Below are 57,671 nucleotides of genomic sequence, written 5' to 3'. Positions count from 1 at the left end.
CACCGCCGAAAGGGTGGGAATGGGGGAGGTATGCGCGTCGATGACATCACGGTGACCGTTTGCCATGGCGGCGACCCACCGGATTGTTGCCAACGGTAAGGCCGCGACACCCGACCGTGGATCGGCGTCTCGGGAGTACTTGTGTCACCATCGATGTATGGGATTGTCAGGTCATCTAACACGTGTGTGCAGCGTCGCGTTGTTGACGTCGGCTTCGTTGGCGTTCGTCCCGCTGGGGATCCCGTCCGCGGCCGCTGAACCCGCCCCGGCCCCGGCTCCCGCTCCGGTACCTGTACCGGTACCCGTTCCGCTCGGGCCGGCACCCGGTCCCGCTCCTGAGGTGGTACCGGTTCCCGTGCCCGCCCCGCAGGCCGCCCCTGCGCCCGCGCCGGTTCCCGCCCCCGAAGCCCCAGCCCCAGCTCCGGCCCCGGCCCCGGTGCCGGTGGCTGCTGCGCTGCCCCCGGGCTGCCCCGATGTCCAGGTGGTCTTCGCACGCGGCACCACCGAGCCCCCGGGCCTGGGTGCCATGGGGCAGGCCTTCGTCGACGATCTGCGCGCTCGCGTCGGCGACAAGTCGGTGGGGGTGTATCCCGTCGACTATCCCGCCAGTCCGGACTTCCCGACGGGCGTGCAAGGCGTCATCGACGCCAGCACACATGTCCAGGAGATCGCGCAGAACTGCCCCGACACCCAGATGGTGCTCGGCGGCTTCTCGCAGGGCGCTGCGGTGATGGGTTTCGTGACCAACGAGATCGTGCCCGACGGTGTGTCACTGTCCGAGGTTCCCCAGCCCATGCCCGCTGATGTCGCCGACCACGTGGCCGCGGTGGCGCTGCTGGGCACCCCGTCGGACCGGTTCATGAACATGATCAAGCAGCCGTCGGTGAGCGTCGGCCCGCTGTACCAGCCCAAGACCATCGAACTGTGTGTGCCGAACGACTTCGTGTGCTCCGAGGGCGGCGACATCGGTGCTCACGGTCGCTACATCTCCGACGGCATGGTGGTGCAGGCGGCGGACTTCGCAGCGACGAAGTTAGCCGAAGGCGCCGATGCCGGCGAGGTACGAGGCGGCTGAGAAGCCGAGCAGACGGCCCCGAAGGCGCCGATGCCGGCGAGGTACGAGGCGGCTGAGAAGCCGAGCAGACGGCCCCGAAGGCGCCGATGCCGGCGAGGTACGAGGCGGCTGAGAAGCCGAGCCCGGCGAATGAGGTAGTCCGCTACCTGCGTTCCGCGCGCGCCGCGATGCGACGATCGGTCCAGTCGATTGTCGGGGGGCGCGATGCCGGAGAAGTCTGTCGCCGGAGGTATCGCAGTACCTCTGCCGATACCTGAAGTCACCACGATCGCCGAGGTGATCGAGGTGCTCGATGATGTCCTCGACTGGTCACTGAGAGCGTCGAGTCAGCTGGGTTACTTCGCGGCGCTCTACAAGCGCATCACGGTGGCGGTGGGCCAGGCGATCGACAACGGCGCCTTCCACGACGGCCCACGCATGGAACGGTTCGACGTCGCCTTCGCGACCCGGTACTTCGACGCCCTCAACGGACTGTTCCATCCACGCGACCACAGTCGCCCCACCCGGTCATGGCAGGTCACCTTCGACGCTGCGGGCCGCGACGACCCGATCCTGGTGCAGCACATGCTCGCCGGTGTGAATGCGCACATCGGTCTGGATCTGGGGATCGTCGCCCACCAGCTGTCGGAGCCCACGGCAGACCTGCATGAGGACTTCAACACGATCAACGCGGTGCTGGCCAGCCAGATCAACGGGTTACTCGCCGATGTCCATGAACTTTCCCCCGCGCTGGCCGATATCGCGGCCGTCCTCATGGAGCACGAGATCTTCGCCATCAACGCCGGCGTCCGCCAGCTGCGCGACAGTGCGTGGCGATTCGCGGAATTGCTCACCGCCGAACCGGCTTTCGCACGACCGGTGACCATCTTTGCCCGCGACCGCAAGATCGCCGGACAAGGACGTCTGGTCTACGACCCGCCCAGTCTCACCGGAGTGGTCCGCGTCGCCATCGCCATGATCGCGGCGCGGGAGAGCCGCGATGTCCGACACAACCTCGAGGTGCTCGCCGAGATCGCCGCCGTCCCCGCACCGATTCGGACCGTGCTGTAACCAGTAGGGAAAACCCCCGGGAAGTTGTCGGGTCAGCACCGCAGATTCCGGCTGCGCAACACCAGAGGATGGACACATCAGCTAGTCGCGGAGACGGGAGCCAGCGTGACACACCAACTCGAGGCCACACTCGACCGGCACGGCACCGACATCGAATTGGCCGCGCGTTTCGAACGCGATGCGCTGCCGCTGCTGGATCAGCTCTACGGCGGGGCGCTGCGGATGACCCGCAACCCCGGTGACGCCGAAGACCTGGTGCAGGACACCATGCTCAAGGCGTACACCGGTTTCCAGACATTCCAGGTGGGCACCAATCTGCGGGCCTGGCTGTACCGGATCCTGACCAACACCTACATCAACGGTTACCGCAAGAGGCAGCGCAGGCCGAGCGAATACGCCTGCGACGACTTCACCGAATGGCTGGGATCGAGTTCGGCGCCGGCGTCGACGCTGCTGCGTTCGGCCGAGGTGGAGGCGCTGGAGAAGGTGCCCGACACCGAGATCAGCGACGCCCTCCAGGCGTTGCCGGAGGAGTTCCGGATGGCGGTGTATTACGCCGACGTCGAGGGCTTCCCCTACAAGGAGATCGCCGAGATCATGAACACCCCGCTGGGTACCGTGATGTCCCGGCTGCACCGCGGCCGGCGGCAGCTACGGGAGCTGCTCGCCGGCGTCGCGGTCAGTCGTGGGTACGCGGTGGCCGTCTAGGATCCGGTTGCTCAGGCCTACGCCGGGGCGCGGCCCTCAGATCTCCACGGTCATGGGGCCGACGTTCCAGATCTCATCGCAGTATTCGGCGATCGCCCGGTCCGACGAGAACTTGCCGCTGCGCGCCGAGTTCAGGATCGACATCCGCGCCCAGGTGTCGCCGTCGAGCCACGCGGCGCTGACCCGATCCTGGCAGTCGACATACGCGCGGTAGTCGGCCAACACCAGGAACGGGTCGTGGTGGATCAGCGAATCCAGCAGCGGTGCAAGGATCTGCGGGTCGCCGTGGGTGAAAGCGCCCTCGCGGATGAGTTCGAGCACGGCCGCCAACTCCGGATCCCGCTCCACGTAGTCCAGCGGCCGGTACCCGTTGGCCTTGACGGCCTGCACCTCGTCCTCGGTCAGCCCGAACAGGAAGAAGTTCTCCGCCCCGGCTTCCTCGCGGATCTCGACGTTGGCCCCGTCGAGGGTGCCGATGGTGAGGGCGCCGTTGATCATGAACTTCATGTTGCCGGTGCCGGAGGCCTCCTTGCCGGCAGTCGAGATCTGCTCGGACAGGTTGGCCGCGGGGTAGATGAGATGAGCGTTCTGCACGTTGAAGTTCGGCAGGAACACCACCTTCATGAAGCGGTTCACCTCGGGGTCGGCATTGACCACGTCACCGATGGCGGTGATCAGCTTGATGATCCGCTTGGCCAGGAAATACCCCGGGGCGGCCTTGCCGCCGAAGATGAATGCGCGCGGCGGCATCGTGTAGCCGGGGATGGTCTTGAGCCGCAGATACTGCGTGATGATGTGCAACGCGTTGAGGTGCTGACGCTTGTACTCGTGGATGCGCTTGACCTGGATGTCGAACATCCATGTCGGGTCCAGCTCGATACCGGTTGCCGTGTGCACGTACTCGGCAAGACGGGACTTGTTGGCACGCTTGACTTCTCGCCAACGCTCCCGGAATGCGGGATCGTCGACGTGGGCCTCGAGCTCACGTAACTTGTACAGATCGGTGAGCCAGCCCGCACCGATGGTCTGGTCGAGCAGCTGGCGCAAGCCGGGATTGGACAGGGCCAGGAAGCGACGCGGCGTCACGCCGTTGGTGACGTTGCCGAACCGCTCCGGCCACATTTCGTAGAAGTCCTTGAGCACGCTTTCCTTCAGCAGCTCCGAGTGCAGCGCTGCGACACCGTTGACGGCGTGGCTGCCCACCGTGGCCAGGTGGGCCATCCGTACCGTCTTGCCGCCGTCCTCGCCGATCAGTGACATCCGGCGCACCCGGTCGTCGTCGCCGGGGAACCTGGCGCGCACCTCGTCGAGGAACCGGTCGTTGATCTCGTAGATCAGTTCGAGGTGGCGCGGCAGGCAGTCACCGAACAATCCCAGCGACCACGTCTCCAGCGCCTCGGGCAGCAGTGTGTGGTTGGTGTAGCCGAAGGTGGCGACCGTGATCTCCCAGGCCTCGTCCCAGCTCATGTGGTGCTCGTCGATGAGCAGGCGCATCAACTCGGCGACGGCGATCGACGGATGGGTGTCGTTGAGCTGGATGGCCCACTTGTCCGGCAACGCCGACAGCGGCAGGCCCACCCGTTCGGTGTGGATGCGGATGATGTCCTGCAGCGAGCAGGTGACGAAGAAGTACTGCTGCTGCAACCGCAGACGCTTGCCGGCCTCGGGCTCGTCGTTCGGATAGAGCACCTTCGAGACCTTCTCGGAGAGCACCTCGTCCTCGACGGCCTTGTAGAAGTCGCCGGTGTTGAATGCCTCGAGCGCGAACTGCGTGACCGATCGCGCGCTCCACAGCGTCAGGGTGTTGCACGTGTTGACGCCGTAGCCCTGGATGGGGGTGTCGTAGGAGACGCCCTGCAGCACCCGGCGCGGGATCCAGCGCACCCGCAGATTGCCGGCGATGTCGGTGTACTGCTCGGTCTTGCCGCCCCAGCAGACGAAATAGCTGGCATCCGGCTTGTCGATCTCCCATGGGTTACCGCTGACCAGCCAGTTGTCGGTCTTCTCGGCCTGCCAGCCGTCGTGGATCTCTTGATCGAAGATGCCGAACTCATACCGGATCCCGTAACCGATCGACGGGCGCTCCAGCGTGGCCATCGAGTCCAGATAGCAGGCGGCCAGCCGGCCGAGGCCACCGTTGCCCAGACCCGGCTCCTCCTCGCAGTCGATGACCTCATCGAGGTCCTGGCCCAGCTCGGCCAGCGCGGCGCGGGCCTCGGCTTCCAGGCCCAGGTTGAGCAGGTTGTTGCCGAGCTGGGGACCCATCAGGAACTCCGCCGACAGGTAGCAGGTCACCTTGTTCGACAGGTCGAGCCAGTCCTGGGTGGTGGCCATCCAGCGTTGCTGCATCCGGTCGCGCACCGCCAGCGACAGCGCTTTGTAGTAGTGCGCCGGCGTCACCGCGGCGGCCGGGCGGCCGATGGAGTACATCAAGTGGTCCGAGATGGCGCGCCGCAGCGCGTCGGCCGACATCCCGGTACGGGAATGCTCGTGCCGGGACGCCAGAGGAAAAGCCGCGCCGTCGGCGGCACCTGCGGACGGCGTATGGGCGGTGTCTGTCACTACCTGCTCCTGATACCTGAATGAGGACGGGTCAGTCTGACACCTCCGTGTTACATCAGATGCACTGCCGGCGTCACGGAGGTGAACACCGACGGGCTGGCACAGTGGTGTCTGTGAGCGACCGGTGATCGAACTGCCCACGGCCGTGCAGGCGATGGCGACCCGCGGCCCGCAGTGGCAGAGCTGGGTCGATGAACTGCCGAAACTCATCCAGCGTCAGCTCGCCGACTGGACCCTGACCCCCGACGGCGCACCGATGCACGGGCATGCGTCGATGGTGCTGCCCGTGATCGGCGACGCCGGCCCGGCTGTGCTGAAAATCGCCTTTCCCGACGACGAGTCACAACACGAACACCTGGCCCTGCGGCGCTGGGGTGGTGACGGCGCCGTCCGGTTGCTGGGTGCCGACCCGCACCGGCGGACCCTGCTGCTGGAACGTCTGCACACCCGGGACCTCACCCGGCTGTGGGACGTCGAGGCCTGCGAGATCGTCGCCGACCTGTACCGCCGGATCCACGTACCCGCCCTTCCTCAGCTGGACACCCTGGCCAACGTCATCACGCGCCACACCGCCGGCCTCGACGCGTTGCCGCGCAGTGCTCCCATTCCGCGCCGGCTCGTCGAGCAGGCCCAGTCCTGGAGCCGCGACCTGGTGACCGACCCCGACACGGTGGGCACACTGATCCACACCGACCTGCACTACGACAACGTGCTAGCCGGTGACCGCGAGCCGTGGTTGGTCACCGATCCGAAACCGCTCAACGGCGACCCGCACTACGAGGTGGCGCCGCTGCTGTGGAACCGCTGGGACGAACTGGCCGGTGATGTCCGCGACGGCGTGCGGCGCCGGTTCTACGCGGTGGTCGACGCCGCCGGGCTGGCCGAGGACCGTGCCCGCGCCTGGGTGGTGGTGCGGATGGTGCACAACGCCGTGTGGGAGCTGACCGATCCCGGTCCCGTCGACCACGACTGGCTGACCACCTGCATCGCGGTGGCCAAGGCGGTACAAGGCTAAGCGGGTACCGGCACCCGGGTGGTGTGCACGGCGGCCCCCATGGTCGTCTGTGCCTGTCCGCCGTCGCCCAGCGTGGTCGAGGTCAGCAGGAACAGGGTGTCGCCGTCGCGGCCGCCGAGGGCGCAGGCGATGGCATGCCGGCCGGGGGTCTCGATGGTGTCGGTCACCTCGCCGCCTTCGAGGACGCGGACGAACCGGTCGGCTACCGGGCTGGCGAACCACACCCCGTTGTCGCGGTCGACGGTGATGCCGTCCGGAAATCCGTCGACGGCGGCCCAGACCCGGCGGTCGGTCAGGGATCCGTCGGAGGCGAGGGTGAAGGCGGTGATGCACTGACCGACGCTCTCGGCCACCAGCAAGGTGGATCCGTCGGCGGTGATCGCCATGCCGTTGGCGAACTGCAAGCCCTCGGCGGCCACCTCGGTCGAGCCGTCCGGGTCGATGCGGATCAGCGGGGCCGCCACCGGTGCCTCTCCGGCGCGGGGATCGAAGCCGAACTGACCCAGGAAGGTGTGCCCACGCGAGTCGACCACCATGTCGTTGATCTCCTGGGGTGCCAACGCGCTGACGTCGGCGTGCGCGGTCAGACGGCCGTCCTGGTGGCGCAGCACCCGCCGCTGCAGCATCGACGAGATCAGCAGCGATCCGTCGGGCAGCCAGCCCAGGCCGGACGGCTGTTCGAGGTCGGTGACGGTGCTGACCTCGCCGGACTCCGAAATCCGTAACACTTCGTCGGCGAACATGTCCGAGACGAACAGTGCGCCGTCATGCCAGCGCGGCGCCTCGAGGAAGGCGCGGCCTGTCACCAGGGTGGCCAGTTCGTATGTCACTGCGGCACTCCGTATCTGTTGGCGTACCCGGCCTGGCGCGCGGCGAGCTGGTCCTGACGGCTGTAGACGAGCTGATCGGGTTGCACAGAGGATGGTGCCTGGTCCAGCGGCATCCTGGTCACCGAAACGGTGGGCTGGTCCGGCGAATTCGGGTCCACGCCCTGGAATCGGATGGACAGGGTGCCCTGATTGAGGCCCCCGGTGGACACCCAGTTGGCCACGCCCGGATCGTTTTTCGCGACGACGACGGTGTAGCTGCCGTCGGTGTCGGGGATCGCCTGGGCATTGTTGAGGCTGGTCTGCTGATCCCAGTAGTTGCCGGTGATGGTCCAGACGTCGGTGACCGGAACAACGAAGTACGAGGCGCTGCCCGGGTCGACGGTGAGTACCAGCGCTTCGTCGTCGTCGAGCTGGAAGTAGCCTGCGCTCTGCAGCTGGGTGGACAGGAATTGCGCGTTGTGGGCCGGGGCGGACAATGTATTCGGTTGGCGCAGTTGACCTGTGGTCGAATCAGTGGTGGCCACCTTGATGTATTCGTCCTGTTTGGTGATGCCCAGGAGCAGCATCAGCAGCGCCGCCTCGGTGGCTTGCACCGCCAGTGGCGGTTCGGGGAACGGCGCAACCTGCGAGACCAGCGACACCAGCGCCGGGTTCCGGGTGACGGCCGCGCCGAGTCCGGGGATCAGGAATCCGCCGAGCTGAGCGAAGAGGCTGTCCGGCGGCCCGTCGACCCGCCGGATCGCCACCGACATCGGCGCCTGGGCGGTCCAGTCCGACAACGTGTTCCTGGTGGTGATCAGCGTGGCTTCGGGGGACAACTGCAGATGGTCGGCGCCGGGATCCGACGGCGGCGCCGCGCTGACGGTGATGGTGAAGCGACCGTCGGAGTCCACCTCGAGGTCGTTGCCGTTGAGGTTGGTCGCGGTCTGGCCGTTGAGACCGGTCAGCACACTGAAGTTGGTGTCGGCCGGGCGCTGACCCGGGGCGAACTGCCCGGTGATGACGTACTCCGACGCGGCGTTGGCGGGCGTGAACCGGTAGATGGTGTCGGGGTTGTCGTACCAGATGCGGGTGCCCTCGACCTCGCCGCCGCCCCAGGTGTGTGGCGGCATGACCTGTTGCAGCAGAACCGGTTTCGTCGGGTTGAGCATCTGGACTTCCATCGCCGCCTGCATGGCGTACTCGTCGACGGCCTGATCGAGCCGGGCCAGGTTCTCCGTGTCCGGCCCACCCACCAGCGCGTAATTGTGATGCGCCGAGAACAGCCACGCCACCTTCAACACCACCTTGGCCAGCCCGACCACTGGGGTTTCGGCGATCTGTTCGGCACGGCGCTCGGCGGCCAGCTGGTCCTCTGTGGCCAGTGTGCTGGACCCGGCGGGGACCTCCAAGCTGTCTCGGCGGGCCGCGCCCAGCAGGGTGGTCAGCCCGGTGGTGGGTGGGGGAGCGGCCGGTTCGGTGTCGGTGTCGGCGTCGCGCGACAACCGCACCGCGGTCATCCGGTCCCGGTGGGTGGGCTTGTCGGTGTCACGCTTCTCTGAGGTGCGCCGTGTCAACGACTTTCGGTCGGGTTTGGTGTCGTCTTTCTTGCGTTCGGTTCTGGCCTGGCGGTCAGGTTCGCGCTCGGAGGCTGCGGACCCGGATGCGGTGGCCGTGTCATCGGCGAGTGCGATGCCGGCGGTACTGCCGAGTGCGATGCCGATACCCAGGGCGACGGCCAGTCCGCCGATGCGGCCGACGTGTCTGGCGTAGATGCTCGACCTCATTGACGTCTCCATCGACGTGTTCCGGTGATGACCGGACTGTAGTGAGCTCTCCGGCCCGTCGGCGGTGATTCGGCGGCTTCGGCGATGTGGACGTTGCCCTCCGGACAGGTGACGCGCCCCTTATATTGCGTCTGTGAATCGCCGCAGCATGCTGACGTTGACGGGCCTGGGATTGCTGGCGGGAGGGGCTGGGCTGCCGAAGGCCGGCGCGGAACCGCCGTTGCCGGGAGCCGAGCTACTACCTCCGCCGGTGTTCGCCGACGAGTTCGACGGACCACCCGGCGCTGCCCCGGACTACAACAGGTGGCTGGTGGTGCCGGCCCGGGAAACGATTCGCAACCCTGCCCATTGGGACCGGCCGGAGAACATGGGGCAGTACCGCGACGACCGGCAGAACCTGTTCCTGGACGGCTTCGGCAACCTCGTCATCCGCGCCACCCGGGAAGGCGACCGGTACTTCGGTGCGAAGATCCAGGGCCGGACGTGGATCGGTATCGGGCACACCTGGGAAGCGCGGGTGAAGCTCGAATGCCTCACCCCGGGCGCGTGGCCCGCGTGGTGGATGCTCAACGATCTGCCCGGTCAGGGCGGCGAGATCGACGTCATGGAGTGGTTCGGCAATGGTGGCTGGGCTCCGGGGTCGACCGTGCACACCAGGCTGGACGGCACCACGGCGGCCAATTACCCGATCGTCATCGATCCCGAATGGCATGTGTGGCGGTGCCAGTGGGATGTCGCGGGGATCCGGTTCTGGAAGGACCCGGTGCCCGGGGCGCCGCCGTACTTCGACCTGCCTGCCGGGTCCTTGGCGAACTGGCGATTCAACGACCCGGGTTTCCAGATGTTCCCGGTGCTCAATCTCGCGGTCAGCGGTTCCGGTGGCGGGGATCCCAGCGCCGGCATCTATCCGGCGCAGATGCTGGTGGACTACGTCAGGATCTGGTGAACACAGCCCGGCCCTCGCGCCCCAGAGCAGCTAGACGCCGACCAGCGTGTCGATCCAGCCGCGGGCGAAGTACAGCAGGAAGCCGGCCGCCACGATCCACAGCAGCGGGCTGATCTCACGGGCTTTGCCGGAGGCACTGCGCAGCACCACCCAGGAGATGAACCCGACGCCGATACCGTTGGCGATCGAGTAGCTCAGCGGCATCACGGTCACGGTCAACACGACGGGCAGTGCGACCGAGAAATCCGAGTAGTCGATCTCGCGCAGGTTCGCGGCCATCATGGCGCCCACGATCACCAGCGCCGACGCGGCCACCTCGGTGGGCACGATGGCCGCCAGCGGTGTCAAAAACATTGCGGCCAGGAACAATACGCCGGTGACCAGGCTGGCCAGGCCGGTACGGGCGCCTTCACCGATACCGGCACCGGACTCGATGAACACGGTGTTCGACGACGCCGAGACCGCACCACCGACCACCGCGCCGGCACCTTCGACCACCAGCGCCGACTGCAGCCGCGGGAAGTTGCCGTGCTCGTCGGCCAGCCCGGCCTGCTTCGACAACCCGGTGAATGTGCCCATGGCGTCGAAGAAGTTGGTGAAGACCAGCGTGAACACCAACATGATGGCCGCCAGGATGCCGATGCGGCCGAAGCTGTCCACGCTGAAGTCGCCGACCAGCGAGAGATCCGGCACCGCAAACGGTGAGCCGGACAGGGTGGGCACCGACAGGCCCCACCCGCCCGGATTCTCGGTGCCCGGGCCCAGATGCCAGATCGCTTCGACGATGACGGCCACCACGGTGCCGGTGATCAACCCGATCAGGATGCCGCCGCGCACTCTGCGCGCCACCAGGATGCCCGTCACCAACAGGGTGAAGACGAAGATCACCGTGGGGATGGTCATGATGGAGCCCGAGCCGTCGTCGCCGAGACCCAGCGGCGGGGAGGGGAATCCGGTGGCGCCCACGAAGCCGGCGTCGACCAATCCGATGAACAAGATGAACAGGCCGATACCGGCGGTGATCGCCAACTTCAGCGGCATGGGCACGGCGTCGAAGATCAAGCGGCGCAGGCCGGTGACCGCGAGCAGCACGATGATCAGCCCGTTGATCACCACCAGCCCCATGGCTTCGGGCCAGGTCAGGTCACCGACGATCGAACTGGCCAGGAACGAGTTGATGCCCAAGCCGGCCGCGAAGGCGAACGGCAGGCGGGCCACCACACCGAAGACGATCGTCATCAGCCCGGCCGCCAGTGACGTCACCGCGGACACCTGGGTGAATCCCAGTGAGGTGCCCTCGACGTCGGGTGTGCCGGACAAGATGATCGGGTTCAACACGATGATGTACGCCATCGCGATGAACGTGACGACCCCGCCTCGCAGTTCGGTGCCGATGGAGGACCCGCGCGCTGAGATCTCGAAGAAGCGATCGAGGCGATTCACCGTTCGACCATAAAGGGTCGACGGTCGGCGCGCGGACCGTGGATGCGTCTTTGCCGGAACGTGCCGGGTGGCCGTGCCGGGTCAGCCGGCTCGCTCGCGATGAAACGGGCGAGCCGGCGGGTCTCAGGTGGTGGTCTGCCGGCTTTGCTTCTCGGCGTCGGCCAGTTCTTCCACCCGGTCTGCCTGGTCGCGGATGGCCTCGGCAGCCACCTGCTTGTCCTGGGCTTCCTGCCGCTTTTCCTGCGCGTCGTCGACGACGGCCTTCTCGGCGGCTCGAATCGCGTCCTGTTGCGAGCGCCGGCTTTGCTCGGCGGCCTGGACGCGCTTCTGCGCCACGGCGTCAGCCTGCTTCTTGGCATTCGCCTTGGCTTTCGCCGCAGTTTGGTCGGCGTTGCGCTTGCGCTCGGCCGCGGCGGCCTTGGCCTCGGCCACTTCCTGCTCGCGCGCTTCGCGGGCTTCCTGCTGGTCCTGAATCGCCTTGTCGCGCTTACGCTTCAGCGTCTGGTCGGCTTCCTGCTTCTTTTCGGCGGCCCGGGCGTCGAGTCGGGCCGCTTCACCGAGGGTTTCGCTGCGCTCGATCAGCGCCGCGCCCCGTTCGACCAAAGCGTCGTCTTTGAGCAGGTTGCCGACAGTCGTGTCGAGGGTGCCCAGTGAACGTTCGTAGAACAGCCGGCCCGGTGCTTCCGCATCGACGCGGGCAGCGACCTGCTGCTCGATCAGCTGAAGAGGGAAGCGGGCTATCTGGTACTGCAGCCGTAGCACGGCGAGGGGAACGTCGGTGATTTTCATCGATTACTCCTAGGGGGTCTCGAGGTTCAGGACTGGCCGGGTTCGGGCAGTTTGGCGGCTTGCTGGCGCAGGCTCTCCGCGGCGGCGCGGTCGGACTCGGCGTCGAGGGTCTTGTCCTCGTGCTCTTCCGCCGCGTCGATGACATCCTCGGCCGCGTCACTGAGTTCGGCGCGTTCCTCGGCCTTGGCCAGCTGTGCCTCACGTTGAGCGTCGAGGTCAGCTTGGGTTTTCGCGACGGCCACGTCACGTTCGACGGCCTGCTCGGCCGCCTGTTTCCGCGCGGCCTGCTCGGCTCGCGCCGCGTTCTCCACCGCGGCCGTCTCGGCCTGCACCTCGCGCCGCTGGGCCGCAGCTTCCGTGGTGGCTGCCACCGCTTCGGCCTGGGCCTCGGCGGCTTCGGCGTCGGCCACCGCCTCGACGGCGTTGGCCTCCTTGCGCTGCTTGGCTTGAACCTGTTCCAGCTGGCCCTCTGCGGTCAGCGAGTCATTGCCGGTCACGGCCCCGGCGACTTCTTTCGCCTTGCCTTTGACCGTGTCGATGAGTCCTTTGCGTGCCTGGTCGGCCTTCTGATGCTCGGTCATGGTCACCCTGGTTCCACGGAGCGGCCGACTCAAACCCTTTGTGACTTCTTGCACTGGTTCACCGTTGTTTTGGTACCGATGGTGCGGGTAGGCGTGGCTGCATGCGAGCAGCCATTCTCCAGAAAGTCGGTGAACCGCCCGTCGTCGGGGAATTCGACGAGCCCGAACGCGACATCGTCACCGTGACGTTGGCCGGGTGCAACCCCGTTGACCTGGCGTTGGCGTCCGGGGCCATGGGTGAGCCGGTGCTGCCTTCAGTGGTGGGCAAGGAAGGCGTCGGGACCACCGACACCGGGCAGCGCGTGTACTTCGACTCACCACCGAAGCCCTTCGGCTCCTGGGCGCAACGGTGCCAGGTGAACCCGGAGAAAACATTTCCGGTGCCAGACGGGGTGAGCGATGAGCTGGCCGTCACCATCGGTATCGCCGGGCTGGCCGCCTGGCTTCCGCTGACTCGGCACGCCCAGGTGAGCGCCGATACGTCGGTTCTGGTGTTGGGAGCCACCGGCGTCGTCGGCACCCTCGCGGTGCAGGCCGCCGCCCTGTTGGGGGCCGGCCGCGTGGTGGCGGCCGGGCGTGACCGCGACGCGCTCAAGCGGTTGTCGGATCTGGGCGCCGACGCGCTGGTGACGCTCGGTTCCGACGATGACGCCGAGGCCCTGGGCGCCGAAGCCGACGGCGGCTACGACGTTGTGCTGGACACCGTCTACGGCAGGCCTTTCCTGGCGGCTCTCGAAAACGCCGCGCCCACCGCCACGTTGGTGACCGTCGGCCGCGGTGCCGCGCCGAGCGCGGACATCCCGTTCCAGGCGTTGATGGGGCGCACTCACATCGGGCACTACAACGACGCACTGCCGGTCGAGGAGCTGCGGGCGGCGTACGCGGAGCTGGCCGGCCACGCCGGACAGGGCCGGCTGAAGGTCGACGTCGGACACTATTGCCTGGACGAGGCGCCCACGGCCTTCCAGGCACAGCAGGAGAGCCCCCACGTCAAGATCGTGGTCGAACCCTCTTGAATTCAGCACATTCGCAGCGATTCTCGCCCTTGTCACCGACAACTGAAAGGTTCCGTCATGGGATTTCCTGAACAGCAGCAAGAAGTACCCGGGGTGCAGTCGGCGATGGACCCCGTACCCGACTGCGGGGAGAAAAGCTACCGCGGATCGGGACGGCTGACCGGCAAGAAAGCCGTCATCACCGGCGGCGACAGCGGGATCGGGCGTGCGGTGGCCATCGCCTACGCGCGGGAGGGCGCCGACGTCCTGATTGCCTATCTGAACGAGGACGACGATGCCGCCGAGGTGAAGAAGCTGGTGGAGGAGGCCGGACGCAAATGTGTGCTGGTGCCCGGTGACCTGTCCGATCCCAGTCACTGCCGCGCCGTGGTGGAGCGCGCGGTGAGTGAACTCGGGGGTGTCGACATCCTGGTGAGCAACGCGGCCTATCAGATGAGCCACGATTCGCTCGACGAGATCACCGACGAGGAGTGGGATTACACGTTCCGGCTCAACATCGGCGCCTACTTCTACCTGGTCAAGGCTGCCTTGCCGCACCTGTCGCCCGGAGCTTCGGTGATCGGAAGCTCGTCGGTGAACTCCGACTCGCCCTCGCCCCAGCTGGCGCCGTACGCGGCCACCAAGGCGGCCATCGCGAACTTCTCGGCCAGCCTGGCGCAGCTGTTGGGCGACAAGGGAATCCGGGTCAACAGCGTTGCTCCCGGTCCGATTTGGACGCCGCTGATCCCGGCCACCATGCCACCGGAGAAGGTGGCGTCGTTCGGGGAGAACACCCCGCTGGGCCGAGCTGGGCAGCCCGCCGAGCTGGCGCCGGTGTATGTGTTGCTGGCCTCCGATGAAGGCAGCTACATCTCCGGCGCCCGGGTCGCCGTGACCGGAGGCCGGCCGATTCTCTAGGTCAGCGTCCGGGAATCGGTAGCGTGATCGCCGCCGGCAGGGCGGCAGGCAGCGCCGGCGGCGGCGCGGGGGCCGGAGCGGGAATTCCACCGGGAAGCGGCGCCGGGAGCACGGGCACCGGCGGCAGCGCCGGCGGCGGCGCGTTCAGGATGCGGATCATGTCCGGCTTCATCGCCTGCAGTTGGCCGCCCCAGTACCCCCAGCTGTGCGTGCCGTTGGCGGGGAACTGGAACACCGCGTTGCGTCCACCCGCCGCCAGGTACTTCTGCTGGAAGTCCTTGTTGGAGGCGACGGTGATGTTCTCCAGGTACTGTGCGCTGAAGTTGGTGCCGAAGTCGTTGCCGGTGTCCAACTCGGCCGGCATCCCGCTGCCGCAGTAGATCCACAACGCGGTGCGGTTGGCGACCAGCCGGTTGATGTTGACCGTCGGGTCGTTGCGCTGCCAGGCGATATCGCTGGACGGCCCCCACATGTTCTGCGCGCGGTAGCCGCCGGCATCGGCCATGGCGAATCCGATCATGGTGGGCCACAGCCCTTGTGACGGGTTGAGGAATCCCGACAGCGAGCTCGCGAAGATGAACTGCTGCGGGTGCCAGATCGCGAGCGTCAGCGCGGCACCGCCGGACATGGACAGCCCGACGACGGCATTGCCGTTGGGATCCTGGCCCCGGTTGGCCGCCAGCCACGCCGGCAGTTCCTGGGTCAGGAACGTTTCCCACTTGTACGTCAGGGTGCCCGCCTTACCTGCCGCGGGCTGGTACCAGTCGGTGTAGAAACTGGACTGGCCACCGACGGGCATCACCACGGAAATGCCGGATTCGTAGAACCATTCGAAGGCGGCGGTGTTGATGTCCCAGCCGTTGAAGTCGTCCTGCGCGCGCAACCCGTCGAGCAGATAGACGCTGTGCGGGCCGCCGCCCTGGAACGTCACGCGGATGTTGCGGCCCATCGACGGGGACGGGATGTCGAGGTGTTCGACCGGAAGGCCCGCACGGGAGAACGCGGCCGCGGTGGGTGCCGGCGCGGCGGTGACCAGCAACGCCGGTAGCAGCGCGGCGGCCACCAACGCCGTCAGCGCACGGACCCGGCCCGTTTTCCGGAGCCGGCTGAGTCGGTGATCCAACGCTTGCACCCATGTCACGTCGGCAAGTCAACCGCGTTCGCCAGGCATCGACGGAGGGCACACGCGGGTGGGGCGGGGTTGTTATCAACCGCTTGGGTAGTCGTGACCCGGCTGTGATCGGCGGTCACGAGATTTCGCGCAGGTTTCGTCGCCTTGCGGAATTGCTGAAACGGCGTTCCGCGGCACATCGGGTCTGCCACACTGACGCCATTATCGGGGCACTCGAGAGTGTGGTGGGCAATGAACCGATATGTGGGCGGCGTCGCCGCCGCGACCTGGCACTCGGCGCATGCGGCGATTGACGGCACCTGGGCGGGGAGGCTTGCGCACCGCCGGGCCTGCCCGCATGCCCGCCGATTCGAGTAGCGAACTACGCGAATACGTCGATGCGCACCATGCGAGGGTGGCTGCGTCGAGCATGTTTCCCGCAAGGGGGTCGGTGAAATGTCCAATCGCCCGCATTCAACAGGCAACCACGGCCAGCCGTTGCCGCGGCTCTCCTCGCCCATCACAGAACTCGCGGGGCACGCCTCGGTGGTGGTGATCGGCTCCGGGTACGGCGGATCGATCCTCGCCTCCCGGCTGGCGCGCGCCGGAGCGGACAGCCGGCCCCTGTGGGTGCTCGAACGAGGACGGGAACTGCACCCGGGCGAGTACCCCGACACACTGCCCGACGCATTGGCCAACGGCCAGCTGCAGATCGGGGACCGCCGCGTCGGCAGCAGGACCGGATTGTTCGACATCCGCACCTCCGGCGATATGAACGTATTGGTGGGGTGCGGGCTCGGCGGCGGGTCGTTGATCAACGCGAACGTGTCGCTGAAAGCCGATCCGCGGGTGTTCGAGTCCTGGCCCCAGGAGATCCTGGCCGACGGCCTGCTTGCCAAGGGCTACGAACGCGCCTGCGCCATGCTGCAGCCGCAGCAGCTGCCGGTCGCACACCGTGGCCTGCTCAAGTTGGAGGCGTTGAAAGCCGGTGCCGCGGCGTTGCCTGCCGCTGAGTTCTCCCTGCCACCCATCAACGTCACCTTCGCCGACGGCCCCAATGCGGCCGGGATCGCGCAGCACGCCTGCAATATGTGCGGTGACTGCATTTCGGGCTGCAACTCCGGGGCCAAGAACACCGTCCTGATGAACTATCTGCCCGACGCGGTGGCCAATGGAGCCAAGGTGTTCACGAAAGTCGATGTGCACCACCTGAGTTACGACAACGGCCGCTGGGTGGTGCATTACGAACTCCTCGACACCGGGCGTCAACGCCTGGGCGACGAGTTCGAGACCATCACCGCCGACACCGTGGTGTTGGCGGCCGGCACGCTCGGCTCCACCGAGATCCTGCTGCGCAGCAAGGGAATCGGAGTGTCGGACACCCTGGGCACGAAGTTCACCGGTAACGGTGACGTGCTGGCGTTCTCGTACAACGGCCGCGGGCCGGTCAACGGAATGGGGTGGGGGGCCCGCCGCGACGACCAGCGCGACCCCGTGGGGCCGTGCATCACCGGCGTGATCGACCTCCGCAAGGGCGGTGATGTGCAGCAGGGGATGGTGATCGAAGAGGGATCCATCCCCGGCGGCCTCGCGCCGTATCTGCTCGGAGTCTTCGAAGCAGCCGACGCCCTGGTGGGAAAAGACACCGACCCGCGGTTTCTCGACGAACTCGGGGAGCTGGGACGGAAACTGAAGTCGCTGATCAATGGCCCGTACTTGGGTGCCCTGAACAACACGATGACCTACCTGGTGATGGCCCATGACGGTGCCGACGGCGCACTGGAACTCGACGGTGACCGTGTCACCGTGCGGTGGCCGGGCGTCGGGGGCAGAGAGATCTTCCGGCAGATCGACCGGGCGCTCAACGCCGCCGCCGGGCGCCTGCACGGTCAGTACGTCCACAACCCGCAGTGGTCAGAAGCTTTCGGGGACCGTCTTGTCACGGTGCATCCCCTCGGTGGGTGCCCGATGGGCGACTCGGCCGCCAACGGCGTCGTCAACCACAAAGGTCAGGTTTTCCGCGCCGCCACGGGAACCGAGGTCCACAAAGGCCTCTACGTCGCCGACGGGGCGGTGATCCCGACGTCACTGGGAGTCAATCCGCTGCTCACCATCTCAGCCCTCGCGGAGCGCACCGCAGAACTGCTCGCCCGGGACCGCGGGTGGACCATCGATTATGTGAGCCCGACGCCGGCGCTGCCGGTGCGGAAGGCGCCGACGGGAATCCTGTTCACCGAACGGATGGCGGGCTGGCTGGGTGTCGGCGGGGACCCGGCCGAGAGCTACCAAGCAGCAGCGCTGCGCGGTGAAAACGAGGACAGCGCATTCGACTTCGTGTTCACAATCGTCGCCGAGGACCTCGAGGAATTGCGGAGGGGTGACACACATCGCGCGGACCTCATTGGATCGGTCAACGCACGCGCCATCTCCGAGCATCCGTTGCAGGTGCTCACCGGCACCTTCGAGCTGCTGGTGCCCAATCCCGACACAGTGGGCACCGTCAACATGAACTACACCGCCACCCTTGTGGATTCCCACCAGGAGAACTACTTCCTGCAGGGATTCAAGACGATTTGTGATGACCGTGGTTTCGACATGTGGCGGGACACCACCACGCTGTACGTCGACCTGTACAAGGGCACCAACACCACCGGCCCCCTGGTCGGCCGAGGTGTGTTGAAAATCGGCGCCCTGGATTTCGCCCGGCAACTGCGGAGCATGCGGGTCACCGGAACACATGACGTGGGCGAAATCGTGAAAGCCAAAGCCAAGTTCGGCAGGTTCTTCGCCTCTGAGCTGGCCCACGTGTACGGCGGGGTGGCCTCGCCGTCGCGGCTGATCAACACCGCCAAGCCGATCCGTACCAAGCGGAAACTGGTGGCACCGCCGCCGGTTCGATACCCGTTCACCACAACCGACAAGGCCGACCTGCTGCTCACCCGGTACCAGGGTGGCGACAAGGGGCCGGTGATGCTGACCCACGGCCTGGGAGTGTCGAGCCGAATCTTCTCCACCGACACCATCTCGACCAATCTGGTGGAATACCTGTGCGGGCACGGTTTCGATGTCTGGCTCCTGGACTACCGTTCGAGTATCGATCTGCTGGTCTCCGGCACGCAGTACACCGGTGACGACATCGCCGTCTACGACTACCCGGCCGCCGTGCAGGAGATCTTGCGGCACACCACGGCATCCGATATCCAGGTGCTCGCGCACTGCTTCGGCTCCACCACGTTCATGATGGCGATGCTGAGCGGGCTGCAGCATGTGCGGGCCGCGGTGTGCTCGCAGATCGCCACCCATGTGGTGGCACCCTCGATGACGCAGCTGAAATCAGCTCTGCGCGTGCCGGATCTACTGCAGATCTTCGATCTGGACACCATGACCACCCGGGCGCAGGACCGAGAACCCTGGCGGGAACGGGTCTTCGACCACGCGCTGGACTTCTGGCCCGTGGGTGACAATGAGAACTGCGAAAGTGCCGTCTGTCACCGCATTTCGTTCCTGTACTCACTGCTCTACAAACACAGCCAATTGAACACCCTGACCCACGAGGACGGCCTGGCCGAGATGTTCGGTGTGGCAAGCACGTCCGCGCTCAAGCACCTGGCCACCATTGTGCGCGCGGGGAAGGTGGTGGCAGCAGATGGTTCTGACCGGTACATACCGCACCTGGACAAGCTGGCTCTGCCGCTGACCATCGTGCACGGCGCCCGGAACGCCTGTTTTTATCCCGAAAGCACCGCCCGCACCGTCCGCGTCCTGTCGGCGGTCAATGGACCCGGTCTCTACCAGCGCCACGAGATCCCTGAATACGGACACATCGACTGCATCTTCGGCAAGAACGCCGTCCGCGATGTGTATCCGTACTTCCTGCAGGGGTTGGCGCCGACGGCGGGGCCATGAACACCGCGGCGCCGCCTGTGGACGCGGTGGTGGTGGGCTCGGGTTTCGGCGGATCGATTGCCGCATACCGGCTGGCGAAAGCGGGTCAGTCCGTCCTGGTACTCGAACGGGGCCGACGGTATGAGCCGGGCGAGTTCCCACGCGACGTCACCGATATCGACGCCCTGTTCTGGCGGCGGCGGCGCGGCGGACAAGCCGTCGGACTGTACGACCTGCGGTTCTTCACCGCCTTGGGCTGCGTCGTCGCCGCCGGGGTGGGGGGCGGCTCGCTGGTGTACGCCAACGTCAACGTCCGGCCCGCCCGAACGGTGTTCGACGACCCGCGCTGGCCGGCCGGCACCACACGCGACAGCCTGACACCGTTCTATGACCGGGTGGCCGACATGCTCGAGGTGGCGCCGGTGCCCGTCTTCCAGGCCCTGCCCAAGCGGGTCCGGTTCCACGAAGCCGCCACCACGATGCATCTCGACGTGTTCGACCCGGACGAGTCGGTGCACTGGCCCGCCGAATCCGGCGCGGCCACCGCCGGTTCACAGAAGCCGTGTGTGTTCTGCGCGGAATGCGAATTCGGTTGCCAGACAGGCGCCAAAAGGACCGCCGCCAGCACCTACCTGGCTCAGGCGCAGCAGCTGGGGGCGGTGGTGCGGCCGGGACGGCAAGCGGTGCTCGTGCGCCCGGAGACGGCCGGTTATGCGGTGACCCACCGTGATGTCGTCACCGGGGCAGAGGAGGTGACGGTGGCCAAGCGGGTGGTGCTGGCCGCAGGCACCCTCGGCACCACCGAGCTGCTGCTGCGGTGCCGCGATGAGTTCGGCACGCTGCCGCAGCTCAGCCCCGCACTCGGACAGGGCTTCTCGGCCAACGGGGACTTCCTGGGCTCCATTCACAGAGCCGACGTCGACCTGTCTCCCAATCTCGGACCGGACGTCACCTCCGTCATGCGGTTCTTCGACAGGGAACCCGGATTCACCCTTGCCGCACCCACATTCAACGAACCGGTGATGCGGGCGCTGGCCACGCTGGGGCAGCCCTCGGCGCGGGTGCTGCGGCCGTTCGCGCCGTTGTTGTGGCGGGCGCTGCCCTGGGCGGTGCCGCAGATGTTCGCCCACGGCCTGCTGTCCAAACCGCTGAAGTACCTGGCACCCGGCAAGCTCGACTGGCGGCGGTCGACCAACCTGTTCGGAATCGGCCGGGACAACGCCAACGGTCAGATGCACCTGCGGGGCGGCCGGTTGGACATCACCTGGGACTACCGCGCGGAAAACGCCGAGCTCATCGAGCGTCAACGCCAGGCCATGAGCGACCTGACCACCTTCTACGGCGGCACGTTCGCACCGATGATCTTCTGGAACGCCTTCCGCAAAGCCGTGACCGTGCATCCGCTGGGAGGGTGCCGGATGTCGGCTGATCCGGCGACGGGAGTGGTCTCGGAAGAAGGCGAAGTGCACCACTATCCGGGTCTGTTCGTCGCCGACGGTGCCGTGGTACCCACCTCGATCGGCTTCCATCCCGCCATGACCATCTCCGCGCTCGCAGAGCGCACCGCCGCCAACATCGTGGCAGGTCTGTGATGGGCCGGGATATTGCCGAGCGGCCGCGGCGATCAACAGCCTATTCTGGGCCGGTCGTCAGTCCGGACAGCGAAACGGCGGGACAGCGGATGGCGGAGGTCATCGAATGCCGCTCCTGCGGCACGTCGTTGCGGCACGCGGCGCGCTTCTGCGACGCGTGTGGTGCCAGCGTGTTCGACGAGCCCGATGCCGCCGAGTACAAGAACGTGACGGTGCTGTTTGCCGACGTCGTGCACTCGATGCACCTGGCCGCCGTACTGGGCGCCGAGCGACTGCGCGAAGTGCTGACCGAACTGGTGAGCCGCGCCGGGGCGGTGGTGCACCGCTACGGCGGCACCGTCGACAAGTTCACCGGCGACGGCGTGATGGCCCTGTTCGGTGCGCCGGTCGCGTTGGAAGACCATGCGTTACGGGCCTGCCTGGCCGCGTTGGAGATTCAGCGTGAAGTAGGCCGGCTGGCCGAGGAGATCCGCGCCAGCGACGGAGTGGACCTGCGGTTGCGGGTGGGCCTGAACTCCGGACAGGTGATCACCGGCGATTTCGGTTCGCTGCCGTCTGGCTACACCGCGGTGGGCCAGCATGTCGGTATGGCGCAGCGGATGGAGTCCGTCGCACCGCCGGGCGCAGTGATGATCAGCGAATCCACCGCGCGTCTGGTCGAATTCACGGCCACCGTGGGCCCGGTGGAACTGGTGGCCATCAAGGGTGCTCGGGACCCGGTTCCGGCCCGTCGCCTCGAACGCGTCGACACCACCCGCCATCCCGCCGCCCGGCCCGACTCGAAGTTCGTCGGCCGCAAGTGGGAGGTGGGCGCCATGGAGGGGCTGATCGACCGCTCCATCGGGGGACAGGGAAGTGTTGCCTGCATCGTCGGCTCACCCGGTATCGGCAAGAGCAGGCTGGTACGCGAGGCCGCGGTGCTCGCCGCCGACCGCGGTGTGTCGGTGTACTGGGCGTTCTGCGAATCCCACGCCGGCGACGTCCCCTTCCATCTGGTGACCCGACTGCTGCGTTCGGCCTTCGGTCTCAACGACCTCGACGACGAAGCGGCCCGGCTGCTGCTGCGTTCCCGGGCCGCCGACGCCGACGAGCAGGACCTGCTGCTGTTCGAGGACCTGCTGGGCATCGCCGCGCCCGGCGCCGTGTTGCCCCGCATCGATCCCGACGCGCGGCGACGGCGCCTGACCGCGCTGGTCAACCAATCACAGCTCAAGCGCACCCGGCCTGCGGTCTTCGTCATCGAGGACGTCCACTGGATCGACGAGGTGAGCGACTCGATGCTCGCCGACTTCATCCGGGTGGTGCCGCAGACACCGTCCCTGGTGCTGATCACCTACCGGCCCGAGTACCGGGGCCGGCTCATGTGGATGCCCGGTGCGCAGACCATAGCCCTTGCCCCGCTGGATGATTCGGAGATCACCATGATGATCGCCGATCTGCTGGGGCCGGCACCGTCGGTGGCGGGGCTGCAGGAGACCATTGTCGACCGCGCCGCGGGCAACCCGTTCTTCGCCCAGGAGATCGTCCGCGATCTGGTGGAACGGGGGGTGCTCACCGGTGCGCGAGGCGTCTACACCTCGACCGAAGACGCCGCCGAGGTGACCGTGCCTGCGACGCTGCAGACCACCATCGCCGCCCGTATCGACCGGTTGACCCCGGCCGCCAAACGCACGGTGAGTGCGGCCTCGGTGATCGGATTGCGCTTCGACGCGGAGCTGCTCGGCCGGATCAACCGCGCCCCGGTGATCGACGACCTGCTGGCCGCGGAATTGATCGACCGGGTGCAGCTGACCCCGCGCGACGAGTACGTCTTCCACCATCCACTGATCCGTGCGGTGGCCTACGAAACCCAACTCCTCTCCGATCGCGCGGAGCTGCACCGCCGACTCGCCGCGGCCATCGAGGAGCGGGAACCCGAAGCGGCGGAGAAGAATTCCGCGATGATCGCCGAGCATCTGGAGGCCGCCGGTGACCTGCACGCCGCCTACGAGCGACACATGCGGGCCGGCGCGTGGTCGATCAACCGCGACATCCATGCCGCCAGGCTCAGCTGGCAAGGTGCCAGCCAGGTGGCCGATGCGTTACCCGCCGACGACCCGGCGCGCACCGCCATGCAGATCGCGCCGCGTACGCTGCTGTGCCTGAGCGGCTGGCGGGTGCACGTCAGCATCGTGGGCGCCCGGTTCGACGAGCTGCGCACGCTGTGCGAGAGCGCCGGAGACAAAGCGTCTTTGGCGATGGCGATGGCCGGGCTGGTGATGGAGCACGTCAACCGCGCGCAGTTGCGGGAAGCCTCGGCGCTGGCCAGTGAGTACATGGGGCTCATCGATTCGATCGGCGATCCGGTGCTGACCATCGGCCTGTCGTTCGCAGCCATTCAGACCAAATGCGAGACCGATGAACTGTCCGACCTGGTGCGGTGGGCCCAGACCGTCATCGACCTGGCCGACGGCGATCCCACCCGGGGCAACCTGGTGCTCGGGTCGCCGTTGGCTGTCACGCTGGCCGCCCTGGGCTTCGCGCGGTGGGGTCTGGGGCACCCGGCATGGCGGGAGGACTTCGACCGCGCCCTGGCGATGGCCCGCAAAGCCGGTGACCCGCTGTCGCATTCGATCGTGGTGGGATACCAGTACCTGCCCTCGATCCCGGCGGGTGTGCTGCTGCCCACCGACGGCGCGGTCGACGACATCACCGAGGCCCTGCGGGTGGTTCAGCAGACCGGCGACGACTTCGGGCTGGCGCTGGTGAAATGTGCGCTGGGCCTGGCGTTGGTGCACCGCGACGAAGCCGACCGGGTGCGTGGTCTCGAGGTGCTGGCCGAAGTGCGCGAGATGTGTGTGCAGGGCCGGTACACCCTGACCGAGCTGCCGATGGTCGACGTGTTCACCGCGCGGGAACGCGCCCGCGCCGGTGACCTGGACGAAGCGATCCCGGTCATGCGGGCCGCGGTGGACCACCTGTTCCAGACCGGGGTGGTGGGCTGGTGCAATCCCACCACCCGGGTGCTGGTGGAGACGCTGCTGGAACGTGGCACCGAGACCGATCTGCTGGAGGCCGAGGCCGCGATTGCCCGGCTGGCCGCCGGACCGGAGGATGCCGGCCTGGCGATGCGGGAGGTCACGCTGCTGCGGCTGCGCGCTTTACTGGCCGGTGCCCGCGGCGAGCAGCAGGACTACCAGCGCTGTGTGCAGTCCTACCGGGCGCGGGCCCGGGAGTGCGGGTACGAGTGGCACATGGCGATGGCGGAATCGATGTAGTGACGAAACCTCATGGGGGAGGGGACATGTCGATAAGTGAAGAACAACGCAACGGGTCGGCTGCGCCGGCGGAGAAGCGGGTCTACACACCGCCCACCCGGCCGGCGAGCATGGACGATCTGGGCTTCGACCGTCGCGAGCCGGTGCGCTGGTTCAGCCCGTCGACGCTCGCGCGGACGGCTGCCAAGGTGGTGCTGTCCCTGGTGTTCGGCGACTACCTCGACAAACGGGAAATGCAACAGTCGCTGGGCTCGCGGGTGTTGCAGGCCAAGGCGACCGGCACCGACGTATGGGTGGATTTTGTGGCCGACACCGCCGACGGCTTCGACACCAGTTACTCGGTGGCCTGGACTGTGGCCCAGCGTGAGATCGCTGTCGAGGGGGTACCGCAGGGGTTGCCCCGCGCGGACGTCTTGGTGCTCGGCGGCGACCAGGTGTATCCCTACGCCACCATCCGGGAGTACGAGGACCGCTTCCGCGGGCCCTACAAGGCCGCATTGCCGTGGACGGATCCCGACGGTGAACGGGATCTGCCGATGATGCTGGCCCTGCCCGGCAACCACGACTGGTACGACGGCCTCACCGGTTTCATGCGGGTGTTCGCCCAAGGCGATCGGCCCGGTGACGACGACGTGCCGGAAGGTGGCTGGTTGGGCGGCTGGCAGCTCAAGCAGTCGCGCAGCTATTTCGCTGTGGACCTGCCGGGGCCGTTCTGGTTGTGGGGCATCGACATCCAGAACGGCGCATATCTGGATGTGGCGCAGATCCGCTACTTCGAGGACGCGGCGACGATGATGAATCCGGGCGATCGGCTCATCCTGTGCACGGCCGTACCGAGCTGGGCCGCCACCGCTGAAGACCCGCGCGCCTACGACAACCTCGCCTGGGTGGAGAAGGCGCTGGTACCCGACCAGGTGACCACGGTGTTGATGATCTCCGGTGACAAACACCATTTCGCCCGGTACGACGCGGCCGACGCCGATCGCGGGAAACGGGTGCGGCTGACCGCCGGCGGTGGGGGTGCGTTCCTGTCCGCGACGCACAAGCTCGACGAGGACCTCGAGGTGATCGTTCCGCAGCCGCGGTCCTCGACCACACCGTTTGTCAACGCCGCCAAAGAGACGTTCATCCGGCGGGATGTCTACCCCGAGCAGCGGACGTCCCGGGGGCTTTCCTGGCGGGTCCTGCAACTGGGCAGGTTCAACCCGGAGTTCATGATCCTGCCGGCGCTGGTGCACCTATTGCTGTTCATCGCCAACACAGCGGCGCTGCCCAGCGAAGCAATGCCGCCACTGGGTGATCTGTTCGTGCGCACCACCAGTCCGGCGAGCGTCGTGGTGGTGTTCCTGCTGTGGTGTCTGCTCGCAGCGTTTTTCGACGCGCCGAAGAACCTGGGCAACCGCACGCGGATGCTCTACAAGATCGGCATCGGCGCGGTACACACCGCGCTGCACGTGCTGGTGCAAGGCCTCATCGCGTGGATCGCATTCGAGGTCTGTCGAAACCTGGGCGGAGGTGTGGCGTACATGCTGGGCGCCGGGGTGATCGTGCTGGTGCTCGGCGGCATCCTGGGCTCGCTCACCTTCGGCGTGTATCTGTTCCTCACGTTCTGGCTGCTCAACTGCCATGCCACGGAGGCGTTCTCAGCCTTCCGTTACGAGGGCTACAAGAACTTCCTGCGCATGCACATCACCGATGAGGAGATCACCGTCTATCCCATCGGGATCCCGAAGGTCTGCCGGCGGTGGGATGTCGACAACACCACGGTCGATGCCGAGGCTTCCTACGTCAAACCGTTGACGCCGATCGCCCTGCACCTGATCGGTGACCCGATCACGTTGCGCTAGTGCTGGTTTGTCACACCTGCACGGTCTGCAGGGGGCTCAGGTCGGTCTTCATCAGCACCACGTTGTAGTCGCCCCAGATCGACATGTTCCAGTAGAGATTGTTGTAGTCGGCGTCCCCGTCGTCGACCAGAAGCCCGGTGCCCGACCACGGGTGGATCATGGGAGCGTACAGACCCGGGTACTGGACCGAACTCGCCAACTGGACCGGGTCCGACCACGCGCCTTCCGGGGTGTCGGCGACACGCATCTGGATGTTGTTGTTGCCGTCGCCGTAGAGCACCACGTACTTGTCGAGGTACTCGTTGTACTGCACCGACATCTCACTGACGTTGCCGCCGGTCTTGGCGCCGAACAGCCCGCCGAGGTAGCCGCCGAACACGTTGGGATCGTTGGCCCAGTCGACGACAAAACCGAACAGCCCCGATGACCGGTCCGTGCCGATGACCGGCTTGGCCACCGCGGCGTTACCGGCGACCCAGTTGTTTCCGTCCCAGTACTCATACTTGCTCAGGTCGGTGACGTCACCTTCGGCGACGCGGGACAGGTAGGCCGATCCAGCGCGCCCGGAGGGGGTGCCGAATGCGTACAGGTAACGCGGGTCGCCCTCGGCCACTTGGTCTTCGGGCTGCAGCACGTAGGCCATCTGCTGGAAGTTCTGGTCACCGGGCCGGTACGGCGTCGAGGAGCGCAGCCAGCCCGCCGAGCGGATGGTCGACGGCACCAGTTCCCATACGTTGCCACTCGCGTTGAACCGCGAGATGGCCGAGAAGTTGGTGGTCCACCGGCCGGGGGTATCCCACGATTTCACCGACATGTAGTTGACGTACTGCCTGCCGTCGATCTGAATGCCCGCGGTGGGGATCACGGTCACCTCGGACCCGAAGAGGCCCAGAGCCTGCCGACCGCGGATGAACTGGCTCAGGACCCGGCCGGTGGGCGCGAGGTCGAGACCGTCCCCGAGTGCGTCGTCGTAGCTGATCAGAAGAGCGTTGCTCAGCCAATCGCCCTGCATGTGCGGGCCGCGGAACGAGTCGCCGAAGGCGACGTGCACGAATCGCTGACCGTTGATGGTGCCGCCGTCCCACATGATGCCCAGGTCGGTACTGCCGATGCCGAACTCGGCAGCGGTGTCCTGAGTCGGGTTGACGCGGATCCCGTTCAAGTACCTGACGCCGGCACCTGTCACCCAACCGAGCGGGCTCGAACTCAACCGTCCCGGCAGGGGATCGACCACGGCGGCGGCGGCATAGTTGGCCGCCGCGGGGGAGGCCTGCCCCGCGGCGGTGTAGCTGCGCTCTGACTCCCGGCGCACCCAGCCCAGCAGCGCCGCCAGGGCCGGCGCCTGCGCCGGGGCGGTCGGGCTGTTGTCACTCGCGGACTCCGGACCGAACGCGCCGAGCAGACGCGTCACCAGGCGGGGCCGTACGGCGGCCTCGACCTGGGCCTGTATGTAGGCGTTGGTGCGGACCCGGGTGGGGGCGGCCGCCGAGGCGGGCTTCACCGCGATGGGGGCCGACAATTCGCGGTCCACGGAGGTGTCGGTCACGGGGTCCGTCGGCTCGGGCTGGGCCGGCTCGGTGGGGGTCTGCTGAGCTGAGGTGGACGGCGCAGCGTCGGTGTCGTCGCGTTCGGCGCGCTTGGTTCCGTACCCCGACTTCGAGGCGCTCGTGGCCTTGGTTTCGGTTTTGGGGGCGTCGCGGTCGGCGTCGTCGTCCTTGTCTGATTTGGTGTCCGGTGCGTCGTCGGCGTTCTTGGTGTCGGCGTTCTTGGTGTCGGAGGGGGTGTCCTTGGTCGACTCACGCGTGGTGTTGCGCTCGGAGGACTTGTAGGTGGATCTCTCGGAGCGCCGGTCCTTGCCTGATTCCGATGATGTGCTCCCGGAGGAGTCCGACGAGCTCGACGATGAGTCCGAGGAGGCGGAGGTGGTGTCGGCGTACGCGATCCCGGCTCCGCTGGCGATCGCGGCGCCGACGCCGAGAGCTACCGCGAGACCGCCGATGCGGCCGATGTAGGTGGCTGCGTTGTTTGTCGCACTCATCTGGAGACATACCTCTCGGATCGCAGGCCCCCCGACCCGTTGTTTGCCGGAGCAAACTTACAGTGTTGTCAGCGCCGAACGGTGGACATCAGGGCAGAATCCAGGCGAACATGTCGCAATCGTTACGGGGTGCTCACCCGAGAAGCAGTGGTGCCAGTGCGCGGGCGGCGGCCAGAGGACCCGGTTGATCCCCGTTGTGCAGGACCGACACCGATACATGATCGGCGCCGGCCGCCCGCAGTTCCGCCGCGCGTTCGGCCACTGCGGCCGGTGAACCCCAGGCGGTCAGCGCGTCGACGAGCCGGTCTCCGAGTGTCTCGATCTCGCGATCGGTGAACCCCTGGCGCCGGGCCGAATCCCGGTACCCGCGCACCTGCCCCAGCAGGAACCGCAACGGTTGACGCGCCGTCTCGCGGGCGGTGACCGGATTGCCGTCGAGCACCGCGAACAACCCGACTGCCAACAGTCTGTCGCCGCCGAGACTGCGCCGGGCGGCCCTGACGTAGGCGGGTGTCACCAGGATCGGCACCGCCCCACTGGCTCGCCGTCGCGCCACATCCAGCCGCCGCGGACCGATGGCCGCGAGAATGCGCCGTTCGCAGGGCACGGCGTCGAGTTGATCGAGGTACTGCTCGAAGGCCGCGACGGTCGCCGGGCGCTGCGGGCCGCCGAGGCCCACCAACAACCGGCCCGGGTACTGCGACTCGGCGCGCCGGTACAGCTCGATCACCTCAGCGGCGGGATGGACGTCGGCGGAGATGATCGACGACCCGACGACCGCCCGCCGGGTGGCTGCGAGCAGATCCGTCAGCCGGGTCAACCGATCGAGCTGACCACCGGCCATCCACAGCGTGGTGAAACCGAGGTCCTCGATCACGGCGGCCGTGTCCAGCCCGGTCTTTTCGATCGCGAAACCCCACGGTCCGAGCGAGTCAACAGGCATGGAACCGACGCTAAGACCTCAATGACTGTTCAGGTCAAGGCTCGTCACGACACGGTCACGCTTGCATCTCAAGTGGGAGCTGGATCTCCGAATGAGTCACTTCAGTCACTACTGTCACAAGAGCGTCGCTGTCGGGGTCGGCGTCGTTCAGGGCAGAACAAGGTGACCTGTGTTGGAAGGCCGTGCAACGGCCTGTGATTCGCGCCCCGGAAGGTGACATGTCGGCGTTCCTGCGACCTATCTCGATGGCCGCTGCGTCCTCGCTGGTGGCTGCGCTGGTGATCCCGATGGCTGTCATCACCCCTGCTGCTGCGGACCCGTGCTCGGTGCCGCCTCCGAGCGCCTCGGCCCGCGGACTGGCACCGTCGGCCGCGCCGAAACTGCCCGTCCTGCATCTGCCCATCGGACGCAAGCCCGGAGCCGTCGCCAACCCGAACAACCTCAGCCCGGCGCAGGCCGATGCCGCGGTGGCGCCCAACACCGCCGCGCGGGCCGCCGCGGCGCCCGCGGTGACCACCGCGACCCGAGTGGACTGGGTGACCGGCCCGGAAACCGACTCCTACAAACGTTTCGGAATCTCGGGAACCGATCTGGGCATCATGTGGGACAACGGGTCGACCAGCAATCCGCAGGTACTGATCGCCTTCGGCGACACCTTCGGCAACTGCAGTGTCCAGGATCAGGAGTGGCGCAAGAACGTCCTGTACCGCAGCGCGGACCGGAACCTGGCCGACGGCATGCGAATACCAGATCCCCGCTATGGCGACATCTACGCCGGCTCACCGGTGGCGCAGAACCGGCCCGACTTCTCTCGCCAGGTCATCGCCAGCCTGGGTCTGGCCGCCACCGAGGTGACTGTCATCCCGACGGCGGGCATTTCGGTGGGCACCAGACAGTACGTGAACTTCATGTCGGTGAGCCAGTGGGGCAATCCCGGGCAGTGGTCGACGAACTTCTCGGCCGTCGCGGTCTCGGACGACAATGGCGAGAACTGGACGGTACCGCGCACCAGCATCCGGCCCAGCTGGTTCAACACGGTGCCCGGCATCCCGTTCGTCTGGGGCTTCCAGAACTTCCAGATGGCCGCCTACGTGCGCTCCGGCGGGTACGTCTACAACTACGGCACAGGTGCCGGCCGCGGTGGAATGCCTTTCCTGGCAAGGGTTCCGGAGAACGCGGTGGCCGACAACTCCGCGTACGAGTACTACACACCTTTCGGCTGGATCAGGAACACGCCCTACCTCGCGCTGCAGGTGGTGTGGGCTCCGGGCAGCGAGATGTCCGTCGCGTGGAATGACCATCTGCAGAAGTTCGTGATGCTGTACACCAACACCGTGAACAACGTGGTGATGCGCACCGCCGACCGCCCGGAAGGCCCCTGGAGCCAGGCCAAGACGATCGTCAACACCGCCGAGGTGCCTGGCGGCATCTACGCGCCCTACATCCACCCGTGGTCCAAAGGTTCAGACCTGTATTTCACGTTGTCGTTGTGGTCGACCTACAGCGTGATGTTGATGCACACGTCGTTGGACTAGTGCGAGGTGCGGGCGTGCTCGTCCGCGGTGATGATGATGGCGTCCGATCCCGGATACACCGTCGCCTCGTGACCGTCCAACGACCAGCGCACCACGTACGGGGGAGACCCGTCCTCGGAGCGGACCTCGAGGATCTCGGCGTGCTGCTCGTGTCGTTCGGTCGTTGTTCCCTTGACGACGAGGAAGTCACCGACTTTCGCCTTCATGTCCGCTCCCTTCGTTCAGCGCTTCGCGGACACTTCCTATCGTGCGCGCCGCGAGCGGCACTCGGGGCGGATCGGCAGAAGATTCAGGCGTGCACGTCGCGCTTGCCGACGGCGAAGCGCAGACCCGAGCAGTTGTAGCACCCGATACAACCGACACAGTTGACACAACCCACGCAGCCCAGGCAGGCGATGCACTTCTTGCAGAAGGCGCAGGCCACACAGGCGATGCTGCCGGCGATGGCGAGAGACATTGCGATGACGATGCTTCCGGCCACCGCGGCGCTGCCCGCAGTGGCGATCGAGCCGGCCACCGCGGTGCTGGCCGCCGTGGCCGCCGAGCTCACCACGCCGGCGCTGGCGACCGTGGCCGCCGAGCCGGCCACCGCGGTGCTGGCGACGGTGGCCGCCGACCCGGCCACGGCGGTGCTGGCGACGGTGGCGACCGATCCGGCGACCGCGGTGCTGTCCGAGGTGCCGATGGACTGGTTGTCAGCCTCGAGGGATTTGACCACGGCGTTGATGGTGCCAGCTCAGCCGGCAGTTTTCCCGTTATCGACGATGTACACCGCGCCGTGCACTGCGGAGGCGTCATCGCTGGCCAGGAATGCGATGGTCTTGGCGACATCGGCGACGTCCATCAACCCCCGCGGCGAGGCGATGCGCATGATCAGGTTCCAGTCGGCGTTCTCGGGGGCGGCGAACTCAGTGGCCTGCGGGGTCACCATGCCACCGGGGCACACCGCGTTGACACGCAACCGGTCGGCGGTGAACTCGATGGCCAGTGCGCGGGTCAGGCCGACGAGTCCGTGTTTGGCGGCGCAGTAGCCGGCCGAGTACACCTCACCTTCGATGCCGGCGATCGAAGACACGTTGACGATGCTGCCGCCCGTCTCCAGCAGATGCGGGAGCGCGGCGCGGCACAGGAAGAACGGGCCGTTGAGGTTGACCGCGAGGTCGTAAGCCCACTCGTCGTCGGTGACGTCGCGGGTGTGTCGCATGGTGTGAAAACCCGCGACATTGATCAAAGCGTCGAGGCGGCCGAACTTCTCCACGCACTGCTGCACCGCCCCGGCGCAAGCCTCCGGGGACACGATGTCGACCGAGTCGTAGACGCCGCCGGGGACGTCGGCGAATACCGTCGCCATCCGGTCGGCATCGCGGGAGATGCCGAACACCGAGGCGCCGCGTGCGGCGAACAACTGCGCCACCGCTGCGCCGAGTCCGGAGGATGCGCCGGTCACCAGGGCCACTTTGCCCGTGAGGTCAGTCATCGTCAGACCTTCTCACACGCATCCCATCGAGAATCACGCGCAGCAGGTGGTGTGCGCGGAGGTCCCATTCGGCATCCTCGAGGCGGGTGAGATAACCGATCAGGAGAATGACATCGCGGGCGTCGATATCGCCGCGCAGCGTCCCTTCGGACTTGCCGGCGTCGAGCAGGCTGGTGATCGCATCACCGATCGGACCCAGGCTGTGCGCCGAAAGATCCTGCCAGACAGCCACTTCCAGGGCCGCGAACACGCCACGTTTGACCCGCGCGTACTCGGCCACGCGGTCGAACCACCGTTGCAGGGCCTCGAGGGCACTGTGTTCGGTGAGCAGTGCGGGCGCGGCGGCCACCAGTTCGTCGACATCGTGGCGGTACACCTCGGACAACAGGTGTTCCCGGGTGGGGAAGTGACGGTACATCGTGGCCTGCCCGACGCCGGCTCGCTTGGCGATGGCATTGAGCCGCAGCTCTTCTGAACCGATGATCAATTCCCGGGCTGCCTCCAGGATGCGGTCGCGGTTTTCGGCCGCGTCGGCGCGGCGTCGTGGTGCGCTCATCACCCTCCTAGCCTAAACGGACACGTGTTCGGTACGGTGGAATGAGTAAACGGACACGTATCCACTTATCTGAGGGAGTGTGGAATGAGCGACAACTCGAAGGTTGTGGCGATCACGGGCGCCGGCACCGGGATCGGCGCCGCAACGGCCGAACACCTGGCCGCTGACGGGCATGCAGTGGTGCTGGGAGCGCGGCGCCGGGAGCGGCTCGATGAGGTCGTCGAGCGGATCACCGCTCGCGGTGGACGGGCGTTCGGTGTGGTGACCGACGTGACGAGTTATGCCGATGTGCAGGCCATGGTGGACACGGCGGTGCGGGAGTATGGCCGGCTCGACGTTCTGGTGAGCAACGCCGGTATTGCCAAGACCGGGCTGGTGGCCGACCGCGACGTCGCCGGCTGGGACGCCATGATCGACGTCAACCTCCGTGGCGTCCTGCACGGCCTCGCCGCGGCCTTGCCGGTGTTCCGGCGGCAGGGCGCAGGGCATTTCGTGACCACACTGTCGACGTCCGGACTCAAAATCGTGCCGACCCAAGGGGTTTACGCTGCCACCAAGAATGCGGTACGGACGCTGCTGGAGGCGTTCCGGCAGGAGAACACCGATGGGGTGGTGCGGACGACCGCCATCTCACCCGGCGTGGTGGCGACCGAACTGGCCGACTCGATCGACGACAGCGAGCTGCGCGAGCAGATCCGTAGCAGCATGGCCGAGTACGGGCTGCCTGCCGATGCGGTGGCGCGGGCGATCGCCTTCGCGATCAGCCAGCCGGCCGACGTGGAGATCGGCGACATCACGATCCGGCCGACGGTGCAGAGCTGACGTTCATCTGGCTGCGCCCAAATCGGCGCTATCGAGGCGCCGATATCTCGCAGAGGGTTGCTTTCAGGCGCACTTCACGACCCTGGCGTGCATCTCGGCGAATCACGAAAACTGCTGCGCCACTTCAGTATCAGCAGTCACAAACGGGGCGTTCTTGTCGGTGGCTGGGTCTAGCTTCAGGGTATGGGTACTTCAGCGATCGCCGACAAGGAGGCGATGCTGGCTGCCCAAGCGCAGATCGAAGTCTTGACCGCGCAGATGAACTCGTTGTCGATCGATGCGTTCACCCCGCTGGAGTTGTTGGCGCTGATGCAGCGCCGCGAAACCGTCACCTGGATGCAGCCGGCCCTGGATCACAAGGTGTATCAACGGCTGAGGTCGGAATGCGCGCCGAAACAGTTGGGGGCGAGCAGCTTCAAGAAGGTCTTGGCGGCCCGGTTGCGGATCAGTGACAGCGAAGCCGCCCGCCGCCTCACGTCGGCCGCACTTTTGGGTCCGCGCACCGCACTGACCGGCGAACCACTGCCACCCACGCTGCCCAACATCGCCGCCGCCCAAGCCCACGGCCTGATCGGTCCGGAACATGTGGCGAAGGTCAAAACGTTCTTCAAGAACCTCCCGGCATCGGTGGACTTCTCGGCCCGTGAAGCCGCCGAAGCCGACCTGGCCCGCCACGCCTCGACCCTGGATGTCGACGGCTTCACCGAAGTCGCCGACCGGTTGAAATACCTCCTCAACCAAGACGGCGAATTCTCCGATGTCGATCGTCAGGCCGGCCGGTATTTCACCATCGGTAAGCAGGACGCCGACGGCAACGTGCCGGTGCACGGCAGGCTCACCCCGGAATGCGCGGCCACCCTGCACGCAGCGCAGGCGAAACTGGCGGCCCCGGGTATGTGCAACCCGGCCGATGAGGCCCCGCAGGTCGACGGGGAACCCGATCCGGAGCGCGCCCGCACCGATGCCCGCACCCAGGGGCAACGCAATCATGATGCGTTGCTGGCGATGGGCCGGGCGCTGTTGGCCTCCGGTGACCTCGGCCACCACAACGGCCTGCCCGTCACCATCATCGTCAAAGCCAACCTCACCGACCTGGAGAAAGGGGTGGGCCACGGCCTGACCGCCGACGGGACGTTGATCCCGATGCCCGAGGTCATCCGGATGGCTTCTCACGCGTTTCATTACCTGGCGTTGTTCGACGGCAAAGGGGTGCCGTTGCACCTGGGGCGCGCTCGCCGGACCGCTTCCCGGGGGCAGCGGATCATGCTGCTGGCCCAACACGGTGGCTGCACCATGCCCGGATGCACCGCCTGCGGGTACCGCTGCCAGGTCCATCACGCCACCAAAGACTGGAAAGACGGCGGCGAAACAAACATCGAAGACCTCACCCTGGCCTGTGGGCCGGACAACCGGATGGTCGAAACCACCGGTTGGACCACCCGAAACCGGCCTGAGGACGGCGTCACCGAATGGATCCCACCCCCGGAACTGGACTGCGGACAGTCCCGCGTCAATGTCTATCACCACCCCGACCGGATCCTCGCCCCCGACGATCCCTAACCCGAGGGTGAGCTCAAAGCCGGCCGCCGGCAACACAAGTCAGCGGCCGGCTGGACGCCGTCCTGTTCAGGCCGAGGCCCGCGGCCGCGCCGGGGGCACCGCGGCGAGCAGCGCACGGGTGTACTCGTCGGAGGGGTCCGCGAACAACTCTGCGGCGGGGCGGTTTTCGACGGCCACCCCGTTACGCAGCACCAGCACCTGATGACACATGCGTTGCACCACCGCGAGGTCGTGGGCGATGAACAGGTAGGTCAGCCCGAGCTCGGACTGCAGCCGCGCCAGTAGATCCAGGACTCGGGCCTGCACCGATACGTCCAGAGATGCGGTGGACTCGTCGAGGATCAGCAGGTCTGGTTCCGTGGCCAACGCGCGCGCGATGCTGACTCGTTGACGCTGACCGCCGGAGAGCTCATGTGGGTACCGAGACGCGAACCCCGGGGGCAGGCCGACGAGTTCGAGCAGTTCGGCTACCCGCGCGCCCCGGGCACGCTTGTCTTTCGCCAGCTTGTGCACCAGCAGCGGTTCGGCGATCGCGGTGTCGATGCGGGCCCGCGGATTCAACGACGAGAACGGGTCCTGGAACACCAGGCTGATCTGGCGGCGCAGTTGCTTCTGTTGTGGGCCGGCTGCGCCGAACAGGTCCACACCTCCCAGCGTGGCGGTGCCCGCGTCGGGGGTGATCTGCCCGGTGAGAGCGGCCGCGACGGTGGACTTGCCCGATCCGGACTCACCGACCAGACCGAGCGTGGTGCCACGGGCAATTGAGAACGAAACTTGCTGTACCGCGTGGACTTCCGTCTTTCCGGTGGGCGTCTGTACGGGGAAGCGCACATCGAGGCCGTCGACCTGCAGCAGCACCGGAGCGTCCGCGGCAGCCGGCGGTGGGCCTTGGTCGCCGATCATCGGTCGGGCGGCCAGTAGTTCGCGGGTGTAGTCGCTGTGCGGGCGGTCGAAGACGTCCAGGACCGGCGCCTGCTCGACCGCGGATCCGTCGCGCAGCACCGTCACCTCGTCGGCCACCTGGCCGATGACACCGAGATCGTGGCTGATCCACACCACCGCAGTTCCGAAGTCGCGCTGGAGTGTGCGCACCAGCTCGATGATCTGGGCCTGGGTGGTGACGTCCAGCGCGGTGGTGGGTTCGTCGGCGATCAGCAGTTCGGGGTCACAGGCCAGGGCGATGGCGATCATCACGCGCTGGCGCTGGCCACCGGAGAGCTGGTGCGGATAGGAGTGCAACCGGCGGGCCGGATCGGGCAGCCCCACGGCCTCCAACAGCTCCAGTGCCCGGTCCTTGGCAGCCCGCCGGGTGAGATCACGGTGTGCTTCGAGGGATTCGGTGATCTGACGTTCCAGCGTCAGCAAGGGGTTGAGTGACGTGCCCGGGTCCTGGAACACGAAGCCGATGCGTGCGCCGTGCACCTTCCTGAGCGCGCGGTCCGAAGCTCCGACCAGTTGCACGTCACCGGCCAGGACACTGGAGCCCCGCACAGCGGCGCCAGGAGTGTCCAGCAGTCCGGTGGCCGCCAGCACCGTCATCGACTTACCCGACCCGGATTCACCGACCAGACCCAACGTCTGCTCACGCTGTACCCCGAAGGAGATGCCGCGCACGATGTCTCGCCGACCGATGCCGACCTCGAGGCCCTCGACCTGCAGCACTGGCGCCGTCATCGCTTGCTCCTGGATTCGATCATGCTGCGCTGTTTGGGATCGAGCACGTCGCGCAGACCGTCACCGAACAGGTTGAACGCCAGCACCGTCACGAAAATGGCCGCACCGGGAAAGACCGCCATCCACCAGGCCAGGGTGACGAAGCCTTGCGAGTCGAAGATCATCCGCCCCAGCGACGGTTGCGGTGGCTGGATTCCCAGGCCCAGAAATGACAGCGCGGCCTCGGACAGGATCGCGAATGCCAGCGACAACGAGGTCTGCACGATCAGCGGGCCGGCGATATTGGGCAGGATGTGCCTGCGCAGTATGTACGCATGTCCGGTGCCCATGGTCCTGGACACCGCGACATACGGCTCGACGCGCACACTGAGTGTGCTGGCCCGGGCCACCCGCGCGAAGATCGGGGTGTAGACGATGCCGATCGCCAGGATGGTCGTCGTCACGCCCGGGCCCAGGATCGCCACCACCGCCAGCGCCAGCAGCAGCACCGGGAAGGCGAACATCACGTCGACGATGCGCATGAACACGGCGTCGATCCAGCCGCCCCAGTAGCCGGCGACCAGGCCGACGGTCACCCCGACCACCGCTGCGAACGCCACGCTGATCACTGCGACCTTCATCGAGGCCTGGATGGCGACGAGGACGCGGGAGAGCACATCGCGCCCCAACTCGTCGGTGCCGAACCAATGTGCGCCGCTGGGGGATTGCAGTGCGTTCGGCACATCGATGTCGTTGATGCCGTACGGAGTGATCCACGTTGCGGTGATCGCGATGAACGCGATCAGGATCAGCAGTGCCGCGCTGATGGTCGTGACGGGATTGGCCAGCAGGATACGCCAGGAAGACACCCTGGCCTGGTCGTCGGTGGGGGTGCTCATGACAGCCGGATCCTCGGGTCGACGACGGCGTACAGGGCGTCCACGATCAGATTGATCAACAGGAACAGCGCCGCGATCAGCAGTACCGCACCCTGGATCACCGGATAGTCGCGGGCGGCGACGGCGTTGTACACCAACCGACCCAGACCGGGCCACGCGAACACCACCTCGACGACGATGACGCCGCCGAGGATGGTTGCCAACTGGATGCCTGTGATGGTCAGCACCGGAACCAGGGCATTGCGCACGATATGGCGTTCGGTGATCACGCGCGGTGCCAGGCCCTTGGACCGGGCGGTACGTACATAGCCGGTGGAGGCGACCTCCAGGACGGCCGAGCGGATGTAGCGGGTCATGATGGCACCCGCCACCACACCGACCGTCAGCGCGGGCAAGATGATGTGCTGCAGCCAGCCAACGGGATCGCTGAGTAACGGCCGGTAACCGGAAGTGGGCAGCCAGCCCAGGGTCGTGGAGAACAGCGCGATCAGCAGGATGCCCATCCAGAAGTCGGGAATCGAGACACCGAACTGGCTTGTGACACGCACGATTCCGTCACTCAGCTTGCCCTCGTGCAACGCCGAGTAGATACCGGCCGGAATCGCGATCACCAGCGCGATCACAATGCCCGCGACGGCCAGGGAGACCGTGGCCGGCAGCCGGTCCAGCAGGGTGACCGTCACCGGGTCGCCGTTGCGGAAGCTGACGCCCAGGTCGCCGGTCAACGCCGAGCCGATGTAACCGAAGAACTGCTCGATCAGCGGGCGGTCCAATCCGCTGGCAGAGCGCAGTGCTTCGTAGGCCTCGGGTGTGTAGCGGGTACCCAGCGCGATGCGCACCGGGTCGCCGGGCACCAGGTGCACGAGCGCGAACACCAGCACCAGCACCCCGAAGAGCACCACCAGGGTGTAGAGCAGTCGCCGGGCCAGGAACCGGACGATTGGTGAGCTCATGCCGCACCGCCGTCGTTCAATTCCGCGGTGCGGAACCGGATTGCGCCGTCGCGTCGTGCGACATACCCCTGCAGCTCCGGCGTCCACGCCTGGATGACCGACGGGTTGTACAGGTAGATGTAGCTGACGTTGTCGGCGATCAGCGTGGCGGCCTTGGCGTAATCGTCGGCGCGGGCATCGCGGTTGGTCTCCACGCGGCCGGCGTCGAGCAGGCGGTCCACCTCCGGGTCGGAGAACTTCTGCGCGTTGCTGGTGCCGTCGGTGTGGTGTTGGGCGTAGTAGAAGTCGTCGGGATCGATATTGCCCAGCCAGCCCATCATCAGCATGTCGAAGTTGCCGGTGTTCTGTTCATCGAGCCAGGTGGCGAAGTCGACGGTGCGGATGTTCACCGTGATACCCAGTGGGGCAAGGTTGTCCGCGATGATCTGCGCCGCGGTGACGGTCTCGGGGTATTCGCTGGTGACCAGCATGTCCAGATTCTCGGGTCGGGCGCCGGCTTCGTCGAGCAGGGATCGGGCCTTGTCGAGGTCATAACTGTAGGTGTCATACGGCGTGAACCACGGGTTGCCGTCGGGAATCGCCAGTTGGTTGAGCGCCGCGGTGCCGTAACTCGTGGCCTGCACAATGGCCTCGCGGTCGATACCGTAGGCGATCGCCTGACGCACCCGGACGTCGTTCCAGGGCGGGCGGGCGCCGTTGAGTGCCAGGTACCAGTAGTCGTTGCTCGGGGTGACCGCCAGGTGCAGTGAGTCGTCGTTCTCGAGTTGGGCGACTCGTTGTGGCGGAACCGAATCGGTCCAATCGATCTCACCGGCCTGCAGGGCCGACAGGGCGGTGGACGGCTCGGAGATGAAGCGGAACGTGACACCGGGAACCTTCGGTGGGCCCGCCCAGTAGTCGGGATTGGCACGCAACGTGATGGAGTCACCGCTTGTCTGGCCCGAGAACGCGAACGGCCCGGTGCCCACCGGATTGGTTGCGATCTGGCCGCTTTCGACATTCTCACGCGACACGATGGCCATACCTTTGAAGCCGCCCAGATTGGTCAACAGGTTCGGGGTTGGCCGTTCCAGGCGGATCACCACGGTCAGCGGGTCCGGCGCGGTGACGTCGGTGACGGCGCTGAACTTGTCGACGTTGGTGAGTTCCTCGTCGATGATGCGTCGGTACGAGAACACCACGTCGTCGGCGGTGAACGGGCTGCCGTCGTGGAATGTCACGCCGGGACGCAGCCGGAAGGTCCAGGTGAGCTGATCGGGGGACACCTGCCATGACTCGGCCAGTGCGGGCTGCATCTCCAGGTTTTCATCGGGTTCGACCAGGGTGTCGTAGATGTTCTCGAGGACTTCGAACGAGAAGTACGCCGAGGTCTTGTGAGGATCGAGTTGGTCGGGTTCACCGGCGATCGCGGCGATCAGATTGCCGGCCCCGTCACCAAGGTCTACCCGCTGCCCGGTGGAACAGCCTGCCACCAGCATGAGCAGAGCGGATAGCACGGCGACAGCGGTCGACACCGCTGGCTTTCGCATCAGGTCTCACCCCACGATCGGATACGCCGGCGCTTAGGGGTTGCCCGAAAACAAATGGGGATAAACCCACGAGCGGATCAGTCGCGGTGCAGCCGCAGCACCGTGCGCTGCGGCTCCGGGTTCCGGTGCCGGATGGCCGCGCCGCCTGCCCCGGCACAGACGCCCAGTACGTGTCCTCGGCCATCCGTCGTCCCGCGCCCGGCTGCGTTGCCGGGCCCGGGAAGCGCAATTCGGTGGATCCGCTCAGGCGGCCGCGGAATCGCTGTCAGTGGCGCTGTCCTGCGCGTCGTGCGTCGTCTCGGCGTCGGTGTCGTCGTCCTGCGGCTCGGGGGCGTCCGATTCGCCGGGCCCGTCCTCCGATTCGCCTTCGGCCTCCGACTCCGCTTCGTCGCCGGATCTGCTTTCGCTGGAGAAGGTTTCGTCACTGTCCAGGTCGGCCGAGGCGGACGTCGAGTTGCGTTTGTGCGACGCGGCGGTACGGCGCTTCGTCACCGGTTCGGGGGCATCGACAGCGTCGCTGTCCTCGCTACTGGCGGGGGTCACCTCGTCATCGGCCACTTCGTCGACATCGGCGTCGGCGTGTTGTAGCGGCGGAAACAGTTCAGCCTGAGTGGGCTGGCCGTAATCACTTCTGTCATAACCGAGTTCGATCAGGGTCCGCAGTGGGCGATCGATGGCGTCGAGCAGCTGGTCGGGGACCAGACCCTCGAACGGGATCAGGAGCGGAATGTGGTCGGTGTTGAGCAGGTAATAGGTGGTGTTGCCGTGCGTCGAAACCTCGGCGTCGGCGAGCGTCTGCGCAGTGACGTTCTGATCGGCTCTGCCGTGCAGCAGGGCGATGCCCACCAACGCATTCGCGGTCGCCAGCAAATTCAGCGGATACTTCGGGAAGTCGGCCCAGCCGTCATAGCGGTAGGCGATGTCGATCACCGGGTCGCCGTCGGTGGGGGTGGCCCCGTTGAACGGGATGTCCAAGATGGGAATGTAGAAACCGTTGAACCGCTGCAGGATTCCGCCGTTGGGTCGGTTCGGGTTGCCGACCAGGACGTAGGTGTTGCCGGCGTCGGGGTGGTCGCGCATGTATTCGGTGACCACCACCGCGCCTTCGGAGTAGCCGAAAACGATGACCGGATTGCTGGTGTCGCCGCCGGCGGCGATGGTATCGGTGAGCGACTCGAGGCCTTCTTCGACGGCGGCGCCGTAGGTCGGATCGCTGAACCCACCGCTGGACACCGGCCAGAACCCGCCGGAATACGGCACATTGGTCGGGCCGTCGTGTGCGCCCAGCGTGGCGGTGAGCACCTTGTCGGCCCACGCGACGTACTTGGCGTCCGCCGGGTCGCCGATCTTGGTGCCCCGCACGAGGTAGGCGTTCGGTGCGTCATCGGCGAGCAGGTGCGCGCCGACCGACACCGCCGGCGTCAACCCTAGCGCGACCGCACTGACAACTGCCATCCCCGCGACCGACAGCGCCCCGCCGCCCCGCCACTTTGCCATGCAACCCCCCCGAGAACTCCGTGATCTGCGCGGAATGCTACCTGGCGGATCAGGCTGCCCGTGTCCTTTGCTGAATTCGCACAGACCGGACGGTAAACCGGGTGTGTGCCGACTTTCGACGCGTGGAGTAGCGAAATCGGGTCCGGGAGCGTCGGCGGCGTGCCAGGGTGAGTCTCGACAACCGGGGGATCGAAAGGTGGGCACAGACGGTGGGCACTGCCAAACGGGTCGTGGTGTGGGGTACCGGTTTCGTCGGCCGGATGGTGATCGGCGAGATCGTCGACCATCCCGGGTTCGATCTGGTGGGCGTCGGAGTCAGCAACCCTGACAAGGTCGGCCGCGATGTCGGCGAGATCTGTGGGCTGGCTGAACCGGTGGGCGTGACCGCCACCGACGATGTGGACGCACTGATCGCGCTGGCACCCGACGCGGTGGTGCACTACGGGCCCACCGCCGCGCACGCCGAGGAGAACATCCGGTTGATCGGCCGATTCCTGCGGGCCGGAATCGACGTGTGCTCCACCGCGATGACGCCCTGGGTCTGGCCGGCGATGACGCTGAACCCGCCGAACTGGATCGAACCGATCACCCGAGCCTGTGAGGAGGGCGGGGCGTCGTGCTTCACCACGGGCATCGACCCCGGCTTCGCCAACGATCTGTTCCCGATGACGCTGATGGGTCTGTGCTCCGAGGTGCGCCGGGTCCGGGCCTCTGAGTTGCTGGACTACACCAACTACGAAGGCGACTACGAGTTCGAGATGGGCATCGGCCGGGAACCGGAGTTCCGTCCGCTGCTGGAAAACCCGGACGTGTTGATCTTCGCCTGGGGTGCGACGGTACCGATGATGGCCCACGCCGCCGGCATCGAACTCGACGAGATCACCACGACCTGGGAGAAGTGGGTCACGCCCGAGGAGCGCAAGACCGCCAAGGGGGTGATCCCGCCGGGGCACGTGGCAGCCGTGCGCTTCACCATCAACGGTGTCTACCGGGGCGAGACTCGCATCCAGCTCGAGCACGTCAACCGCATCGGCCATGACGCCGCTCCGGAGTGGCCCTCGGGCACCGAGGACGACGTGTATCGCGTCGACATCGAGGGCACACCCAGCATCTTCCAGGAGACGGCGTTCCGGTTCACCGACGGCTCCGGCCGGGACGCGGCTGCCGCCGGATGCCTGGCCACCGGCCTGCGCGCACTCAACGCGGTGCCGGCCGTCAACGACCGCCCGCCAGGCTGGGTGACACCACTGGACCTGCCCCTGATACCCGGGTTCGGCACGATCCGCTGAGATATCGGCCACCTTTGCTGACGTAACGCCTGCCGGCCCGGAGACGAGAAACCCGTACAGGGATTTTCGGGCTTGCCCTGCGCTGGCTCAGATGGGATGAGATGGCAGACGCAACGTTGCAGGCGGTCGGACTGTCGGTGGGCGCCACGGCTGTGGCCGCTGTTACTTCTGATACCGCTGTGGTGAGAACGCCGGTGCTGACGTACTACGCGCAGCGCCCGCCGATGGTCGGCGCGCCGTGGGAGAACCCGACGGCCCCCGCCGACGAGCGCGGTCAGGTGCTCAGCGATTTCGTGGACCGCGTGGGAGATCCGATCGGCATCCTGGCCTCCGACGGTTCCAGCCATCGTGGCGGGCGTGTCCTGGCCGACGCCTTGCGCGCGCTGGCGTATCTGTCCCGTCGTGAGCTCCCCGAGGTCGCTGCCGTGGCCTATCCCGCGCACTGGCGCCCGCAGGCCGTCGAGGCGTTACGCCGCGAAGTGAGCCGGGTGCCGGAATGGTCGCGCACCCAGATACCGGTGATCTCCGATGTGACGGCCGCCGTCACCGCTCTGCAGCACAACCCCGGACTACCCACGCGCGGCGTCGTGGCCGTCTGCGACTTCGGCGGAAGCGGTACCAACCTCACGCTCGTCGACGCCGCCTCCGGCTACCGGCCGATCGGCGCAACAGTTCGTCATCTCGACTTCTCCGGCGATCTGGTTGATCAGGCCCTGCTGACTCAGGTGATCGGCGGGCTGGCCGAGGCCGGTGCCGTGGACCTGGCCTCCACCTCGGCCATCGGTTCGCTGAGCACGCTGCGCCTGGCCTGCCGCGGCGCCAAGGAACGGCTGTCGTCGGCCACGGTGACCGCGCTGCCCGTCGACCTGCCCGGTCACCGTGGTGACGTACGACTGACCCGCACCGAACTCGACGACGCGGTGCGGGCACCGCTGAGTGGTGTGCTCGATGCGCTCGATGACTTGATGCGGCGCAACGGGATTCGGCCGGCGGACCTGGCGGCTGTCGCGACCGTCGGGGGAGGCGCGGCGATGGTGGCCGTCACCACCGCACTCTCGGAGACCCTGCGGGTGCCGGTGATCACCTCTCCACGTCCCGCCCTGTCCGCTGCGACGGGCGCGGCCCTGCGGGCGCTGCGCGGGCCCGGCGATGACAGCGCGACGGTCATGACCGTGGCCCCCGCATCCATGACAGCCACCGTGGCCGCCGCCGCTGCGGTGCCGGATACCCAGTTGGCGTGGTCGCAGGCCGAGGACATTCCGGACCTGGTTCCTGTCGACGCCGGCGGGTGGACCGGTGCGCGCCCGCAGGTCGAGTTCATCGAGGATCCGGCCGCTGCACGCGCCGACGAGCCGCCGGCGTGGTACCGCAGACCGGCGCTCCTGATGGCCGCGGCCGCCGCCGTGCTGCTTGCCGCCGTCGGTGGTATCGGTATCGCGCTGACCTCCGAGACCACCACCACCCCGGCGAGCACCCCGAGCCCGACGTTGGCGCCGGCCATCCCGCCTGCACCGGCCCCGCAACCGCTGGCAGTGGAACCTCCGGCCCCGGCGGTCCAACCTGCACCGGCGCCGATCCGCACGGTGACCGCAGTGCCCGCGCCCGTCACCCGTAACCAAGTGGTCCGGGCGCCCGCACCGGCCAGCCCGCCGCCGCCGGCGCCGAGCACAACCCCGCCGCCCACAACGACTGCTCCCGAGACGACTCCGCCTCCGACAACGACTCCGCCGACAACAACTCCTCCGACAACAACTCCTCCGACAACAACTCCTCCGACAACGACTCCGCCACCCACGACGACTCCGCCTCCGGTCACCGAAACGGTTACCGAGACCGTGCAGCCGAGTCCCGAGCCACCGGTTGCCGAACCCGATCCGCCGCAGGAAGATCCGGCGCCGGCCTGGACAGTGCCGCCGATCCCCACCATCCCCGGCCTGCCGACGTTCCTGCCGCAGCCCTGAGTCAGGGCTTCCGCGAGGTGAGTACCAGCGGTGCACCATCGGTGATCGCGATGGTGTGTTCACTGTGGGCGGTGCGAGATCCGTCGGCCGAGCGGATGGTCCACCCGTCCGGGTCGTAGACGATCTGGTCGGTACCGGCCGCGAACCACGGTTCGAGCGCCAGCGTCAGGCCGGGCCGCAACGCGAGACCCCGACGCGGGCGTCCGACGTTCGGGACGTGCGGGTCCTCGTGCATGGTGCGGCCGATGCCGTGGCCACCGAAGTCGGTGTTGACCCGGTATCCGTAGTCCGCTGCCACGGCATTGATGGCCGCGGAGATGTCGCCGAGCCGGTTTCCCGGCAGGGCAGCGGTGATGCCCGCCGCCAGGGCCTCCTCCGTGGCCGCGATGAGGCGTTGGTCCTCGGCTCGCGGGGTGCCGACGATGATGCTGCGCGCGGAATCGGCGGCCCACCCGTCGATGGTCACGGCGATGTCCATGGTCAGCAGGTCGCCGTCGGCGAGTACATAGTCGTGCGGAAGACCATGCAGCACAGCGTCATTGACGGAGAGGCAGATGACGTTGCGGAAGGGTCCGCGCCCGAATGACGGTGCGTAATCCCAGTAGCACGATTGTGCGCCACGCTCGGCGATCATCGTCCGGGCGCGGTGTTCGAGGTCGAGCAGGTTCACCCCCGGGTGGGCGCGGCCGGCGAGATCGTCGAGCAACTCGGCGATGAAGGCGCCGGTGACGCCCATGGCCTCGATCTCACGCGGTGTCTTCAGTTCCAACATCAGAGTCCTCCCTCGGCAACCGGTATGAAAATACCAGCCCGGGCGAGGATTCGGTATTTTCATACCGCACCGGGGTAGGCTGGGCTCATGGTGCGTCTCCCGCTGACCGCAGAACAACTGGCCGCCGGCAAGCGGATCGGCAAGCAGATCCGCCAGGCCCGGGCGGACCGCACTCTCACCGAAGTGGCTGAGGCGGCGGGCATTTCCCCCGAGACGCTGCGCAAGATCGAGACCGGCCGACTGGCCACCCCGGCGTTCACCACCATCGCCGCGTTGGCGCGGGTGCTTCCCCTGTCACTCGACGAGCTTGCCGATACCTGCCTCGGCCGTACCGATCTGCAACAGACCGGCTGACGGGCTCAAGCGTGGCGCCTGCCGGTCACGGCCGATCGGGGCAGCCGACCGGCCCGGGAGTGGCCGGTCAACACCTCACCGTCGACGGTCACCTCGAACTCCAGATTCAACCGCATGGGGCGGGTGACCGACTGGCTCCATGTCGCCCGAGGCCCGTCGACGGCGAGATCGATCAACGGCACCGTCTCACCCAGGTGCGTCGCCGTGCACGTGCCGTCGTCGGCGAACACATAGTCGACGTGCAACGAACCGACCGGTGTCTTGATCCGGACGTCCCACCGCCCCCGCAACGGCGCCGTCACAGCGTCACCGGGGTGCGGCCGCCCCTGGTCCACACCGTACCCCGGCGTTCGTATTCGAACAGCTGCTGAACCGCCAATGCGACTGACGAACCATACTGTCGCTCAAGCAGATACAGCCCCAGGTCCAATCCCGAGGTGACACCGCCGGCTGACACCAGATCGCCGTCGTCGACCACCCGCGCGGCGGGCACCGTGACTCCGGTGGCGTCGAGCACGTCATTGCCCAACACGTGGGTCACCGCGGTGCGGCCTTCCAGCAGCCCCGCCATGGCCAGCGCCAGCGCGCCGCCGCACACCGTCGCGACGGTGATGTCCGGATTGGCAAACGCCGCAGCCATCAACGGAATCAGCGCGGTCTCGCCGACGCGGGCCAGGAGCACCGGAATGGTCTGCACGCCGGCATCGGGATCGCCCTCGATGGGTCCGGCTGCGCCGGGAACCACGACGAAGCCGGGCTTGTCCGGATCGAGGGCGGCGGTGGCCTGCAACGTCACCCCGCGCACTCCGCTCACAACCGCTCGGGGTCCTTCCGAGGAGACCAGTTCGACCTCGAGATCGCCTCCGGCAGCATCACTCCCGGCGCTGAGTACCTCGAACGGGCCTACGACATCGAGAAGGTCAAAACCGTCGTACAACACGAATTGCGCATTCATGGTCCTCACTGTGTCGCGTGAGTGCGGCTCGCGGCAGTGGCCGTCCGGCCAGCTTCCGCCGAAATCTGGCCAGAGCGGTCAGCGACTCTTCGTGAGCACCACGGCCGCCAGCGGGATGGACACCTGCTCGGGTGCCGCCGCCAGGCGTGTCGCCACCTCTTTCTCCAGCCGGTCGAGGAATTGCCCGCGGCGCGGATCGGCGGGGCCGCCGTCCAAGCCGGACGCCAAGGTGGGCAGCACCGACGCGCGGGCGAACGCGGCCCACTGCGCGCCGAATGCGGCGGCGTCACCGTCGGCCCGATACCGAGTCCAGACGCGGTCTTCGCCACCGAACACCTCGACGTGCTCGACCGTCAGGTCCTCGAAACGACCTCTCGGGGCGAACGGCACCAGGAAGTCCTTGGCGGAGCGGCCGACCATCGGCACCGTGACCCGACGCACCTCCTCGTCGCTGACGAATCCGTCGGCGCGCAACGTATCCAGGGCGGCGACAACGGCGTCGACTACCGCGCCGTAGCCGAAGTCTCCGTCGTCGGCGATGGCCATGGTGAGCACCACCAGCCGACCGCCGGGACAGAGCTCCCGGCCGCGGAAAGCCACGAATTCGTGCCAGTCCTGGGCGGCCTGTCGGGCATACGCCGCCTTGACCTCCTTGTCCTGGGAGTGCGCCACCACGATGTGGTCGGGAACCGGGCCCGGCACACTGCTCAGCCACTGACAGGCCCACGAACTCCAGCCGAGGGTGACGCTGTTCGACGGCAGGATCTGACCGTAGAACGAGCGTCCAACTGCCGAAGCGAAGGTGGCGGCGTCCTTGCCGAGATAACTGTCTGGATCCTCGGACAACGTCTGGAACAGCGTGGTGAAGTCGTTCTCGGCGATATCGGTGTGGGCCACCAGGATGGCGTGCTCACTGCGGGTGCGCCCGCGTAACTTTCCGATGGCCGCCGCGATGGGCACCAGCGAATTGTGACCGGTCGCGGCGCCGTAATCGGCGATGACGATGGGCTGCGGCGGAGTCGGCAGCGGCACGACACCGGCGGCCTGTTCGAAAAGCGCCACCGCCTCGGACAACCCGGCTGCCTGCAGCCGAGACGACTCGGTGTAGCGCGGGCTTCCCATCGGCTCCGGGCGGACGACGATGCTGGACTCGGGCATGTCACCTCCGATCGATGTCGGTGCAGGGGGCACATCAACGGTAGTCCTGATGTGCGGAGGCGGCCGTTGATAACCGCGACGGCGGGACCCGCCCGTGTCACACTTCCGCCATGAGCGGCTCGAGAACTGCCCCGCGAATCGTGCTGGCGGCTGCCATCGGCACCCTGGTGGTGTCCATCGTCGGATTCATCGTCACCCTGCTGCTGAACATCTTCGTCTGGGACGAATTCGACGCCTACGGTGAGGTTCCGATTCCCGGTACGGCAGAGCTGCAACTGCCCGCGGGCGAGGTGACGATCAGTTTTCGCACGCAGATCATCGGCAGTACCAATGGTGGCGGACTACCGGTACCGCACCTGTCGATGGGCATCGACCCACCCGACGGTGTTCCGGACCCGGTGGTGACAGAGGACATCGGATCCACCACCACTGTCAACAACGATGCCCGCGTTGAGGTCTGGGTGGCGCAGATTCCGGCCGACGGCACCTACCGCATCAGCACCGACGGTGATGTATCGGCATTCCTGAGCCCCCGGTTGGCCTTCGGGCACGGCAGCTCGCTCGGTTGGTTACCGGTGGTGTTCGGCATCCTGTTCGCGGTCAGCATCCTGGATCTGCTGCTGGCATTGTTCTGGCTGACGCGGGTCAAGTCCCGGTCAAATGAACCCCTCGGGCTGTCGGAGGAACCCGACTTATCCGATCTCGACTTTGATGATTCCGATGACTCCGATGATGTGCCCGCACCGAGGTCGGCACCCGTGTCCTATGAACCCACCGAGGACGGAATCCGTATTCAGCAGCTGAAAACGCTGGCCGCTCTGCGTGATTCGGGCGCCCTGACCGAGGAAGAGTTCAAATCCGAGAAGCGCCGCCTTCTCGACGGGCGCTGACTATGCCGCGCCGGCGCCGATCATCCGGAACAAGGGATCGTTCGGACCGATGTCCAGCGTGCACTCATCCAGGCGCGGATCGGGAACGTAGGACCAGAACATGACGCCGGCCGCCCCATGGGCCCGTTGCGCGCCGACGATCAGGGAGATCTCCCGCTCGCGCTGGCTCAGCGACTTGCAGGTGCCTGCCTCGACACCGACCTCGGCGACGATGAGCGGTTTGTTGAGCGCCTGGGCCTGCTCGATGCGGCGCTGCAACCCGTCGCGGGCGTCTCCGGGGAGGTAGTCGGTGGCTTGGTAGTAGTGATACTCCACAACGTCGATACCCGGTGATGCCGCCACCATCTGGTACTGCTCACCGACCGAACCGCACTGGCCGCCACCGGTGTGCCCGCTGAAGATCACCGCATCGGGATCCTCGGCACGAATCCTCTCACCCACCTGGTCGAAGAACGCCCGCAGCACAACCGCCGAGTCGGCGGGACAGGTGCGGGTTTGCCACGTGCAGTTCTCGTCCGTGCAGTGCGACGGTTCCGGTTCCCCGACCGCCGTCCAGCCGGCCAGTGCGGGTGAGTCACCCCACCGGTCGACGGCGAGGTCGAGCCAGTCCGCGAAGGGCATGGGCAGCCCGTGCGACACCTCGGTCTGCCAGCCGCCGGCGTACCAGTCGTAGTCCTTGAAATACTCGTTCTCGCAACCACCCTCGCCGCCCGTCAGCACAGCGATGAGGAGCTGATTGTGCCGCAGCGCGGACTCGAAAATGGCATCGAGTGCGGAGAAGTCGAGCTGGCCGGTGCGCTTGTTCACCGCGAAGCTGGAGTAGACGTTGATCCGGGTCAAGGAATGTGGGGCGAGGCTACCGAAATACTGGTCGAGGTCGACCTGCGCACCGCAGCCGGCGTTGACATCCCAATTCGTGCCCAGCTGGTAGGCGTTGATCCCGATCGGCCACCACTTCCGCCCGTCGAGAGTCAGCGAAGTTCCGTCCACTCCCACCTTCGGCATGGGGTAGGTACCGGTTGCTGCGGTATCTTCGGGTATGAGGGGCAGCGGCTGCTCGCGCGCGCACGAGACAGCAAACATCATCGCGGTAGCTACCAGCAGCGAAACGCACCACCGCCACCGTGGTGAGCCTGCCCGACCTACCCCCATGGATGCCAGGCTACCCAACGCATTGGGGCGCTAAACAGTTAGCTGAGGCGAAAGTTACGGAAGGTGATTGCGCGAAGTGGACAGCGTCTGGTCAGTGGCCGTGCTGGTTGGGCCACAGCTCTTCGCGCTGCTCGTTCCTCGCAGCGCTCGTCAGTGGCCGTGCTGGTTGGGCCACAGCTCTTCGCGCTGCTCGTTCCTCGCAGCGCTCGTCAGTGGCCGGATCTGTTGGGCCCTTCCTCACACCGCTCGTTCCTCGCGATGCTCGTCAGTGGCCGCGGGCCACCCATTCGTCGTAGTGCACGATTTCGTCGCCGATTTTGGTGGTGTCGCCGTGGCCGGTGTAGACGATGGTGTCGGCGGGCAGGGTGCCGAGGCGGTTCTTGATGGAGTCGAGGATGGTCGGGAAGTCGGAGAAGGAGCGGCCGGTGGCGCCGGGCCCGCCTTGGAACAGGGTGTCGCCGGAGAACACGGCGCCGAGTTCGGGGGCGAACCAGCACACCGAGCCCGGGGAGTGGCCGGGGGTGTGCAGGCCGATCAGCTCGATGGCACCGGCCTGCAGGGTCTGCCCGTCGTCGACGGCGCGGAAATCCTTGCCGGGGTGGGTCATCTGCCAGAGCACGTCGTCGGCGGGGTGCAACAGGATGGGGGCGTCGAGGGCGGCGGCGAGTTCAGGGGCGACGGTGACGTGGTCGTTGTGGCCGTGGGTGCAGACCACGGCCACGACGTTGCGCCCGGCCACGGCATCGATGATCGGTTGTGCGGTGTGGGCGGCGTCGAAGACGACGACATCGGAGTCGTCACCGACGATCCAGATGTTGTTGTCGACGTCCCAGGACCCGCCGTCGAGTTCGAACTTCCCGGAGGTGACCACCCGCTGAATGCTCACAGGATCACCACCGAGCGCAGGACTTCACCGGTGTGCATTTTGTGGAAGGCGTCTTCGATGTCGTCGAGGCTGATGCGTTCGGAGACGAATTTCTCCAAGGGGAGCCGGCCCTGCAGGTAGAGGCTGATGAGGGTGGGGAAGTCGCGCTCAGGTAGGCAGTCGCCGTACCAGGAGGATTTCAGCGCGCCGCCGCGGGAGAAGAAGTCCACCAGCGGCATCTGCAGTTGCATGTCCGGGGTGGGCACGCCCACCAGGACGACGGTGCCGGCCAGGTCGCGGGCGTAGAAGGCTTGTTTCCAGGTTTCGGGGCGGCCGACGGCGTCGATGACGACGTCGGCGCCGAACCCGCCGGTCAGATCCTGAATCGTCTCGACCGCATCCAGTTCGGCGGCGTTGATGGTGTGGGTGGCCCCGAATTCGCGTGCCCAGGCCAGTTTCTTGTCGTCGCGGTCGACGGCGATGATGGTTTTGGCGCCGACCAGGGCGGCGCCGGCGATGGCGGCGTCTCCGACCCCGCCGCAGCCGATGACGGCCACGGTGTCATCGCGGGTGACGGCGCCGGTGTTGATGGCCGCGCCGATGCCGGCCATCACCCCGCAGCCGAGCAGGCCGGCGACGGCGGGGTCGGCTTGGGGGTCGACTTTGGTGCATTGGCCTTCGTGGACCAGGGTTTTTTCGACGAAGGCGCCGATGCCCAGGGCGGGGGACAGTTCGGTGCCGTCGGTGAGGGTCATTTTCTGGGTGGCGTTGAAGGTGTTGAAGCACAGGTGCGGGCGGCCGCGTTTGCAGGCCCGGCATTGTCCGCAGACCGCGCGCCAGTTGAGGATGACGAAGTCACCGGGTTCGACGTTGACCACGCCGTCGCCGATGGCTTCGACGGTGCCGGAGGCTTCGTGGCCGAGCAGGAAGGGGTAGTCGTCGTTGATGCCGCCGTCGCGGTAGGTCAGGTCGGTGTGGCAGACCCCGCAGGCGATGATCTTGACCACCACTTCACCCGGGCCGGGGTCGGGGATCACGATGTCGGTGACCTCCACCGCAGCACCCTTGGACCGAGAAATCACACCACGCACTGTCTGACTCATGCCTATAACCTAATGCCTCGCCTCGACGCTGGGACAGGGTGAGAACGTTGTCCGTACACGTGTCCAGATCATGGCGGCGCCGGCCGAGATTGGCGTGTACCGAGCCGGGGAATGAATGACCGATGAAAGCAATGCACGAGGGCAGGCTCATCACATTCTGTGTCGTGACAACCGCGGTGGTATTGGGAATCGGCGGGCTTGCCTACGTCCTGGGCGCGTCGGGGTGGTTGAGTGCACTGATCACGATCGGCGCCATCGTGTTTCTGACGTTGGGCGCGCGACGTGCCGAGACCAAGCGTTGGGGCTTCACGCGTCGGTTCTGGTCGGGTGAAGATGGCACCAAGGCGATACAGGTGGTCTTCGACGAGCGGTTGGTTTTCCTCAACCGCGTGACTCTGCTCGTCGATGGCCGCCCGGTTGATCACAAAACCATCTGGTACGGCACCAAAGAGCTCACCGGCGACGGCGTGACCGTCGTCGTGGGGTCGGGATGGATCGGCGAATGCACGGGCGCTGAGGTGCGCGACGGCGAGGGCGCATCATTCGCGCTCACCGAACGTGACTGAGTACGGCGAAAATACCTCCCCAGCTGCGCCGATCGGCGCTACGGTAGGGGCGAAATGGCCACTTCCTCCCTTGCCACGGATTGGCTCGGCACCGCACGCGCGGCATTCGCCGAACGGCGCTGGCGCTCGAGCTATGACGCCTACGCCGAGGCGAGCGCTCGCGGGCCGCTGTCCACCGATGATCTGGACGCGATGTCACTGGCCGCATGGCGGGTGGGCAACGTCAAGGAGGCAGTGCGGCTCTCCGAGCTGGTGTTCGGTCAACTGACGCGTACCGATCCGGCCGCGGCCGCCATGAAAGCCGTCGAGCTCAGTCTCGCCTGGCTGACTCGTGGCGACGTCAACATCGGCCAGGGCTGGATGAACCGGGCCCGGCGGTTGCTCACCGGCGCTCCGGAAGGCCCGGCCCACGGCTACCTGGCGTACCTCGATGCGGTGGTCGCGGCCATGAGCCAGGACCTCGACGCCTTGGCGTTGCGGGTCAACGCCCTCCGCGAGCTCAGCGTCCGCCTCGACATTCCGGCGCTGACCGCCCTCGGGTTGGTGGCCCAGGGGCTGCACGCCATGCTCGACGAACGTTTGGCCGGTGAGGGTTTCAGCCGGGCCTACGGCTTGATCGACGAGGCGATGCTTCCGGTGCTCGCCGACCAGGTGCCCGTCGAATGGGCCGGCGACATCTACTGCATCGTGCTCTACCACTGTCATCGGCTGGCCGACCTGCCGCGAATGCGGGCCTGGACCGAATCGATGGACCGGTGGTGTGGCATCAGCGGGTCGCTGACCTACGGCGGGGTGTGCGACGTGCACCGTCTGCAGGTGCTGGCCGCCAGCGACGACTACCAGCAGCTGGAGGACAAGCTCACCGACGCCAGCCGCAGGCTCGAGGACGTCAACAACTGGGCCGCCGCCGAGGGCTACTACCAGCTCGGTGAGGTGTGCCGTCTGCGCGGCGACGTCGACGGCGCGCTCGCCGCATTCGCGAAAACCCGTGTGCTGGGCGCTGATCCGCAACCAGGGGAAGCATTGTTGCGCTGCAGCCAAGGCGACAAACAGGGTGCTTGGGCGGGGCTGCGGATGGCGTTGGCCGCCGAGTCCGGGCCCGGCCGCATGCGGCTGCTGCGCGCGGCCGTCGACATCGCGCTGGCGCGCGACAGCCTCGACGAGGCCGAGCAGTATTGCGACGAACTCGAAAACGGGGCCCGCACCCGGCCCACCCCAGGCTTCCGGGCGTGGGCGGCGCACACGCGGGGCGCGGTGCTGGTGCGCCGCGGCCGCCACACCGAGGCCCTTGCCGTGCTGCAGGTCGCTCTGCGCGAGTACCGGACCCAGCAGTCGCGTTATGAGTCGGCGCAGGTGTACGACTGGATGTCGTTGGCGCACAAAGGTCTCGGCGATACAGCCACCGCAGCCGCCGACGCCGCGACGGCGGAGGCGATCTACCGCCAACTCGGGGTAGAGGCTCCCACCGACTGCGCGCAGCCGGCCCACGGTGGACTCACCCGACGCGAGGTGGAAGTGCTCACCCACGTGGCCGGGGGAGCCAGCAACCGTGACGTCGCCCGCGTCATGGTGCTGTCCGAGAAAACCGTCGCCCGGCATCTGGCCAACGTCTACGCCAAACTCGGGGTGTCGTCGCGGACCGCCGCAGTGGCATGGGCGTTCGAAAATCTGGGGCTTCGCGGTTCTGCATAGAACCTGCATGATTTGACCGATGTGCCGCAGTCGCAGGCTGCCTAGCGTTCACGGCATGACAATTCTCGAAAGCTCGTCGGTGGAGACCACCGAACACTTCGCCGGTCGCATGATCGACACCATCGACAAGGCCAGCGTGGCGATCCTGGCCAGCATCGGCCATCAGACCGGCCTGTTCGACACCATGGCCACGCTGCCGTCGGCGACCAGCCAGCAGATCGCCGACGCCGCCGGCCTCGACGAACGCTATGTGCGGGAGTGGCTGGGCGGCATGTCCACCGGCGGCGTCGTCGACTACGACTCCACCACCGCGACCTACACCCTGCCCGCTCATCGCGCCGCCGTGCTGACCCGTGCGGCTGGCCCGGACAACCTGGCCCGGTTGGCCCAGTTCATCCCGTTGCTCGGGGAGATCGAGCAGAAGATCGTCGGCTGCTTCCGCACCGGCGGCGGGCTGTCCTACACCGAATACCCCCGCTTCCACGCGCTGATGGCCGAGGAAAGCGGCGAGGTGTTCGACGCCGCGCTGGTGGACGTGATCCTGCCGCTGGTCGACGGTCTGCCGGCCCGGTTGCACGCCGGCGCCGACGTCGCCGACTGGGGCTGCGGCAGCGGACACGCGATCAACGTGTTGGCACAGGCGTTTCCGCAGAGCCGGTTCACCGGTATCGACTTCTCGGACGAGGGTATTCGCACAGCCACCGCCGAGGCCGCCCGGCTGGGCCTGGCAAACGCGCAATTCCTGCGCCAGGACGTCGCGGCGCTGGACCTCACGGAGGCCTACGACGTCATCACCGCCTTCGACGCCGTGCACGACCAGGCGCAGCCGGCGGCGATGCTGGCCAACATCTATCGGGCGTTGCGGCCGGGTGGGGTGTTCCTGATGGTGGACATCAAGGCCTCGAGCGATCTCGAGGACAACATCGGCGTGCCACTGAGCACTTACCTCTACACGGTGTCGACGATGCACTGTATGTCGGTGTCGTTGCACGACGGCGGCGCCGGCCTCGGAACCGTGTGGGGCCAACAGGTGGCGACGGCCATGCTGCGCGATGCCGGCTTCGTCGACGTCGCCGTCACCGAGATCGAGTCCGATCCGATCAACAGCTACTACCTGTGCCGTAAGTGAGATCTCCCCGGCGGGCAGGCGCTTACCGAGCCGGGGATAAATTTGCAGGCGATGAGCGCACTCGAGTTGCTTCAGAGCTGGCCGGTCCCGACTGTCGCCGCCGCGGTGGTCGGGACCTCCGGTGTGTTGGCCACCCATGGCGACCTCGACCGGCCGTTCCGGCTGGCCTCGGTGACCAAACCGTTGGTGGCGCGGGCGGCGCAGGTGGCCGTCGAGGAAGGGGCGATCGAACTCGACACGCCCGCCGGGCCCCCGGGTGCCACCGTGCGCCACCTGCTGGCTCACACCTCGGGGCTGTCGATGCTCGACGACAAGGTGATCGCCAAACCGGGGACGCGGCGGGTGTACTCCAACACCGGCTTCGCGGTGCTGGCCGAGACCATCGCGCACGCCACCGACATCGACTTCGGCACGTATCTGGCGGAGTCGGTGTTCCAACCGCTGGGCATGTCGTCGTCTCTGGACGGCGGGGCCAAGGCGGCAGGTTATGGCGTCACCGCCAGTGTGGCCGACCTCGTGCAGTTCGCCGGTGAGCTGTTGACGCCAGCGTTGGTGTCGACGGGCATGCACACCGAGGCCATCTCGGTGCAGTTCCCGGGTCTGGATGGGGTGCTGCCCGGCTACGGCGCCCAGCGGCCCAATGACTGGGGGCTGGGGTTCGAGTTGAAGGCGGCCAAATCACCGCACTGGACGGGGGCCGCGAATTCGCCGGGTACGTTCGGTCACTTCGGGCAGTCGGGCACGTTCATCTGGGCTGATCCCGCCGTCGGTCTGGCTCTCGTGGTGCTCACCGACCGGGATTTCGGTGACTGGGCACACCCCCTGTGGCCTGCTGTGTCTGATGAAGCTCTGAGAGAATTCGCGGCACACTAGCGCAACACCTGCCACACGGGGCACAATAGACACGCGCGACACACGTTTTGTGATGCTCGAAGTTCTGCAAGGTCGTTGGGGAAGACGTCCCTCGTGGAACTAAGGAGCAGCCAATGCGTGCGTCGAACCAATTTGCCGACGCGACTACCGGCGTGGTGTACATCCACGCCTCACCCGCGGCGGTCTGCCCACACGTGGAGTGGGCGCTTTCGTCGACCCTGAACGCCAGGGCGAACTTGAAGTGGACGCCGCAGCCGGCCATGCCTGGTCAGTTGCGCGCGGTCACCAACTGGGTCGGACCCGTGGGGACCGGCGCTGCGCTGGCCAATGCCCTGCGCTCGTGGTCGGTGCTGCGCTTCGAGGTCACCGAGGACCCGAGTGCCGGCGTCGACGGCCAGCGCTTCAGTCACACCCCTCAGCTGGGTCTGTGGCACGGCGCGATGAGTGCCAGCGGCGACATCATGGTTGGCGAGATGCGCCTTCGGGCACTGATGGCCGAAGGCGCCGACATGCTGGCCGCCGAACTGGACACCGTGCTCGGTACCGCGTGGGACGAGGCCCTGGAGCCCTACCGCACCGGTGGTGACGTCGGCGCGGAGATCACCTGGCTGCGGGAAGGTGTGGGGTAAGGATTCTCAGCGCCCCCGGGACCGCCTCGATGGCGGCCGGTAACGGGCAGGCGAAGTCGCCGTCGGCGTAAGCGTTGATGCCAGGGGAGTCGATGGTCACGGTGCGCACCCGCGTGGTCGTCACGGCTTCGAGCTCCACATGGGTGCCCTTGAACACCGTCGGGAACAACCGCACCAGCCGGGTCCGCGAATCCGAGGCCACCATCGTCACGTCGAGTTGGCCGTCGTTGTGGTCGGCGCCGGGGCAGATCAACATGCCGCCGCCGTAACTGCGGGTGTTTCCGACCGCCACGAACGTCAGGTCGCGGTCGAACTCCGCACCGCCGTCGAAAGACAGCCGGAACGGCAACAGCCGCAGCTTCGACAACTCGGCGACCATCGCGACGTTGTAGCGCATCCGGCCGTGCGGCCACCGGATGCGGTTGGCCCGGTCCGACACCAGCGAATCGAA

Annotated in this window: 49 protein-coding genes (1 of these 49 running past the window's edge); 23 read left to right on the top strand and 26 right to left on the bottom strand. The window is 67.0% G+C overall.

Annotated features, from left to right (window positions below):
• The first annotated feature begins 436 nt into the window (after window positions 1–436).
• The 3 genes from NL241_RS22350 (at window position 437) to NL241_RS22340 (ending at window position 2,833) form a co-directional block, all read left to right on the top strand.
• Window positions 437–1,075, top strand: coding sequence for a cutinase family protein (locus NL241_RS22350; protein WP_487688138.1), 639 nt, complete (start codon window positions 437–439; stop codon window positions 1,073–1,075).
• Window positions 1,076–1,279: 204 nt separating this feature from the next.
• Window positions 1,280–2,125 (top strand): DUF5995 family protein, encoded by an 846-nt coding sequence (locus NL241_RS22345; RefSeq protein ID WP_494395062.1) that lies wholly within the window; start codon window positions 1,280–1,282, stop codon window positions 2,123–2,125.
• Window positions 2,126–2,230: 105 nt separating this feature from the next.
• Window positions 2,231–2,833, top strand: a complete 603-nt coding sequence (locus NL241_RS22340) for a sigma-70 family RNA polymerase sigma factor (RefSeq protein WP_487687756.1) — start codon at window positions 2,231–2,233, stop codon at window positions 2,831–2,833.
• Between the two features lie 36 nt (window positions 2,834–2,869).
• On the opposite strand, the gene NL241_RS22335 is transcribed toward NL241_RS22340, so the two are convergent.
• On the bottom strand, window positions 2,870–5,305 hold the full coding sequence (locus NL241_RS22335) for a glycogen/starch/alpha-glucan phosphorylase (protein WP_494398365.1): 2,436 nt from the start codon (window positions 5,303–5,305) through the stop codon (window positions 2,870–2,872).
• A gap of 214 nt (window positions 5,306–5,519) precedes the next feature.
• Between NL241_RS22335 and NL241_RS22330 the strand changes: the two genes are divergently transcribed.
• Window positions 5,520–6,410 carry an aminoglycoside phosphotransferase family protein gene (locus tag NL241_RS22330; RefSeq protein WP_494395061.1) on the top strand — a complete coding sequence of 297 codons (891 nt, stop codon included), beginning with the start codon at window positions 5,520–5,522 and terminating at the stop codon, window positions 6,408–6,410.
• Here the strand turns inward: NL241_RS22330 and NL241_RS22325 are convergent.
• Together NL241_RS22325 and NL241_RS22320 are read right to left on the bottom strand one after the other, a co-directional pair.
• A complete protein-coding gene (locus tag NL241_RS22325) occupies window positions 6,407–7,240 on the bottom strand; it encodes an SMP-30/gluconolactonase/LRE family protein (protein WP_494395060.1) in 834 nt (277 codons plus the stop codon). The genes NL241_RS22330 and NL241_RS22325 overlap by 4 nt on opposite strands.
• On the bottom strand, window positions 7,237–9,006 hold the full coding sequence (locus NL241_RS22320; protein WP_494395059.1) for a hypothetical protein: 1,770 nt from the start codon (window positions 9,004–9,006) through the stop codon (window positions 7,237–7,239). Before NL241_RS22320 ends, NL241_RS22325 begins: the two co-directional genes overlap by 4 nt.
• A gap of 124 nt (window positions 9,007–9,130) precedes the next feature.
• Here NL241_RS22320 and NL241_RS22315 point away from each other — a divergent pair, with 124 nt between their 5' ends.
• Window positions 9,131–9,952: a glycoside hydrolase family 16 protein gene (locus tag NL241_RS22315; protein ID WP_494398364.1), complete on the top strand. Its 822-nt coding sequence runs from the start codon at window positions 9,131–9,133 to the stop codon at window positions 9,950–9,952.
• 30 nt (window positions 9,953–9,982) lie between these two features.
• On the opposite strand, the gene NL241_RS22310 is transcribed toward NL241_RS22315, so the two are convergent.
• The 3 genes from NL241_RS22310 to NL241_RS22300 form a co-directional block, all read right to left on the bottom strand.
• On the bottom strand, window positions 9,983–11,395 hold the full coding sequence (locus NL241_RS22310; RefSeq protein WP_487687765.1) for an NCS2 family permease: 1,413 nt from the start codon (window positions 11,393–11,395) through the stop codon (window positions 9,983–9,985).
• A gap of 123 nt (window positions 11,396–11,518) precedes the next feature.
• The gene (locus tag NL241_RS22305) at window positions 11,519–12,184 is read right to left on the bottom strand and encodes an IF2 family translation initiation factor (protein WP_487687767.1); all 666 of its coding nucleotides are present in this window, start codon (window positions 12,182–12,184) and stop codon (window positions 11,519–11,521) included.
• Between the two features lie 26 nt (window positions 12,185–12,210).
• Window positions 12,211–12,765 carry a CsbD family protein gene (locus NL241_RS22300; protein WP_487687769.1) on the bottom strand — a complete coding sequence of 185 codons (555 nt, stop codon included), beginning with the start codon at window positions 12,763–12,765 and terminating at the stop codon, window positions 12,211–12,213.
• Window positions 12,766–12,866: 101 nt separating this feature from the next.
• Between NL241_RS22300 and NL241_RS22295 the strand changes: the two genes are divergently transcribed.
• Window positions 12,867–13,781 (top strand): quinone oxidoreductase family protein, encoded by a 915-nt coding sequence (locus NL241_RS22295; RefSeq protein WP_494395058.1) that lies wholly within the window; start codon window positions 12,867–12,869, stop codon window positions 13,779–13,781.
• A 57-nt stretch (window positions 13,782–13,838) separates the two neighbouring features.
• A complete protein-coding gene (locus NL241_RS22290) occupies window positions 13,839–14,678 on the top strand; it encodes an SDR family oxidoreductase (protein ID WP_494395057.1) in 840 nt (279 codons plus the stop codon).
• A 1-nt stretch (window position 14,679) separates the two neighbouring features.
• On the opposite strand, the gene NL241_RS22285 is transcribed toward NL241_RS22290, so the two are convergent.
• A complete protein-coding gene (locus NL241_RS22285; RefSeq protein WP_487688145.1) occupies window positions 14,680–15,753 on the bottom strand; it encodes an esterase family protein in 1,074 nt (357 codons plus the stop codon).
• A gap of 492 nt (window positions 15,754–16,245) precedes the next feature.
• On the opposite strand from NL241_RS22285, the gene NL241_RS22280 reads away from it, so the two are divergent.
• From NL241_RS22280 to NL241_RS22265, 4 genes are all read left to right on the top strand, one after another.
• A complete protein-coding gene (locus NL241_RS22280) occupies window positions 16,246–19,695 on the top strand; it encodes a GMC family oxidoreductase N-terminal domain-containing protein (RefSeq protein ID WP_494395056.1) in 3,450 nt (1,149 codons plus the stop codon).
• Window positions 19,692–21,266, top strand: coding sequence for a GMC oxidoreductase (locus tag NL241_RS22275; RefSeq protein ID WP_487687778.1), 1,575 nt, complete (start codon window positions 19,692–19,694; stop codon window positions 21,264–21,266). The genes NL241_RS22280 and NL241_RS22275 overlap by 4 nt, the downstream gene beginning before the upstream one ends.
• An 89-nt stretch (window positions 21,267–21,355) precedes the next feature.
• Window positions 21,356–24,523, top strand: coding sequence for an ATP-binding protein (locus NL241_RS22270; protein WP_487687781.1), 3,168 nt, complete (start codon window positions 21,356–21,358; stop codon window positions 24,521–24,523).
• Window positions 24,524–24,549: 26 nt separating this feature from the next.
• Window positions 24,550–26,370 carry a hypothetical protein gene (locus tag NL241_RS22265; RefSeq protein WP_494395055.1) on the top strand — a complete coding sequence of 607 codons (1,821 nt, stop codon included), beginning with the start codon at window positions 24,550–24,552 and terminating at the stop codon, window positions 26,368–26,370.
• Window positions 26,371–26,380: 10 nt separating this feature from the next.
• Here the strand turns inward: NL241_RS22265 and NL241_RS22260 are convergent, their stop codons facing one another.
• Both NL241_RS22260 and NL241_RS22255 read right to left on the bottom strand, forming a co-directional pair.
• Window positions 26,381–28,408, bottom strand: a complete 2,028-nt coding sequence (locus NL241_RS22260; protein WP_494395054.1) for a glycoside hydrolase family 183 protein — start codon at window positions 28,406–28,408, stop codon at window positions 26,381–26,383.
• 133 nt (window positions 28,409–28,541) lie between these two features.
• Window positions 28,542–29,351 (bottom strand): TIGR03620 family F420-dependent LLM class oxidoreductase, encoded by an 810-nt coding sequence (locus NL241_RS22255; RefSeq protein WP_494395053.1) that lies wholly within the window; start codon window positions 29,349–29,351, stop codon window positions 28,542–28,544.
• A gap of 218 nt (window positions 29,352–29,569) precedes the next feature.
• On the opposite strand from NL241_RS22255, the gene NL241_RS22250 reads away from it, so the two are divergent.
• On the top strand, window positions 29,570–30,886 hold the full coding sequence (locus tag NL241_RS22250; protein WP_494395052.1) for a glycoside hydrolase family 183 protein: 1,317 nt from the start codon (window positions 29,570–29,572) through the stop codon (window positions 30,884–30,886).
• Here the strand turns inward: NL241_RS22250 and NL241_RS22245 are convergent.
• From NL241_RS22245 to NL241_RS22230, 4 genes are all read right to left on the bottom strand, one after another.
• Complete coding sequence (locus NL241_RS22245; protein ID WP_487687794.1) at window positions 30,883–31,092, bottom strand: DUF1918 domain-containing protein; 210 nt, start codon at window positions 31,090–31,092, stop codon at window positions 30,883–30,885. The two genes, NL241_RS22250 and NL241_RS22245, sit on opposite strands and share 4 nt — an antisense overlap.
• Before the next feature lie 83 nt (window positions 31,093–31,175).
• The gene (locus NL241_RS22240) at window positions 31,176–31,613 is read right to left on the bottom strand and encodes a hypothetical protein (RefSeq protein WP_494398363.1); all 438 of its coding nucleotides are present in this window, start codon (window positions 31,611–31,613) and stop codon (window positions 31,176–31,178) included.
• 9 nt (window positions 31,614–31,622) lie between these two features.
• Window positions 31,623–32,363, bottom strand: coding sequence for an SDR family NAD(P)-dependent oxidoreductase (locus NL241_RS22235; protein ID WP_494395051.1), 741 nt, complete (start codon window positions 32,361–32,363; stop codon window positions 31,623–31,625).
• Window positions 32,356–32,919 carry a TetR/AcrR family transcriptional regulator gene (locus tag NL241_RS22230; protein ID WP_494395050.1) on the bottom strand — a complete coding sequence of 188 codons (564 nt, stop codon included), beginning with the start codon at window positions 32,917–32,919 and terminating at the stop codon, window positions 32,356–32,358. Before NL241_RS22230 ends, NL241_RS22235 begins: the two co-directional genes overlap by 8 nt.
• Before the next feature lie 84 nt (window positions 32,920–33,003).
• On the opposite strand from NL241_RS22230, the gene NL241_RS22225 reads away from it, so the two are divergent.
• Complete coding sequence (locus tag NL241_RS22225; protein ID WP_494395049.1) at window positions 33,004–33,741, top strand: SDR family oxidoreductase; 738 nt, start codon at window positions 33,004–33,006, stop codon at window positions 33,739–33,741.
• A 183-nt stretch (window positions 33,742–33,924) separates the two neighbouring features.
• A complete protein-coding gene (locus NL241_RS22220) occupies window positions 33,925–35,301 on the top strand; it encodes an HNH endonuclease signature motif containing protein (RefSeq protein WP_494395048.1) in 1,377 nt (458 codons plus the stop codon).
• A 66-nt stretch (window positions 35,302–35,367) separates the two neighbouring features.
• On the opposite strand, the gene NL241_RS22215 is transcribed toward NL241_RS22220, so the two are convergent.
• From NL241_RS22215 to NL241_RS22195, 5 genes are all read right to left on the bottom strand, one after another.
• Window positions 35,368–36,975 carry a dipeptide ABC transporter ATP-binding protein gene (locus NL241_RS22215; protein WP_494395047.1) on the bottom strand — a complete coding sequence of 536 codons (1,608 nt, stop codon included), beginning with the start codon at window positions 36,973–36,975 and terminating at the stop codon, window positions 35,368–35,370.
• A complete protein-coding gene (locus tag NL241_RS22210) occupies window positions 36,972–37,853 on the bottom strand; it encodes an ABC transporter permease (RefSeq protein WP_487687812.1) in 882 nt (293 codons plus the stop codon). Before NL241_RS22210 ends, NL241_RS22215 begins: the two co-directional genes overlap by 4 nt.
• Window positions 37,850–38,806 (bottom strand): ABC transporter permease, encoded by a 957-nt coding sequence (locus NL241_RS22205; RefSeq protein ID WP_494395046.1) that lies wholly within the window; start codon window positions 38,804–38,806, stop codon window positions 37,850–37,852. Before NL241_RS22205 ends, NL241_RS22210 begins: the two co-directional genes overlap by 4 nt.
• Window positions 38,803–40,335 carry an ABC transporter substrate-binding protein gene (locus NL241_RS22200; protein WP_487687818.1) on the bottom strand — a complete coding sequence of 511 codons (1,533 nt, stop codon included), beginning with the start codon at window positions 40,333–40,335 and terminating at the stop codon, window positions 38,803–38,805. The genes NL241_RS22205 and NL241_RS22200 overlap by 4 nt, the downstream gene beginning before the upstream one ends.
• Window positions 40,336–40,578: 243 nt before the next feature.
• Window positions 40,579–41,832: a PE-PPE domain-containing protein gene (locus NL241_RS22195; RefSeq protein ID WP_494395045.1), complete on the bottom strand. Its 1,254-nt coding sequence runs from the start codon at window positions 41,830–41,832 to the stop codon at window positions 40,579–40,581.
• 209 nt (window positions 41,833–42,041) lie between these two features.
• On the opposite strand from NL241_RS22195, the gene NL241_RS22190 reads away from it, so the two are divergent.
• Both NL241_RS22190 and NL241_RS22185 read left to right on the top strand, forming a co-directional pair.
• On the top strand, window positions 42,042–43,121 hold the full coding sequence (locus tag NL241_RS22190) for an NAD(P)H-dependent amine dehydrogenase family protein (RefSeq protein ID WP_494395044.1): 1,080 nt from the start codon (window positions 42,042–42,044) through the stop codon (window positions 43,119–43,121).
• A 101-nt stretch (window positions 43,122–43,222) separates the two neighbouring features.
• A complete protein-coding gene (locus NL241_RS22185) occupies window positions 43,223–45,082 on the top strand; it encodes an Hsp70 family protein (protein WP_494395043.1) in 1,860 nt (619 codons plus the stop codon).
• 1 nt (window position 45,083) lies between these two features.
• Here NL241_RS22185 and map read toward each other — a convergent pair whose 3' ends face one another.
• Window positions 45,084–45,854: a type I methionyl aminopeptidase gene (map, locus tag NL241_RS22180; protein WP_494395042.1), complete on the bottom strand. Its 771-nt coding sequence runs from the start codon at window positions 45,852–45,854 to the stop codon at window positions 45,084–45,086.
• An 87-nt stretch (window positions 45,855–45,941) separates the two neighbouring features.
• On the opposite strand from map, the gene NL241_RS22175 reads away from it, so the two are divergent.
• Window positions 45,942–46,208 carry a helix-turn-helix domain-containing protein gene (locus tag NL241_RS22175; protein ID WP_494395041.1) on the top strand — a complete coding sequence of 89 codons (267 nt, stop codon included), beginning with the start codon at window positions 45,942–45,944 and terminating at the stop codon, window positions 46,206–46,208.
• Window positions 46,209–46,213: 5 nt separating this feature from the next.
• Here NL241_RS22175 and NL241_RS22170 read toward each other — a convergent pair whose 3' ends face one another.
• The 3 genes from NL241_RS22170 to NL241_RS22160 all read right to left on the bottom strand — a co-directional run bounded on the left by NL241_RS22170 (window position 46,214) and on the right by NL241_RS22160 (window position 48,321).
• Window positions 46,214–46,510, bottom strand: a complete 297-nt coding sequence (locus NL241_RS22170; RefSeq protein WP_494395040.1) for a hypothetical protein — start codon at window positions 46,508–46,510, stop codon at window positions 46,214–46,216.
• Window positions 46,507–47,163, bottom strand: a complete 657-nt coding sequence (locus NL241_RS22165) for a DJ-1/PfpI family protein (RefSeq protein WP_494395039.1) — start codon at window positions 47,161–47,163, stop codon at window positions 46,507–46,509. Before NL241_RS22165 ends, NL241_RS22170 begins: the two co-directional genes overlap by 4 nt.
• 78 nt (window positions 47,164–47,241) lie before the next feature.
• A complete protein-coding gene (locus NL241_RS22160; protein WP_494395038.1) occupies window positions 47,242–48,321 on the bottom strand; it encodes a class I SAM-dependent methyltransferase in 1,080 nt (359 codons plus the stop codon).
• Window positions 48,322–48,431: 110 nt separating this feature from the next.
• On the opposite strand from NL241_RS22160, the gene NL241_RS22155 reads away from it, so the two are divergent.
• Window positions 48,432–49,211: an SHOCT domain-containing protein gene (locus NL241_RS22155; RefSeq protein ID WP_494395037.1), complete on the top strand. Its 780-nt coding sequence runs from the start codon at window positions 48,432–48,434 to the stop codon at window positions 49,209–49,211.
• On the opposite strand, the gene NL241_RS22150 is transcribed toward NL241_RS22155, so the two are convergent.
• The 3 genes from NL241_RS22150 to NL241_RS22140 all read right to left on the bottom strand — a co-directional run bounded on the left by NL241_RS22150 (window position 49,212) and on the right by NL241_RS22140 (window position 52,331).
• Window positions 49,212–50,201: a glycoside hydrolase 5 family protein gene (locus NL241_RS22150; RefSeq protein WP_487687841.1), complete on the bottom strand. Its 990-nt coding sequence runs from the start codon at window positions 50,199–50,201 to the stop codon at window positions 49,212–49,214.
• 427 nt (window positions 50,202–50,628) lie between these two features.
• Window positions 50,629–51,249, bottom strand: a complete 621-nt coding sequence (locus NL241_RS22145; protein ID WP_487687845.1) for an MBL fold metallo-hydrolase — start codon at window positions 51,247–51,249, stop codon at window positions 50,629–50,631.
• Window positions 51,246–52,331, bottom strand: coding sequence for an S-(hydroxymethyl)mycothiol dehydrogenase (locus NL241_RS22140; protein WP_494395036.1), 1,086 nt, complete (start codon window positions 52,329–52,331; stop codon window positions 51,246–51,248). The genes NL241_RS22145 and NL241_RS22140 overlap by 4 nt, the downstream gene beginning before the upstream one ends.
• 164 nt (window positions 52,332–52,495) lie before the next feature.
• Between NL241_RS22140 and NL241_RS22135 the strand changes: the two genes are divergently transcribed.
• The 5 genes from NL241_RS22135 (at window position 52,496) to NL241_RS22115 (ending at window position 57,220) form a co-directional block, all read left to right on the top strand.
• On the top strand, window positions 52,496–52,897 hold the full coding sequence (locus NL241_RS22135; RefSeq protein ID WP_494395035.1) for a hypothetical protein: 402 nt from the start codon (window positions 52,496–52,498) through the stop codon (window positions 52,895–52,897).
• 54 nt (window positions 52,898–52,951) lie between these two features.
• Complete coding sequence (locus NL241_RS22130; RefSeq protein ID WP_487687853.1) at window positions 52,952–54,589, top strand: LuxR C-terminal-related transcriptional regulator; 1,638 nt, start codon at window positions 52,952–52,954, stop codon at window positions 54,587–54,589.
• A 55-nt stretch (window positions 54,590–54,644) separates the two neighbouring features.
• On the top strand, window positions 54,645–55,718 hold the full coding sequence (locus NL241_RS22125) for a class I SAM-dependent methyltransferase (protein ID WP_494395034.1): 1,074 nt from the start codon (window positions 54,645–54,647) through the stop codon (window positions 55,716–55,718).
• 51 nt (window positions 55,719–55,769) lie between these two features.
• A complete protein-coding gene (locus NL241_RS22120) occupies window positions 55,770–56,591 on the top strand; it encodes a serine hydrolase domain-containing protein (RefSeq protein ID WP_494395033.1) in 822 nt (273 codons plus the stop codon).
• A gap of 113 nt (window positions 56,592–56,704) precedes the next feature.
• A complete protein-coding gene (locus tag NL241_RS22115) occupies window positions 56,705–57,220 on the top strand; it encodes a DUF3145 domain-containing protein (protein WP_487687861.1) in 516 nt (171 codons plus the stop codon).
• Here NL241_RS22115 and NL241_RS22110 read toward each other — a convergent pair.
• A protein-coding gene (locus tag NL241_RS22110) for a diacylglycerol kinase (RefSeq protein WP_494395032.1) crosses the window boundary here: on the bottom strand, window positions 57,192–57,671 show its 3' portion. 432 nt of this gene lie beyond the right edge of the window; the window shows 480 of its 912 coding nt (coding positions 433–912); its start codon lies off the right edge, out of view; the stop codon is at window positions 57,192–57,194. The genes NL241_RS22115 and NL241_RS22110 overlap by 29 nt on opposite strands.

The sequence above is a fragment of the Mycolicibacterium sp. SMGY-1XX genome (assembly GCF_059132455.1).
This window is presented reverse-complemented; position numbering and strand designations above follow the sequence as displayed.

Coding starts and splice junctions, on each gene's coding strand:
- NL241_RS22235 (WP_494395051.1), bottom strand. CDS start 32,363: ATGACTGACCTCACGGGCAAAGTGGCCCTGGTGACCGGCGCATCCTCC.
- NL241_RS22140 (WP_494395036.1), bottom strand. CDS start 52,331: ATGAGTCAGACAGTGCGTGGTGTGATTTCTCGGTCCAAGGGTGCTGCG.
- NL241_RS22295 (WP_494395058.1), top strand. CDS start 12,867: ATGCGAGCAGCCATTCTCCAGAAAGTCGGTGAACCGCCCGTCGTCGGG.
- NL241_RS22120 (WP_494395033.1), top strand. CDS start 55,770: ATGAGCGCACTCGAGTTGCTTCAGAGCTGGCCGGTCCCGACTGTCGCC.
- NL241_RS22260 (WP_494395054.1), bottom strand. CDS start 28,408: ATGAGTGCGACAAACAACGCAGCCACCTACATCGGCCGCATCGGCGGT.
- NL241_RS22290 (WP_494395057.1), top strand. CDS start 13,839: ATGGGATTTCCTGAACAGCAGCAAGAAGTACCCGGGGTGCAGTCGGCG.
- NL241_RS22275 (WP_487687778.1), top strand. CDS start 19,692: ATGAACACCGCGGCGCCGCCTGTGGACGCGGTGGTGGTGGGCTCGGGT.
- NL241_RS22280 (WP_494395056.1), top strand. CDS start 16,246: ATGTCCAATCGCCCGCATTCAACAGGCAACCACGGCCAGCCGTTGCCG.
- NL241_RS22320 (WP_494395059.1), bottom strand. CDS start 9,006: ATGAGGTCGAGCATCTACGCCAGACACGTCGGCCGCATCGGCGGACTG.
- NL241_RS22265 (WP_494395055.1), top strand. CDS start 24,550: ATGTCGATAAGTGAAGAACAACGCAACGGGTCGGCTGCGCCGGCGGAG.
- NL241_RS22250 (WP_494395052.1), top strand. CDS start 29,570: ATGTCGGCGTTCCTGCGACCTATCTCGATGGCCGCTGCGTCCTCGCTG.
- map (WP_494395042.1), bottom strand. CDS start 45,854: ATGTTGGAACTGAAGACACCGCGTGAGATCGAGGCCATGGGCGTCACC.
- NL241_RS22200 (WP_487687818.1), bottom strand. CDS start 40,335: ATGCGAAAGCCAGCGGTGTCGACCGCTGTCGCCGTGCTATCCGCTCTG.
- NL241_RS22165 (WP_494395039.1), bottom strand. CDS start 47,163: ATGAATGCGCAATTCGTGTTGTACGACGGTTTTGACCTTCTCGATGTC.
- NL241_RS22230 (WP_494395050.1), bottom strand. CDS start 32,919: ATGAGCGCACCACGACGCCGCGCCGACGCGGCCGAAAACCGCGACCGC.
- NL241_RS22215 (WP_494395047.1), bottom strand. CDS start 36,975: ATGACGGCGCCAGTGCTGCAGGTCGAGGGCCTCGAGGTCGGCATCGGT.
- NL241_RS22125 (WP_494395034.1), top strand. CDS start 54,645: ATGACAATTCTCGAAAGCTCGTCGGTGGAGACCACCGAACACTTCGCC.
- NL241_RS22175 (WP_494395041.1), top strand. CDS start 45,942: ATGGTGCGTCTCCCGCTGACCGCAGAACAACTGGCCGCCGGCAAGCGG.
- NL241_RS22220 (WP_494395048.1), top strand. CDS start 33,925: ATGGGTACTTCAGCGATCGCCGACAAGGAGGCGATGCTGGCTGCCCAA.
- NL241_RS22185 (WP_494395043.1), top strand. CDS start 43,223: ATGGCAGACGCAACGTTGCAGGCGGTCGGACTGTCGGTGGGCGCCACG.
- NL241_RS22255 (WP_494395053.1), bottom strand. CDS start 29,351: ATGCCTGTTGACTCGCTCGGACCGTGGGGTTTCGCGATCGAAAAGACC.
- NL241_RS22225 (WP_494395049.1), top strand. CDS start 33,004: ATGAGCGACAACTCGAAGGTTGTGGCGATCACGGGCGCCGGCACCGGG.
- NL241_RS22305 (WP_487687767.1), bottom strand. CDS start 12,184: ATGAAAATCACCGACGTTCCCCTCGCCGTGCTACGGCTGCAGTACCAG.
- NL241_RS22270 (WP_487687781.1), top strand. CDS start 21,356: ATGGCGGAGGTCATCGAATGCCGCTCCTGCGGCACGTCGTTGCGGCAC.
- NL241_RS22345 (WP_494395062.1), top strand. CDS start 1,280: ATGCCGGAGAAGTCTGTCGCCGGAGGTATCGCAGTACCTCTGCCGATA.
- NL241_RS22245 (WP_487687794.1), bottom strand. CDS start 31,092: ATGAAGGCGAAAGTCGGTGACTTCCTCGTCGTCAAGGGAACAACGACC.
- NL241_RS22210 (WP_487687812.1), bottom strand. CDS start 37,853: ATGAGCACCCCCACCGACGACCAGGCCAGGGTGTCTTCCTGGCGTATC.
- NL241_RS22195 (WP_494395045.1), bottom strand. CDS start 41,832: ATGGCAAAGTGGCGGGGCGGCGGGGCGCTGTCGGTCGCGGGGATGGCA.
- NL241_RS22300 (WP_487687769.1), bottom strand. CDS start 12,765: ATGACCGAGCATCAGAAGGCCGACCAGGCACGCAAAGGACTCATCGAC.
- NL241_RS22115 (WP_487687861.1), top strand. CDS start 56,705: ATGCGTGCGTCGAACCAATTTGCCGACGCGACTACCGGCGTGGTGTAC.
- NL241_RS22160 (WP_494395038.1), bottom strand. CDS start 48,321: ATGCCCGAGTCCAGCATCGTCGTCCGCCCGGAGCCGATGGGAAGCCCG.
- NL241_RS22130 (WP_487687853.1), top strand. CDS start 52,952: ATGGCCACTTCCTCCCTTGCCACGGATTGGCTCGGCACCGCACGCGCG.
- NL241_RS22155 (WP_494395037.1), top strand. CDS start 48,432: ATGAGCGGCTCGAGAACTGCCCCGCGAATCGTGCTGGCGGCTGCCATC.
- NL241_RS22335 (WP_494398365.1), bottom strand. CDS start 5,305: ATGTCGGCCGACGCGCTGCGGCGCGCCATCTCGGACCACTTGATGTAC.
- NL241_RS22205 (WP_494395046.1), bottom strand. CDS start 38,806: ATGAGCTCACCAATCGTCCGGTTCCTGGCCCGGCGACTGCTCTACACC.